45 protein-coding genes (1 of these 45 running past the window's edge) are annotated in these 57,671 nt (G+C 72.6%); 24 read left to right on the top strand and 21 right to left on the bottom strand.

The window, feature by feature from the left end; translation table 11 throughout:
- Together ACFV2J_RS24595 and ACFV2J_RS24590 are read right to left on the bottom strand one after the other, a co-directional pair.
- Window positions 1–712 carry the 5' portion of an NAD(P)/FAD-dependent oxidoreductase gene (locus tag ACFV2J_RS24595; RefSeq protein WP_385084361.1) on the bottom strand. Its footprint begins 548 nt before the window's first position, so only the first 712 of its 1,260 coding nucleotides appear in the window; the start codon lies at window positions 710–712; its stop codon lies beyond the left edge, outside the window.
- A complete protein-coding gene (locus tag ACFV2J_RS24590; protein ID WP_385084363.1) occupies window positions 709–1,029 on the bottom strand; it encodes a bifunctional 3-phenylpropionate/cinnamic acid dioxygenase ferredoxin subunit in 321 nt (106 codons plus the stop codon). Before ACFV2J_RS24590 ends, ACFV2J_RS24595 begins: the two co-directional genes overlap by 4 nt.
- Before the next feature lie 214 nt (window positions 1,030–1,243).
- Here ACFV2J_RS24590 and ACFV2J_RS24585 point away from each other — a divergent pair, with 214 nt between their 5' ends.
- The 8 genes from ACFV2J_RS24585 to ACFV2J_RS24550 all read left to right on the top strand — a co-directional run bounded on the left by ACFV2J_RS24585 (window position 1,244) and on the right by ACFV2J_RS24550 (window position 13,265).
- Window positions 1,244–2,065 carry an IclR family transcriptional regulator gene (locus ACFV2J_RS24585; protein ID WP_385084365.1) on the top strand — a complete coding sequence of 274 codons (822 nt, stop codon included), beginning with the start codon at window positions 1,244–1,246 and terminating at the stop codon, window positions 2,063–2,065.
- Window positions 2,066–2,401: 336 nt separating this feature from the next.
- Window positions 2,402–3,487 carry an S-(hydroxymethyl)mycothiol dehydrogenase gene (locus ACFV2J_RS24580; protein ID WP_385084367.1) on the top strand — a complete coding sequence of 362 codons (1,086 nt, stop codon included), beginning with the start codon at window positions 2,402–2,404 and terminating at the stop codon, window positions 3,485–3,487.
- 173 nt (window positions 3,488–3,660) lie between these two features.
- Window positions 3,661–6,114, top strand: a complete 2,454-nt coding sequence (locus ACFV2J_RS24575; protein WP_385084369.1) for an FAD-dependent oxidoreductase — start codon at window positions 3,661–3,663, stop codon at window positions 6,112–6,114.
- Between the two features lie 38 nt (window positions 6,115–6,152).
- Complete coding sequence (gene solA, locus ACFV2J_RS24570; RefSeq protein WP_385084371.1) at window positions 6,153–7,307, top strand: N-methyl-L-tryptophan oxidase; 1,155 nt, start codon at window positions 6,153–6,155, stop codon at window positions 7,305–7,307.
- Between the two features lie 11 nt (window positions 7,308–7,318).
- Window positions 7,319–8,464 (top strand): aromatic ring-hydroxylating dioxygenase subunit alpha, encoded by a 1,146-nt coding sequence (locus tag ACFV2J_RS24565; RefSeq protein WP_385084373.1) that lies wholly within the window; start codon window positions 7,319–7,321, stop codon window positions 8,462–8,464.
- On the top strand, window positions 8,457–9,917 hold the full coding sequence (locus ACFV2J_RS24560; protein WP_385440574.1) for an aldehyde dehydrogenase family protein: 1,461 nt from the start codon (window positions 8,457–8,459) through the stop codon (window positions 9,915–9,917). Before ACFV2J_RS24565 ends, ACFV2J_RS24560 begins: the two co-directional genes overlap by 8 nt.
- A gap of 185 nt (window positions 9,918–10,102) precedes the next feature.
- Window positions 10,103–11,665: an APC family permease gene (locus tag ACFV2J_RS24555; protein WP_385084377.1), complete on the top strand. Its 1,563-nt coding sequence runs from the start codon at window positions 10,103–10,105 to the stop codon at window positions 11,663–11,665.
- A gap of 49 nt (window positions 11,666–11,714) precedes the next feature.
- A complete protein-coding gene (locus tag ACFV2J_RS24550) occupies window positions 11,715–13,265 on the top strand; it encodes a GMC family oxidoreductase (protein WP_385084378.1) in 1,551 nt (516 codons plus the stop codon).
- Between the two features lie 34 nt (window positions 13,266–13,299).
- Here the strand turns inward: ACFV2J_RS24550 and ACFV2J_RS24545 are convergent, their stop codons facing one another.
- From ACFV2J_RS24545 to ACFV2J_RS24530, 4 genes are all read right to left on the bottom strand, one after another.
- Window positions 13,300–18,045: a hypothetical protein gene (locus ACFV2J_RS24545; protein WP_385440569.1), complete on the bottom strand. Its 4,746-nt coding sequence runs from the start codon at window positions 18,043–18,045 to the stop codon at window positions 13,300–13,302.
- 61 nt (window positions 18,046–18,106) lie between these two features.
- On the bottom strand, window positions 18,107–18,988 hold the full coding sequence (locus tag ACFV2J_RS24540; RefSeq protein WP_385440567.1) for a hypothetical protein: 882 nt from the start codon (window positions 18,986–18,988) through the stop codon (window positions 18,107–18,109).
- A 133-nt stretch (window positions 18,989–19,121) separates the two neighbouring features.
- Window positions 19,122–20,639 carry a hypothetical protein gene (locus tag ACFV2J_RS24535; RefSeq protein WP_385440565.1) on the bottom strand — a complete coding sequence of 506 codons (1,518 nt, stop codon included), beginning with the start codon at window positions 20,637–20,639 and terminating at the stop codon, window positions 19,122–19,124.
- Between the two features lie 115 nt (window positions 20,640–20,754).
- Window positions 20,755–21,459: a GntR family transcriptional regulator gene (locus tag ACFV2J_RS24530; RefSeq protein ID WP_385082165.1), complete on the bottom strand. Its 705-nt coding sequence runs from the start codon at window positions 21,457–21,459 to the stop codon at window positions 20,755–20,757.
- Window positions 21,460–21,648: 189 nt separating this feature from the next.
- On the opposite strand from ACFV2J_RS24530, the gene ACFV2J_RS24525 reads away from it, so the two are divergent.
- From ACFV2J_RS24525 to ACFV2J_RS24505, 5 genes are all read left to right on the top strand, one after another.
- Window positions 21,649–22,968 carry an MFS transporter gene (locus ACFV2J_RS24525; RefSeq protein WP_385082166.1) on the top strand — a complete coding sequence of 440 codons (1,320 nt, stop codon included), beginning with the start codon at window positions 21,649–21,651 and terminating at the stop codon, window positions 22,966–22,968.
- Window positions 22,969–23,156: 188 nt separating this feature from the next.
- Window positions 23,157–23,954, top strand: a complete 798-nt coding sequence (locus ACFV2J_RS24520) for a putative hydro-lyase (protein WP_385082197.1) — start codon at window positions 23,157–23,159, stop codon at window positions 23,952–23,954.
- A gap of 29 nt (window positions 23,955–23,983) precedes the next feature.
- The gene (locus ACFV2J_RS24515) at window positions 23,984–24,742 is read left to right on the top strand and encodes a LamB/YcsF family protein (RefSeq protein ID WP_385082167.1); all 759 of its coding nucleotides are present in this window, start codon (window positions 23,984–23,986) and stop codon (window positions 24,740–24,742) included.
- Window positions 24,739–25,353 (top strand): allophanate hydrolase subunit 1, encoded by a 615-nt coding sequence (locus ACFV2J_RS24510; RefSeq protein ID WP_385082168.1) that lies wholly within the window; start codon window positions 24,739–24,741, stop codon window positions 25,351–25,353. The genes ACFV2J_RS24515 and ACFV2J_RS24510 overlap by 4 nt, the downstream gene beginning before the upstream one ends.
- On the top strand, window positions 25,353–26,222 hold the full coding sequence (locus ACFV2J_RS24505; RefSeq protein WP_385440560.1) for a biotin-dependent carboxyltransferase family protein: 870 nt from the start codon (window positions 25,353–25,355) through the stop codon (window positions 26,220–26,222). The genes ACFV2J_RS24510 and ACFV2J_RS24505 overlap by 1 nt, the downstream gene beginning before the upstream one ends.
- A 25-nt stretch (window positions 26,223–26,247) precedes the next feature.
- Here ACFV2J_RS24505 and ACFV2J_RS24500 read toward each other — a convergent pair whose 3' ends face one another.
- From ACFV2J_RS24500 to ACFV2J_RS24480, 5 genes are all read right to left on the bottom strand, one after another.
- Window positions 26,248–27,294, bottom strand: coding sequence for an SGNH/GDSL hydrolase family protein (locus tag ACFV2J_RS24500; RefSeq protein ID WP_385082169.1), 1,047 nt, complete (start codon window positions 27,292–27,294; stop codon window positions 26,248–26,250).
- The gene (locus tag ACFV2J_RS24495; RefSeq protein WP_385082170.1) at window positions 27,291–28,445 is read right to left on the bottom strand and encodes a glycosyltransferase; all 1,155 of its coding nucleotides are present in this window, start codon (window positions 28,443–28,445) and stop codon (window positions 27,291–27,293) included. Before ACFV2J_RS24495 ends, ACFV2J_RS24500 begins: the two co-directional genes overlap by 4 nt.
- Window positions 28,442–29,605: a glycosyltransferase family 4 protein gene (locus ACFV2J_RS24490; RefSeq protein ID WP_385082172.1), complete on the bottom strand. Its 1,164-nt coding sequence runs from the start codon at window positions 29,603–29,605 to the stop codon at window positions 28,442–28,444. Before ACFV2J_RS24490 ends, ACFV2J_RS24495 begins: the two co-directional genes overlap by 4 nt.
- A gap of 139 nt (window positions 29,606–29,744) precedes the next feature.
- On the bottom strand, window positions 29,745–31,163 hold the full coding sequence (locus ACFV2J_RS24485) for a HEAT repeat domain-containing protein (RefSeq protein WP_385082173.1): 1,419 nt from the start codon (window positions 31,161–31,163) through the stop codon (window positions 29,745–29,747).
- Window positions 31,164–31,463: 300 nt separating this feature from the next.
- Entirely contained in the window at window positions 31,464–31,856 is a 393-nt protein-coding gene (locus ACFV2J_RS24480) for an ankyrin repeat domain-containing protein (RefSeq protein WP_385082174.1), read from the bottom strand.
- 432 nt (window positions 31,857–32,288) lie between these two features.
- On the opposite strand from ACFV2J_RS24480, the gene ACFV2J_RS24475 reads away from it, so the two are divergent.
- Window positions 32,289–32,483, top strand: a complete 195-nt coding sequence (locus tag ACFV2J_RS24475; protein ID WP_148007883.1) for a hypothetical protein — start codon at window positions 32,289–32,291, stop codon at window positions 32,481–32,483.
- Window positions 32,484–32,520: 37 nt separating this feature from the next.
- Entirely contained in the window at window positions 32,521–34,086 is a 1,566-nt protein-coding gene (locus ACFV2J_RS24470; protein WP_385440554.1) for a hypothetical protein, read from the top strand.
- 208 nt (window positions 34,087–34,294) lie between these two features.
- On the opposite strand, the gene ACFV2J_RS24465 is transcribed toward ACFV2J_RS24470, so the two are convergent.
- Entirely contained in the window at window positions 34,295–35,794 is a 1,500-nt protein-coding gene (locus ACFV2J_RS24465; protein WP_385093860.1) for a PLP-dependent aminotransferase family protein, read from the bottom strand.
- Window positions 35,795–35,920: 126 nt separating this feature from the next.
- On the opposite strand from ACFV2J_RS24465, the gene ACFV2J_RS24460 reads away from it, so the two are divergent.
- From ACFV2J_RS24460 to ACFV2J_RS24445, 4 genes are all read left to right on the top strand, one after another.
- Window positions 35,921–36,721 carry a YitT family protein gene (locus tag ACFV2J_RS24460; protein ID WP_385093857.1) on the top strand — a complete coding sequence of 267 codons (801 nt, stop codon included), beginning with the start codon at window positions 35,921–35,923 and terminating at the stop codon, window positions 36,719–36,721.
- Window positions 36,718–37,485, top strand: coding sequence for a glycerophosphodiester phosphodiesterase (locus ACFV2J_RS24455; RefSeq protein WP_385093854.1), 768 nt, complete (start codon window positions 36,718–36,720; stop codon window positions 37,483–37,485). Before ACFV2J_RS24460 ends, ACFV2J_RS24455 begins: the two co-directional genes overlap by 4 nt.
- 53 nt (window positions 37,486–37,538) lie before the next feature.
- On the top strand, window positions 37,539–38,888 hold the full coding sequence (locus ACFV2J_RS24450) for an MFS transporter (RefSeq protein ID WP_385093851.1): 1,350 nt from the start codon (window positions 37,539–37,541) through the stop codon (window positions 38,886–38,888).
- Between the two features lie 255 nt (window positions 38,889–39,143).
- Window positions 39,144–39,518 carry an RNA polymerase-binding protein RbpA gene (locus tag ACFV2J_RS24445; RefSeq protein WP_003977404.1) on the top strand — a complete coding sequence of 125 codons (375 nt, stop codon included), beginning with the start codon at window positions 39,144–39,146 and terminating at the stop codon, window positions 39,516–39,518.
- An 893-nt stretch (window positions 39,519–40,411) separates the two neighbouring features.
- Here ACFV2J_RS24445 and fxsA read toward each other — a convergent pair.
- From fxsA to ACFV2J_RS24425, 4 genes are all read right to left on the bottom strand, one after another.
- Complete coding sequence (gene fxsA, locus ACFV2J_RS24440; protein ID WP_385087441.1) at window positions 40,412–41,005, bottom strand: FxsA family membrane protein; 594 nt, start codon at window positions 41,003–41,005, stop codon at window positions 40,412–40,414.
- 108 nt (window positions 41,006–41,113) lie between these two features.
- Window positions 41,114–41,908, bottom strand: coding sequence for a polyprenol monophosphomannose synthase (locus ACFV2J_RS24435; protein ID WP_385087443.1), 795 nt, complete (start codon window positions 41,906–41,908; stop codon window positions 41,114–41,116).
- A 540-nt stretch (window positions 41,909–42,448) separates the two neighbouring features.
- A complete protein-coding gene (locus tag ACFV2J_RS24430; RefSeq protein ID WP_385087445.1) occupies window positions 42,449–44,071 on the bottom strand; it encodes an amidohydrolase in 1,623 nt (540 codons plus the stop codon).
- Between the two features lie 69 nt (window positions 44,072–44,140).
- On the bottom strand, window positions 44,141–44,581 hold the full coding sequence (locus ACFV2J_RS24425) for an Lrp/AsnC family transcriptional regulator (protein ID WP_168527124.1): 441 nt from the start codon (window positions 44,579–44,581) through the stop codon (window positions 44,141–44,143).
- A 266-nt stretch (window positions 44,582–44,847) separates the two neighbouring features.
- Between ACFV2J_RS24425 and ACFV2J_RS24420 the strand changes: the two genes are divergently transcribed.
- On the top strand, window positions 44,848–45,285 hold the full coding sequence (locus ACFV2J_RS24420) for a hypothetical protein (protein WP_385087447.1): 438 nt from the start codon (window positions 44,848–44,850) through the stop codon (window positions 45,283–45,285).
- Window positions 45,286–45,298: 13 nt separating this feature from the next.
- Here the strand turns inward: ACFV2J_RS24420 and ACFV2J_RS24415 are convergent, their stop codons facing one another.
- Both ACFV2J_RS24415 and ACFV2J_RS24410 read right to left on the bottom strand, forming a co-directional pair.
- Window positions 45,299–46,411, bottom strand: coding sequence for a phosphotransferase family protein (locus tag ACFV2J_RS24415; protein WP_385087449.1), 1,113 nt, complete (start codon window positions 46,409–46,411; stop codon window positions 45,299–45,301).
- A gap of 29 nt (window positions 46,412–46,440) precedes the next feature.
- Window positions 46,441–47,568 (bottom strand): hypothetical protein, encoded by a 1,128-nt coding sequence (locus ACFV2J_RS24410; RefSeq protein WP_385087451.1) that lies wholly within the window; start codon window positions 47,566–47,568, stop codon window positions 46,441–46,443.
- Between the two features lie 969 nt (window positions 47,569–48,537).
- On the opposite strand from ACFV2J_RS24410, the gene ACFV2J_RS24405 reads away from it, so the two are divergent.
- Window positions 48,538–49,851 carry a glycoside hydrolase family 18 protein gene (locus tag ACFV2J_RS24405; protein WP_385087453.1) on the top strand — a complete coding sequence of 438 codons (1,314 nt, stop codon included), beginning with the start codon at window positions 48,538–48,540 and terminating at the stop codon, window positions 49,849–49,851.
- 246 nt (window positions 49,852–50,097) lie between these two features.
- On the opposite strand, the gene ACFV2J_RS24400 is transcribed toward ACFV2J_RS24405, so the two are convergent.
- Entirely contained in the window at window positions 50,098–50,757 is a 660-nt protein-coding gene (locus ACFV2J_RS24400) for a TetR/AcrR family transcriptional regulator (RefSeq protein ID WP_385087455.1), read from the bottom strand.
- A gap of 122 nt (window positions 50,758–50,879) precedes the next feature.
- On the bottom strand, window positions 50,880–51,026 hold the full coding sequence (locus ACFV2J_RS24395) for an SCO1431 family membrane protein (protein ID WP_266697636.1): 147 nt from the start codon (window positions 51,024–51,026) through the stop codon (window positions 50,880–50,882).
- A gap of 224 nt (window positions 51,027–51,250) precedes the next feature.
- Here ACFV2J_RS24395 and ACFV2J_RS24390 point away from each other — a divergent pair, with 224 nt between their 5' ends.
- Window positions 51,251–52,747 carry a M1 family metallopeptidase gene (locus ACFV2J_RS24390; RefSeq protein WP_385087457.1) on the top strand — a complete coding sequence of 499 codons (1,497 nt, stop codon included), beginning with the start codon at window positions 51,251–51,253 and terminating at the stop codon, window positions 52,745–52,747.
- Window positions 52,748–52,784: 37 nt separating this feature from the next.
- On the opposite strand, the gene ACFV2J_RS24385 is transcribed toward ACFV2J_RS24390, so the two are convergent.
- Complete coding sequence (locus ACFV2J_RS24385; protein ID WP_385440543.1) at window positions 52,785–54,152, bottom strand: peptidase C39 family protein; 1,368 nt, start codon at window positions 54,150–54,152, stop codon at window positions 52,785–52,787.
- 405 nt (window positions 54,153–54,557) lie between these two features.
- On the opposite strand from ACFV2J_RS24385, the gene ACFV2J_RS24380 reads away from it, so the two are divergent.
- Complete coding sequence (locus tag ACFV2J_RS24380) at window positions 54,558–55,226, top strand: uridine kinase (RefSeq protein WP_385087461.1); 669 nt, start codon at window positions 54,558–54,560, stop codon at window positions 55,224–55,226.
- 436 nt (window positions 55,227–55,662) lie between these two features.
- Window positions 55,663–57,528, top strand: coding sequence for an AAA family ATPase (locus ACFV2J_RS24375; protein ID WP_385440540.1), 1,866 nt, complete (start codon window positions 55,663–55,665; stop codon window positions 57,526–57,528).
- Window positions 57,529–57,671 lie beyond the last annotated feature (143 nt).

Genomic DNA, 57,671 nt, shown 5'->3' with positions numbered 1-57,671 from the left:
CGGCGGGACCGGCCGGGCCGTCCTGGGCGCGCCCCGAACCGGTCGCGGCGCGGCCCCGGCTCGGGGTGGTCCCGCTCCCCCGCAGCGCGGCGACGCCGACACCGGTCACCAGCTCCACGCCGCCGCGCCGGTGCAACGCGGCGCACACGGCGGCCATTTCAGGACCGAGAGGGAGGACGAGAGGCAGCGGGGCGGCCTCGACGACGGTGACGTCGTGACCGAGCCCGGCACAGGAGGACGCGGTCTCGGCGCCGATGAAACCACCGCCGATGACGACGACGCGGCGCGCTCCGTGGACGAGTTCCTCGCGCAGGGCGCGGGCGTCGTCGAGGGTGCGCAGGGTGTGCACACCGGTGAGGCCGTCTCCTGGAAGACGGCGGGCCGAGGCGCCGGTGGCGATGACCACGCCGTCCGTGGGGACGGTACGGCCGTCGTTGAGGAGGACGGTGCGGCCGCGGGCGTCGAGAGCGCGGGCGCGTACGCCGAGCAGCCACTCGGCGTCGAGTCCGGCGGTCTCCTCGGCGTCGGTCAGGGCGAGTCGGGTCTCGTCGGCGCGGCCGGTGAGGAAGTCCTTGGACAGCGGCGGACGGTCGTACGGGGCGTGGGTCTCGTCGCCGACGATCACCAGGCGGCCGTCGAAGCCCTGGGCCCGGAGTTCCCGGGCGGCGTAGAGACCGGAGAGCGAGGCACCGACGACGGTCACGGTCCTCATGCGGCGGTGCCCTCCTCCGCGGCCAGGTGGACGTGGATGATTCCGTCGTCGACGGTGACGCGGTGGGTGCGGACGGGACGCCGTGCCGGAAGGCATGTCGGCTGCCCCGTACGGAGATCGAAGGAGGCGGCGTGCAGGGGGCACTCCACCAGGCAGCCTTCCAGCCAGCCCTCCGAGAGGGAGGCGTCCTGGTGGGTGCAGGTGTCGTCGACGGCGTAGAGCCGGCCGTCGGCGTTGAACACGGCGACGGGCGGCGTGATGTCGACACGGACGGACGCGCCCGCGGGGAGGTCGGCAAGGCGGCAGACGGGAATCATGGGCCCCCCTCTCGGTCCGGGACTCTCCGTCCGGGACCTCCTGGTCCAGGTGGTCCGGACACCTTTCCGGTTCCGGACGCTTCGGTAACATGATGTTTCGCATGGCGCACGAGGGAGCGCTATGCGCAACAGAATCCGCGCGGGGGTCCCGTCACGTCAAGGGCTTCCCGCAGATGCGGCCCAAACCGGGCTGCCAGGTGGTGAGAGTCGAGCTATGACCCGCACGCAGAAGCAGGCCGAGCACTCCGAGGGTCTTCCCGAGAAGCGGAACGGCAGGGGCGCGGGCAGCGCCGTCCAGTCGGTGGACCGCGCCGTGAGCGTGCTGGAGATCCTCGCCCGGCTCGGCGAGGCCGGTGTCACCGAGATCGCCGAGGAGCTGGACGTGCACAAGTCCACGGCCTTCCGCCTCCTCGGCGTCCTGGAGAACCGCGGCCTGGTGGCCCAGGCAAAGGACCGCGGGAAGTACTACCTGGGGGCCGCCGTACTGCGGCTGGCGGGAGCGGCGGCGGTGCGCCTGGACATCTCCCAGGAGGGCGTCCCGGTCTGCCGCGAACTCGCCGACGAGCTGGGCGAGACGGTCAACATCGCGGTCCTGGACGACGACGCGGCGGTCAACATCATGCAGGCCCGCGGCACCGCGTCGGTCACCGCGCAGAACTGGCTGGGCAGGCGCACCCCGTTGCACGCCACCTCCAGTGGGAAGGTGCTGCTCGCGCACATGCCGCCCACACTGCGCGAAGGCCTGCTCGCGAGGCCGCTGCCGCGCTTCACGGAGCGCACGATCACGGGTCCCTCCACCCTGCGCGCCGAGCTGGACGCCGTGATCGAACAGGGCTACGGCGTCACCGTCGAGGAGTTGGAGCTCGGCCTCACCGCCGTGGCCGCGCCGGTCCGCGCCCACGACGGCAAGGTGATCGCGGCGATCAGCGTGTCGGGGCCGGTCTACCGGCTGAACGTCGACCGGCTGCCGGAGCTGTCCAAGCGGACGGTGGCGGCGGGGGCCGAGTTGTCACGGCGCATGGGGTACGGCTTCTGAGAGCCGCCGGGGCGCCGGCGGGACCGCCGCGACGCCGGGGTCACCCGCGCCGGGGCGAGGGCCGAGCCCGGCGTTCACCCCTTGCGCGGCAGGGTCGCACGCGCATCCGACGAGGGTTCGCGCCGTGGCGGAATCGTGCGGATCCGTCGCCTCCGCACGACGCGGGGACCGGGATGATCCCGGGCCCCGCCGCCCTGTGTGTCCGTCAGGTTTCGGGCACCCCGTTCCTTTTGCCAAGGGTTAACTCCCACCTCTTGACGGCTCGCTGACGGCGTTCTCAAGATGTTCCTCATCGCGCAACCCATAGTGCAATGCGCAACAGCAGAGGAGCTTGTCGTGCCACACGAGGTCCGTGCCGTAGTCGCTGTCAAGAAGGGCGCACCGGTCGAGGTGCGGACCGTCGTCGTCCCCGACCCGGGCCCCGGTGAGGTGCTCGTCGACGTCCAGGCCTGCGGTGTCTGCCACACGGATCTGCACTACCGGGAGGGCGCGATCACCGACGACTTCCCCTTCCTGCTCGGCCATGAGGCGGCCGGCACGATCGAGGCGGTCGGAGAGGGCGTCACCGACCTCGTCCCCGGCGACTACGTCGTCCTCGCCTGGCGGGCACCCTGCGGAACCTGTCGCTCCTGTCGCCGTGGCCGCCCCTGGTACTGCTTCGACTCCCGCAACGCCGCCCAGCCCCTGACACTCCTCGACGGCACTCCGCTCAGCAACGCCCTCGGTATCGGTGCCTTCGCCGAGAAGACCCTGGTGGCGGCCGGGCAGGCGGTGAAGGTCGACCCGGCCGCCCGCCCGGAGGCGGCGGGCCTGATCGGCTGCGGCGTGATGGCCGGATACGGAGCCGCGGTCAACACCGGCAACGTGGGCCGCGGTGACACCGTCGCCGTCATCGGGTGCGGCGGTGTCGGCAACGCGGCGATCGCCGGCGCCTGTCTCAACGGCGCCATGAAGGTCATCGCGGTCGACATCGACGACAAGAAGCTCGACCAGGCGGAGAAGTTCGGCGCGACCCACACGGTGAACTCGCGCGGCACGGACCCGGTCGAGGCCGTGCGGGCCCTCACGGACGGTTTCGGAGTCGACATCGCCATCGACGCGGTGGGCCTCCCGGAGACGTACAGACAGGCGTTCTACATGCGCGACCACGCCGGTGTGCTCGTCCAGGTGGGCGTCCCCGACCCGGAGATGAGGATCGACCTTCCGCTGATCGACCTGTTCTCCCGCGGCGGCGCGCTCAAGTCGTCCTGGTACGGGGACTGTCTGCCGAGCCGGGACTTCCCGTACCTCATCGACCAGTACCTGTACGGCCTGCTGGACCTCAACGCGTTCGTCTCCGAGACCATCGCGCTCGACCAGGTGGAGGAGGCGTTCGCGAAGATGCGGCGCGGTGATGTGCTGCGCTCGGTGGTGGTCCTGTGAACGCCGGGACCACCGAGGTCCTCGCACCGGACGGCACGACCCGCCGCCTCTCCCGTGGCCGGCCCGCACCCGCCGCCTAGGCCACGCCCGCCCCTGGTCCACGCGCCCGCTCCATCAGGGCGCCCCGGCCCGCACCCCCAGCGCGTTCGTTCCCCACCCCGGCAAGGAGGGGCATGTCCAGCACACCCACCACCCGTCCCCGTGTCGTCGTCATCGGCGCCGGCATCGTCGGCTGCTCCCTCGCCGACGAGCTGACCGCCCGCGGCTGGACCGACGTCACCGTTCTCGAACAGGGGCCGCTGTCCGCCCCGGGCGGCTCCACCTCGCACGCGCCGGGCCTGGTGTTCCAGACCAGCCCGTCCAGGACCCTCACCGCGTTCGCCCGCTACACCGTGGAGAAGTTCTCCTCCCTCGGCGTCGACGGCGTGCCGTGTTTCGACCAGGTCGGCGGCCTGGAGCTCGCGACCACACCCCAGCGCCTCGCCGACCTGCACCGCAGGGCCGGTTACGCCGCCGCCTGGGGTGTCCGCGGCGAGATCGTCAGTGCGGCGCGCTGCCGGGAACTGTGGCCGCTCATCGACCGGTCGGCGGTGCTCGGGGGCTTCCACACCCCCGACGACGGTCTGGCCCGCGCACTGCTCGCGGCCCGCGCCCAGACCGAGCGTGCCACCGCGCGAGGCGCGCGCTTCCTGGACCGGCACACGGTCGTCGGCATCGAGCGGGCGGAGGGCAGGGTCACCGCCGTCGTCACCGACCGCGGCATTTTCCCCGCCGACCACGTCGTCTCGGCGGCCGGATTCTGGGGACCGGTGATCGGACGGATGGCCGGGGTCGACGTACCCCTGCAGCCGCTCGCCCACCAGTACGCGAAGACCAGGCGGCTTCCCGAGCTGGCCGGCGCCACCGCCGAGGCGTCGAGGCCCATCCTCCGTTTCCAGGACCGCGACCTCTACTTCCGCGAGCACACCGACCGCCTCGGTATCGGCAGCTACGCCCACCGGCCGCTGCCGGTCGACCCGTTCGCCGTCCTCCGCTACGACGAGGCGCGCGCGCACGACATGCCGATGCCGTCCTCGTACCCGTTCACCGAGGAGGACTGGGCGCCGAGCTGGGAGGACTGCCGCCGGCTGCTGCCCGCCCTGCGCGACACGGAGATCGAGGAGGGCTTCAACGGCGTCTTCTCCTTCACCCCGGACGGCATGCCCGTGCTCGGCGAGTCGCGCGCGCTGCGCGGCTTCTGGCTGGCCGAGGCCGTCTGGGTCACCCACTCCGCGGGGGTGGCGAAGGCCGTCGCCGAGTGGATGGTCGACGGTCGCGCCTCCCTCGACCTGCACGAATGCGACCTCACACGCTTCGAGGACGCGCAGCGCTCACCGTCGTACGTCCGTGAGCGCGGTGCGCGGCAGTTCGTCGAGGTGTACGACGTCCTGCACCCGCTCCAGCCGATGGAGGAACCCCGTCCCCTGCGGGTCAGCCCGTTCCACGCGAGGCAACGGGAGCTCGGCGCGTACTTCCTCGAGGGCGGCGGCTGGGAGCGCCCGCACTGGTACGAGGCGAACGCCCCGCTGCTGGAGGGCCTGGAGCTCCCGGAGCGGGACGCCTGGTCGTCGCGTTTCTGGTCGCCGATCGCGGCGGCCGAGGCGAAGGCGACGCGCGAAGGGGTCGCGCTGTACGACATGACCCCGCTGCGCCGTCTCGAAGTCACCGGCGCCGGTGCCCTCGACTTCCTCCAGCGCATGACCAGCAACAACCTCCGCAAGAAGCCCGGCGCGATCACCTACACCCTGCTCCTCGACGGGACGGGCGGCATTCGCTCCGACCTCACCGTCGCGCGGCTCGCCCCCGCCCGCTTCCAGGTGGGCGCCAACTCCCCCGCCGACCTGGACTGGCTGGCCCGGCACGCCCCCGACGACGTGCACATCCGGGACATCACCTCCGGCACCTGCTGCGTCGGTGTCTGGGGCCCGCTCGCCAGGGACCTCGTCCAGCCGCTGACCCGCGACGACTTCTCGCACGAGGGCTTCGGCTACTTCCGCGCGAAGGAGACGTACCTGGGGCACGTCCCGGTGACCGCGATGCGCCTGTCGTACGTGGGTGAGCTGGGCTGGGAGCTGTACACCACCGCCGATCTGGGGCTCAGGCTCTGGGACACCCTGTGGGAGGCGGGCCGGCCGCTCGGCGTGGTCGCGGCCGGCCGGTCGGCCTTCAACAGTCTCCGGCTGGAGAAGGGTTACCGCGCCTGGGGCACCGACATGACCGACGAGCACAACCCGTTCGAGGCGGGCGTCGGCTTCGCGGTCCGTATGGACAAGGACGGTTTCGTCGGCCAGGAGGCGTTGCAGGGCCTCGCGGCGGCGGCGCCGGCCCGCAGGCTGACCCCCCTGCTCCTGGACGACCCGGCGTCCGTCGTGCTCGGCAAGGAGCCCGTCCACGTCGAGGGCGCCCCGGCGGGGTACGTGACCAGCGCCTCGTACGGCTACACGCTGGGCCGTTGTGTCGCCTACGCCTGGCTGCCGGTGCTCGCCGCCGGCACGGGCGTGCACATCGAGTACTTCGGCGAGAAGATCCCGGCCACCGTCGCCGACGAACCGCTCTTCGACCCGAAGATGACCCGCATCCGCCGCTGAGAAGCCCGCGCACGTCCCCACCCGCCCAGGAGGTCCCCGTGTCCCCCACCTACGACGTGATCGTGATCGGTCTCGGCGGCATGGGCAGCGCCGCCGCCCATCATCTGTCGGCACGCGGCGCCCGCGTGCTCGGCCTGGAGAAGTTCGGCCCGGTCCACAACCGCGGCTCCAGCCACGGCGGTTCGCGCATCACCCGGCAGTCCTACTTCGAGGACCCGGCGTACGTACCCCTGCTGCTGCGCTCGTACGAGCTGTACGAGGAGCTGGAGCGGGCGACGGGCCGGGAGATCGCCACCCTCTGCGGCGGTGTGATGATCGGCCGTCCCGACTCGCGGACGGTCGCGGGTTCGCTGCTCTCCGCCGAGCGGTGGGACCTGCCCCACGAGATGCTGGACGCCCCGGAGATCCGCCGTCGCTTCCCGACCCTGGACCCGGACGACGACGAGGTCGCGCTGTACGAGGCACGGGCCGGGCTGGTCCGCCCCGAGAACACCGTCGCGGCGCACCTCCAGCTCGCCACCCGGCAGGGGGCCGACCTGCACTTCGAGGAACCGATGACGCGCTGGGAGCCCTACCGGGACGGGGTGCGTGTCCACACCGCCGAGAACACCTACACCGCGGGCCGTCTGGTGATCTGCCCGGGCGCCTGGGCGCCGCGGCTGCTGACCGACCTCGGGGTGCCGTTCACCATCGAGCGGCAGGTCATGTACTGGTTCCAGCCCAGGGGCGGGGTCCGGCCGTTCCTGCCCGAAGAACATCCCGTCTACATCTGGGAGGACGCCGCCGGGGTCCAGGTGTACGGCTTCCCTTCCATCGACGGGCCGGAGCTCGGCGCCAAGGTCGCCTTCTTCCGCAAGGGCGTCGTGACCACCCCGGAGACCATCGACCGGACGGTCCACGAGGACGAGATCCGGGCCATGGCGGACCACATGTCCCGCTGCATCCCCGACCTGCCCGGCACCTTTCTCAAGGCCGCCACCTGCATGTACTCCAACACCCCCGACGAGCACTTCGTCATCGCCCCCCATCCGGCGCACCCGGAGACCGTGACCGTGGCCTGCGGGTTCTCCGGGCACGGCTTCAAGTTCGTGCCGGTCGTCGGTGAGATCCTCGCCGACCTCGCGCTGACCGGCACCACCGATCACCCGATCGGGTTGTTCGACCCCCACCGCCTCGCCGCCGCGCCCGCCTGAGGAGTACGCACGTGACGACGATCCCCGTCTCCCGCTCCCCGCTCTCGCCGAGCCTGATCGCCACCCTGCCCGGCCGCTACTACACCGACCCGGAGATCTTCCGGCAGGAACAGGAGTCCCTGTTCGAGTCGATGTGGTTCTGTGCCGTCCGCTCCGCGGATCTCGCGCGGCCCGGCGCCTTCCGTACCGTGCAGATCGGCCGGGAGAGCGTGCTGATCACCCGCTCACGCACGGGTGACCTGCGGGCCTTCCTGAACGTCTGCCGGCATCGCGGGGCCCGGCTGTGCACGCAGGAGTCGGGCGAGGTCCGCCGCAATCTCCAGTGCCCGTACCACGCCTGGACCTACGGCCTCGATGGGAGGCTGGTCGCCGCGCCGAACCTGGTGAAGATGCCGGACGTCGACCGCGTCGCGTACGGCCTGATCGGGGTGGCGCTGCGCGAGTGGCTCGGCTACGCCTGGGTGTGCCTGGCAGACGAGCCGCCCTCCTTCGAGGAGACGGTGCTGGGCGCGGCCGTGGAGCGGCTGGGCGACGCGGCGGCGATCGAGCACTACGGCACCGAGAAGCTGGCACTCGGCAGGCGCGTCAGGTACGACGTGAAGGCGAACTGGAAACTGATCGTCGAGAACTTCATGGAGTGCTACCACTGCGCCACGATCCACCCCGAGCTCACCGACGTGCTCCCGGAGTTCGCCGAGGGCTACGCCGCCCAGTACTACGTCGGGCACGGCGCCGAGTTCGGCGAGGACGTCCGGGGGTTCACGGTCGACGGCAGCGAGGGCTTCGGCCGGCTGCCGGACGTCGCGGACGACCAGGACCGCCGCTACTACGCGATCACGGTGAAACCGACGGTCTTCATCAATCTGGTCCCGGACCATGTCATCCTGCACCGCATGTTCCCGCTCGCCGAGGACCGCACGGTCGTCGAGTGCGACTGGCTCTACGCGCCGGAGGTCGTGGAGTCCGGCGCCGACGTGTCCCGGTCGGTCGAGCTCTTCCACCGGGTGAACGAACAGGATTTCGAGGCCTGCGAGCGTACGCAGCCGGCGATGACGTCGCGGGCGTACCGGAACGGTGGTGTCCTGGTGCCCACCGAGCATCACATCGGGATCTTCCACGAGTGGCTGATCCGGCGATTGGGAGGTCCCCGTGCCTGACCTGTTCATCGACGGTACGTGGCGGGGCGCTCTCGACGAGCGCACCCGCGAGATCCGCTGCCCCGCCGACGGCTCCCTGGTCGGGGTCGTCGACGAGGCGGGCGGCAAGGACACGGTCGAGGCGATCGCCGCCGCGCGCCGTGCCTTCGACGAGGGTCCGTGGCCCTCGACCCCGGCGGCGGACCGCGGCGACCTGCTGCTGCGCGTCGCCGACCTCCTCGTACGGGACAAGGACGCGCTCGCCCGCGCCGAGTCGCTCGACACCGGCAAACGGCTCGTCGAGAGCGAGTACGACATCGACGACATCGCGAACTGCTTCCGCTACTTCGGCCGGGCCGCCTCGGCCGAGACGGGCCGGGTCGTGGACACGGGCACGGCGAGCGTCGACAGCCGGGTCGTGTACGAGCCCGTCGGGGTCTGCGCGCTGATCACGCCCTGGAACTATCCGTTGCTGCAGACGGCCTGGAAGGTCGCGCCGGCGCTCGCAGCGGGCAACACCTTCGTGCTCAAGCCGAGCGAGCTCACCCCGCACACGGCGATCCATCTGATGCGGCTCCTCGAGGAGGCCGGGCTGCCGGCCGGAGCGGCCAACCTCGTGCTGGGCGCGGGACCCGAGGCCGGCGCGCCGCTCGCCGACCATCCGGACGTGGACCTCGTCTCCTTCACCGGTGGCCTGCACACGGGTCGGCGGCTGATGGCCGCGGCGGCCGGGACGGTGAAGAAGGTCGCCCTGGAACTCGGCGGCAAGAACCCCAACATCGTCTTCGCCGACGCCGACTTCGAGACCGCGGTCGACCTGGCGCTGACCGCGGTCTTCCTGCACTCCGGGCAGGTCTGCTCGGCCGGGGCCCGGCTGCTGGTCGAGGACCCGCTGCACGACCGGTTCGTCGACGAGCTCGTGCGGCGCGCCGAGCTGATCCGGCTCGGCGGACCGTTCGACGAGCAGGCGCAGACCGGGCCGCTGGTCTCGGCGGCGCACCGCGCCAAGGTCGAGGCGTACGTCGAGCGCGGTGTCGCGGAGGGCGCGGTGCTGCGCTGTGGCGGCAGGCGTCCCGAGGGGCTCGACGAGGGGTTCTACTATCTGCCGACCGTGCTGGACGAGTGCACGGGCGACATGTCCGTGGTCCAGGACGAGTCCTTCGGTCCGGTGCTGACGGTGGAACGCTTCCGCGACGAGGCGGACGCCGTACGGCTCGCCAACGACACCGTCTACGGCCTGGCGGGCGCCGTGTTCACCACCGACGAGGCCAAGGCGCGGCGGGTCGCGGCGCGGCTGCGGCTCGGGACGGTCTGGATCAACGACTACCACCCCTATGTGCCGCAGGCCGAATGGGGTGGCTTCAAGCAGTCCGGCTTCGGACGCGAACTCGGTCCGGCCGGCCTCGCCGAGTACCGCGAGGCGAAGCACATCTGGCGCAACACCGATCCGTCCCCGCAGGGCTGGTTCGCGTGATCCCCGGTGCTTTCCTGACGGCCTCCTGAGCCCCTCCCGACTCCCCCACCCAACCGCTGCCCTCCGATCCGCGATCCCCGCCCCCAATCCCCTGTTCCCTGTCCCCGATTTCCTGTCCGCCCGCTGCCACCCCCCGACTCCACCCGCACGAGCCGCGCCCCTCTCCCCGATCCAGGAGGCCGCTCATGACCACCCGTCCACCGACCACCGACCAGAACGACGACGCCGAACTCTCCGAGTTCGGCTACAAGCCGGAACTCAAGCGCACCCTCGGCAACTTCCACACCTTCGCCGCGGGCATCAGCTACATCTCCATCCTCACCGGCACCTTCCAGCTCTTCTACTTCGGCTACGGCAGTGGCGGTCCCGCCTACTGGTGGTCCTGGCCGATGGTGTTCATAGGCCAGTTCATGGTCGCGCTCTGCTTCGCCGAACTCGCCGCCCGGTATCCGGTGGCCGGGTCCGTCTACAACTGGTCGAAGAAGGTGGGCAATCCACACATAGGCTGGCTCGCGGGCTGGATGATGCTGCTCGCGTCCATCGTGTCGATCGCGGCCGTCGCGCTCGCCTATCAGCTGACGCTTCCGCAGATCTCCTCCACCTTCCAGTTCGTGGGCGACGGCACGGGCAAGTACGACGTCGCCACCAACGCGGTCCTGCTCGCCGCCGTACTGATCCTGTTCACCACCCTCGTCAACGCCTTCGGCGTGAAGCTGATGGCGACCATCAACACCGCGGGCGTCTTCATCGAGCTGATCGCCACCGTCGTGCTGATCATCCTGTTCGCGGTGCACATCACCCGCGGCCCCCAGGTGGTGATGGACACCCAGGGCACCGGGAACGGGCAGTCGTTCGGCTATCTCGGCGCGTTCCTGGTGGCCTCGCTGGCGTCCGCCTACGTGATGTACGGGTTCGACACGGCCTCGTCGCTCGGTGAGGAGTGTCTCGACCCGTCACGGAACGCGCCGCGCGCCATCATCCGGGCCATCGTCGCCTCCTTCGTCCTCGGCGGTCTCGTGCTGCTCCTCGCGCTGATGAGCGTGTCCAGCCTGAAGGGCGAGAAGCTCTCCACGGACGGGCTGCAGTTCATCGTCCTCGACGTGCTCGGCCCGACGGCCGGCAAGGCGATGCTGTGGTGCGTGCTGATCGCGGTCACGGTGTGCGCGCTGGCCGTGCACACGGCGGCGGTCCGGCTGGCCTTCGCGATGGCCCGCGACAACAACCTGCCCGCCTCCTCCAAGCTGGCCAAGGTCAACGCGCGGTTCCGGACACCGGTGCTGCCGACCGTGATCATCGGGCTCCTCGCGCTGGCGATCCTGGTGGTCAACATCCGTCAGCCGCAGATCTTCACCGTGGTCACCAGCATCGGCATCATCATGATCTACCTGGCGTACCTGATGGTCACCGCACCCATGCTGGTCGCCCGGCTGCGCGGCAGGTGGCGGCCGGCGGGCGACGGCAAGTTCTCGCTGGGGCGCTGGGGGCTGCTCGTCAACATCGTCGCCGTCATCTGGGGCGCGGCCATGACGGTCAACCTCATCTGGCCGCGTTCCGCGGTCTACAACGCGGCCGCCCCGTACCACTGGTACCTGCGCTGGGGCGCCGTCCTGTTCGTCGCCGTCGTCGCGGGCGGCGGCTTCGCCTACTACTGGTTCGTGCAACGGCACCGCACCGGGGTGCTGGCCGAGCACCAGCTCCGGTCCGACGCCTCCGCCGCCTCTCCCCTGATCGCCCCCGCCGCCGAGTGAGGACCGGCGGACAACCGGCCGGCAAGCAACCCGAGGAGGTCAACTCTCCATGACTGTCGATGAGTTCGACTATGTAGTGGTCGGCGGCGGTACGGCGGGCAACGTGGTGGCGGCCCGGCTCTCCGAGAACCCCGCCGTCACCGTGTGCGTGCTGGAGGCGGGGCCCAGCGACGTCGGCGACGACGACGTCCTGAAACTGGAACGCTGGATGGGACTGCTGGAGTCCGGCTACGACTGGGACTACCCGGTCGAACCGCAGGCCAGCGGCAACAGCTTCATGCGGCACGCGAGGGCCAAGGTGCTCGGAGGCTGCTCCTCGCACAACTCCTGCATCGCCTTCTGGGCCCCCGCCGAGGACCTGGACGACTGGGCCGCCGCGGGCTGTACGGGGTGGAGCGCCGCCGAACTCTTCCCCCTCTACCGGCGTTTGGAGTCCAACGACGCTCCCGGTGACCACCACGGACGCACCGGCCCGGTGAAACTGCGCACGCTGAAGGGCGAGGACCCCTGCGGCAGCGCGCTGCTGGAGGCGTGCGCGCAGGCGGGCATACCGGTCACGGCCTTCAACACCGGGACGACCGTGGTGCGCGGGGCCAACTGGTTCCAGATCAACTCCGACGAGAACAACGTCCGCCAGTCCTCGTCGGTCGCGTATCTGCACCCGGTCATGGGCAAGCGGCCGAACCTCTCGGTACGGACGGGGGTGCGCGCCAAGAAGCTCGTCCTGGAGGGGCGGCGGTGCGTGGGCGCCGAGTACCTGGACCCGGACCTGATCCACACGAGGACGGTGCGCGCCCGGCGCGAGGTGATCGTGTCCTGCGGGTCCATCGACTCGCCGAAGCTGCTGATGCTTTCGGGGATCGGGCCGGCGGCGCATCTGCGCGAGGTCGGTGTCGACGTCGTGGTGGACTCGGCGGGTGTCGGTGAGAACCTCCAGGACCATCCCGAGGGCGTCATCATGTGGGAGGCCCGGCAGCCGATGACCACCACGTCCAGCCAGTGGTGGGAGGCGGGCATCTTCTACGACACCGAACCGGGCCTGGACCGGCCGGACCTGATGTACCACTACGGCTCGGTGCCGTTCGACATGAACACCGCCCGGCACGGATTCCCCACGACCGAGAACGCCTTCTGCCTCACCCCGAACGTCACCCGCGCGAAGTCACGCGGCACGGTGCGGCTGCGCACCCGCGACTACCGGGACAAGCCGAGGGTCGATCCGCGCTACTTCACCCACGAGCACGACGTGCGCGTGATGACGTACGGGCTGAAGCTGGCCCGGCGGATCGCGTCGCAGCCCGCGCTGAGCGGCTGGGCGGGGGCCGAACTGGCCCCCGGCCCGGACATCCGGACGGACGACGAACTGCTCGACTACATCCACAAGACCCACAACACCGTCTACCACCCGTCCTGCACCGTGAAGATGGGCGCGGACGACGATCCCTCGGCCCCGCTCGACGCGCGGCTGCGGGTCAAGGGGGTCGAGGGTCTGCGGGTCGCGGACGGCTCGGTGATGCCGGATCTCATCTCCGTCAACCCCTGCGTCACGACGATGATGATCGGCGAGAAGTGCGCGGACCTGGTGAAGGAGGACGGGTAGCCGCGCGGGGTGCGGGGCGCCCGGCACCTCCGTCCTAAGGGGCGGCCGGCGCCGGGCGCTTGAACATCCGCGTCGCCGTGATCTCCGTGTGCACGGCCTCCCCGGCGGGGGCCTCACGCGGCAGTCCCGGCCGGAGGTGTTCCTCCACGCTGATGTACTTGAGCCCGGCGCGCAGGTCGGCGTCGTTGCGCAGCCGGATCACGAGGGGGAACTCGGCGAGCGCGGTCGTGTCGAACAGGCCCGTGGTGTAGAGGAGTTGGACACCGAGCGCGTCCGAGACGGCCCTCTGAAGCTCCAGCAGGTACGTCGCGTTGGCGCGCCCGATGGGGTTGTCGAGGAAGAGTGTGCCGGCGTGCCGGTGCTTGTCGCGGCCCCGGTCGTTGCTGCGCAGCGCGGCCATCGTGCAGTACAGCGCGATGGCGGCGGTCAGCAACTGCCCGCCGGAGAACACGTCACCCATCTGCCCGACGGGAACACGCTCGGCGCGCAGCACGGCGTCCGGCTTCAGGATCTCCACCGCGACGCCCTTGGGCCGGAGCGCCGCGCCGACACCCCTGAGCAGCAGCGACATGCCGTCGCGGCGCATGTCGGAGTTCTTCTTGACCGCCGCGCGGGTGGCCTCGTCGACGACCTCGCCGAGCCGTTCGGTCAGCGTGGCCTGGTCGGGCTCCTCGAAGCGGATCCGCAGGAACTCCTGTCCGGACCACTCGCCGAGCCCCTCGGGCAGCCGGGACAGCCGCTGGGCGGAGCGCAGTGTGGCGAGGGAGGACTCCACGAGCCCGCGCAGCCGGTCGACGATCGAGTCGCGGTTGCGCTCCAGCTGCTCCAACTCGTCGGTGAGGACCCGCAGTCGGGGTGCGAACGCGTCCGCCCACCGCTGGGCGTGCTCGGGCAGCGCGGAGGCCGGCAGCTCGCGGATCTGCTGCCTGGCCGGGGTGCGCACCTGCTCGTAGCGCGTGGAGTTGGCGTGCCGTACGAGGACGTCGCCGGCCTCGCGGACGGCGCCCTCGGCGGCGGAGAGGTCGGCGGCGCAGCCGCGCAGGGAACGGCGGGTCTCCGCGGCGGCGTGCCGGGCCTCTTCGAGAGTGCCGGGGTAGGGCTCCTGCTCCTCCTGCTCCTCGTCGGAGTGCTCGCGCAACAGGTCCCGCAGGAGGGCTGCCGTCTCGTCGAAGCCGCCGGCGGCGTCCTCCGCGGTGCGGTGGGCGTCGAGCAGTTCGGCGTGGGCCGCCCGGGCTTGGTTCAACGCCTCGGCGCGGGAGGCGAGTTCACCGGTGGCCGTGCGCAGCAGGGTCTGCGCGTGCTCGGCGTCGCGCGGGACCAGTTCCTCCGACAGCTCGGTGTGGGCCCCGCCGTCCTCCGGCGCGTGCCGCTCGGCCTCGCCGCGCAGCCGCCCGAGCTGCTCGCTCGCGGTCGACATCCGGGTCTCCAGCAGCTGTACGAGTTCCTCGGCCCGCGCGGCGGCGGCCTGCCGGGACGGCCCGTCGGACCCGTCCGGAGACTCCAGCAGCTGCGCGGCGCGGGTGCGCACCTTGTTGCTGAGCCGGTCCAGCTCGGCCAGCGCCGCGCCCTCGTCGCTCTCGGCCCGCGACTGCTCGGCCCGCAGGTCGGCGCCGACGCCGACCTTCTCGTACAGCTGCGACGCGGCCCGGTAGGCCTCGCGCAGGGCGGGCAGCGACGACTTCGGCGCGTCGGGCGCGTCCTGCGGTACGTCGTCGGGGGCGCCGGCGATCTCCGCGCGCTCGGCGCGCAGCGCGCGGGCCGTGCGGCGGGCGTCGTCGGCGGCGCGCTGGGTGGCGCGGCGGTCCTCGTCGGCGGCTCGGGCGCGCTCCAGGCAGGCCTGGGCCCGGGCCTCCGACTCCGTCGCCTCGTCGGCGAGTTCGCGCAGCTTCACCTGCCAGCCGGCGCGTTCGCGCAGCCGGAAGGCGAGGCCCGCGAGCGCGTCGGCGGCACGCCGGGCGCGCTGGGCGGTGTCCTGGCGTTCGTCACGTACGAGTGCGGCCTCGGCGGCGGTCTCGTCGGCCTCGGCCCGCACCGTACGCGCCTCGGCGAGTTCGGCCTCGGTCTCCTCGGCGAAGGCGCGGGTCTCCCGGGCGGCCGCGGCCAGCTCGACGAGGCGGCCGGCCGGGCATCCCGTGCGCCAGGACGCGAGCCGCGCCGCCAGTTCCCGGTCCTTGGCGAGCCGGCCGGCCAGGACGCGGATCTCCTCGTCCCGGCCGGTGGCGCGGGCACGCAGGGTCTGCCGTTCTTCGTCGGCGGCGTGCTCGTCGTGCATGGCCGGGTTCGGGGGGACGAGGAACACCCCGCCGTCTCCCGCGTCGGCGGCCGGGGTCGGGGCGAGCAGCGCGGCGGCGGTGCCGACGGCGACGGCGGAGCGGGGCAGCAGCGCCGCCTCGGTGAGCGCCTCGCGGGCCCGTGCGTGGGTGTCCGGGTCCGTGATGATCACGCCGTCGACGAGTTCCGGACGGGCGGCGAGCACCCGCGCGTGGTCGACCGGGTCGACGGCCTGGGCGAGATAGCGCCAGCCGGGCAGCGCCGGGATGCCGTGCTCGCCGAGGTACTCGACCGTGGCCAGCACGTCCGGGCCGGGCGGCAGCAGTCCGCCGTCGCCGAGGGCGCCGAGGATGCGCGCGTCGTCGGCCGCGGCGGTCCGCAGTTCGAAGAGCTGGCGTTCGGCGGCGGAGACACCGTCGTCGAGGAGCGCCCGCAGCTCGTCGGCGTAGTGGTCCAACTCCTCAGGGGTGAGGGCGCCTTCGGCGGCGGACCAGGGTTCGGTGGAGGTGTCGGCGCCGACTCCGCCGTGGTCGCCGGAGTGCCCGGTGCGCCCGGCCGTGTCGTCGCCCGCGCCCGCCGGCCGGCCCGGACGGCCGGTCATCGCGCCGGCGGAGTCCGCGCCGGTCCGGGGCAGCGGCACCCCGCCGCGTGCCCTGGCTCCGGCGCTCGGCAGGCTGAGCAGCTCGGCGAGCCGCTCCTCGCCCGCCAGTCCTTCCGCGGTTCGGCGCTCCCCGTCGTACGCGCGCTCGGCCGCCGTCGCCGCGTCCGCCGCGCGGGCGGCCGTCAGTTCGGCGCGGGACTCGGCGGACGCCGCCTCCTTGGCGTGTTCCGTGGCCCGTCGCGAGGCCTCGCGGGCGGTGTCCCAGGCCGCGACGGCGGTCTTCTCGGCGTCGCTGGCGGCGAGCGCGGCGCGGGCCGGGTCGGCGTCGGGGGCGGTGTCGTCGAGCCAGCCCGCGCGGACCGCCTCGGCGGTCTCCTGTTCGACCTCGCTGAGCCGCTGGCGGAGGTGTCCGATCTCGCTGCGGGCGCGCTGGGCGGCGGTGGCCGCGGCCGTCGAGTCGGCGTACGCGGTCTCGCCGAGCTCCTGCAGCCCGGCGGAGCGCTCCTCCTCCTCGTTGGCGAGCGCCTCGGCGCCCTCGGCGGCGCGCTGGAGGGCGCGGACGAGGTCGACGGCGGCCCGGGCACGGGCGGCGAGCGCGGGTGCCGCGTCCCGCTCGGCCTCGAGGATCGCGGCGGCCACGCGCGCGGAGCGGTCGGCGGCGGCCCGGTGGCGCAGGACGAGCTCGGCGGCCTGCCAGGAGGCGTGCAGCGTGCGCGCGTCGGCGAGCTCGCGCTTCTGCGCGGCCGCCGACTTCTCGGCTCCGGCGAGCGCCAACGAGGCGTGCCGGTAAGCGAGTTCCGCGGCGATCAGCGCGCTGCGCTCGCGGGCGCCCTCCGCGTGGGTGACGGCGTACGCGGCGGCGGTGACGCGCTGTGCGAGCTCTCCGGCGCGCACCCGCTCCCGCACACCCCGTGCGGACAGGCGCCGGGCGAGGGTGCGGGTGCGCCGCTCGGCGGCCGCGTGGATGTCACGTGCGCGGGAGCGGGCGTCGGCGGCCTCGACGATGCGTCCGAGCAGGTCCGCGGAGCCGGCCGTGAAATCCCGCTCGGCGATCAGCTCGGAGCGCCGCCCCAGCTTGTTGCCGAAGCCGCCGACGAGGTCGGCGAGGCCGTCCGTGTCACGGGTGTCGGTGACCGCGCGGAGCAGCAGGTCGGTGAAGTCGGAGTCCTTCTTGACGGCGAAGAGACCGGCGGCCTCGCCTTCGTCGGCGTTCATCTCCCGCTGGTAGCGGAAGAGTTCGGGGTCGAGGCCGAGGTCGCCGAGGTGCTCGTTCCAGCGGTCGTGGATCTCCTCCCAGTGCACCTCCAGGTGCGGGTAGGCCTTGCCCGCCTCGGTGATGGCGTCCCGGAAGCCCTTCATGGTGCGGCGCCGGCCCTGCGCGCCGGACGCTCCCTCGACGGACGGGCGGACGGTGGTCGCCTCGGCGACGGGCAGACTGTCCAGGCTCAGGCCCGGTCCGGGCCGGAAGGAGTACCAGGCCTCGGCGAACTTCCGCGGGTCGTTGGAGACCTGCCGCCCGCGCCACTCGCTGGCCTTGCCGACGACGACGCACTCGCCGGTCAGGGTGTGCTGCCACTCCAGCGCGACATGGCCGCAGTCGTCGGCGAGCAGGAACTTGCGCAGCACACCGGAGCTGGCACCGCCCAGGGTGTTGCGGTGCCCCGGCAGCATCACCGAGAAGATCAGCTTGAGCAGTACGGACTTGCCGCCGCCGTTCTCCAGGAAGAGCACGCCCGCGGGCGCGGGCCGACGCGGCGGTCCGACGGGCTCGTCCTCGAAGAACTCCGCCTGGATGGGCGCGGGGTCGGGCACGGGCTCGCCGACACCCCGCAGGTCCAGCACGGTGTCGGCGTAGCGCGCACCGGCCGGCCCGATGGAGTAGAGGCGGACCCGGGACAGCTCGTACATGGCGGCGGACTCTCGTCGTCGGACTTCGGATACGTAGGGAGGTTCTTCGGATACGCGGGGGTCAGGAGTGGAACGGCAGTCCGGCGCCGGCCACCGGCTCCAGGTCGTCACCGTCCTCGGCGGGCAGCAGGCTCGCGGTGCCGTCGGTCACCGGGACGACGCCCAGCTCCAGCAGCTCGGCCATCGCGGCACTGCCCGCCATGTCCCGGACCTGGAGCTGGTAGCGGGCGGTCGTGCGGTACGTGCCGCCCGCGTCGTCGCCGGTGCGCTGGAGGAAGCCGGAGTCGGTGAGGAACGCGACGGCCTTGCCGACGATGCCGGTGGTCGAGCCGGCCAGTCTTCGCGCGTCCTTGGTGGCGCCGGTGGCACTGCGCCGCGCCCAGATCCGCCAGGCCGCCTCGAGGCCCGGGGCCTCGGTCGCCGGATCGGTGTTCTCGCCGAGCTCCTCGGCACGCTCCTCCAGGCGGCGGCAGGCCTGCCGTACGAACGCGTCGACGCCGTTGACCGAGACGCGCCCGATGTATCCGTCGTCGGCCAGGTCCTCCGGGCGCGGGAAGGCCAGGGCGGCCACGGCGAGGTGGGCGAGGCCGTGCAGGAAGCGGTCCACCGAGTCGGCGGACGTACGGCGTGCGTAGTCGCCCATGCGGACGGCGAAGACGGAGTCCTCGGCGGCGGTGACCGCCATCCCCGCGCGTGCGGACACCTCCAGGACGACCAGGCCGAGCCCGGCGGCCACGGCGTCGGCGAGGCGCGCGAAGGGCGGGTCCTCGCGGTAGCGCCGCAGCAGCTCCGCGTACTCCTGGTCGCGCGCGGGCTGCAGCTTGGGCTGGAGCCCGAAGGCGACGAGCCGCGCGGCGTCGGCGGCGTCGGCGGGCGTGACGGGGGCGTTCGCCGGCGCGGCGACGACGTCCGGCTCGCTCCACTCGACGTGCTGCTCGGTCACGGCAGGGGCTCCTTGTTCAGAGGTACGGGGGTGGGGGCGCCCCGGTGCGGGACGCGGCGGGCCGTGCGGCCGGCCACGACCGGCCGGCGGGCCGTGCGCGGCCCGCCGCTCCCCGGCGCTTGCGGCGAGGCGTTCACTTCCGGTCCGCCGCCATCCCCGCCGCGTCCAGCAGGGCCATCCCGACGATGAGATCGGCACCGCCGAACTCCGGATCGTCCAGTTCGGTCCCGTCGTCCACGGCGAACAGGAGCTTCTCCTCGCCCTGCCGGTAGGCGGTACCGACCGGCGGACTGGCCGCGTGGACGGCCAACAGAGCGACCAGGTAGGGCAGTTCGGGATCGCGCCGGCGTGCCTCCGCCAGCAGCCCGGACAGCCGCCGCGGCGCGTCGGCGGGCAGGTCGAGCAGTTCCATGGCGCTCGCGAGCTGCTCCTCGCTGAAGCGGCTGTCGTCCGGCGTGGCGATCAGGTCCGGCTCGGGCATCTCGGCGCCGAGGTGCTCCCGCTCCACGGGCGGGGTCAGCAGGAGGTCGACGAGATCACCGACACGCACGGAGACAGGGGTGCGCAGACCCGTTCCGCGCGCGAAGAAGGCGTCGGTCACGCGCCGCGCCCGCTCGACGGGCAGCGGCAGCAGGGGGGCGACGAGATGGCCGTAGAGGTCGATGCCGGCGGTCGTCATGGGGGTCGCGAAGGCCTGTCGGTCCTGCTCGGCGCGGAACAGGGGGCCGGCCTCCAGGAGCCGGGACTGCAGCTGGGTGTGCCGGCGGATGCAGTCCTTGACGATGTCGACGAGCTCCGCGGCGCGGCGCTTCTGCTCGGGGTCCTCGGACTCGTCGCGGGCCTTGCGGATGTTGGTGAGGATCGCGTTCTCGTGGCGGTAGCGGTCCGCGACGTGGTCGAGGGCCTCGGCGATCATGTCGGGCACGGCCTGGAGCCAGTCGACGGCCCGCACGTTGCGCCGGGTGGCGTCGAGGGCCCTGCGGAGCGTCTCCGCGTACTGCACGGTCCGGTAGCGGGCCTGTTCGGCGGCGAGCTGGGCGTCGGCGAGCCGGCCGCGGCTGATCAGCACCTCCAGCTTGACCTCGGCGGCGATCTGCGCGCTGGTCACGTCGGTGTCGAGGGCGCCGACGAGGACGTTGACCGCCTCGTCCGTCGTCCGGAGGTAGACGGTGCCCCCGTAGCCGGGGACCTCCTCGATCAGCTTGAAGTCGTAGTCGCGGCGCACATAGGAGCCGTCGGGCGCGAACGTGCCGTACACGGCCCGGAAGCCGCGGTCGACGCTGCCGACGTTGATCAGGTTCTCCAGGACCCAGCGGGCCACCCGCTCGTGCTCGGCGACGGGGCGACGGGGTGCCTGCGCGGCGATGCGCGGCATGAGCCGGGCCACTATCTGATCGTGGTCGGCTCCGGTGTCGAAGTCCATGTTCAGGGTGACGAGGTCGATGGCGGCGAGCGCCACCTCGGCCATCCCGTAGAGCGTGTACTCACCCGCGAGATTCGCCTTGCGCACGTCCAGGTCGTGCAGCGGCGCGGTGCAGGCGAGCGCGCGCAGCCGCCGCGCCAGGCCCTCGTCGGCGGCCGGGCCCGGAGCGGGGCGCGGCGCCGCGCTGAGCTGGGGCGGAACGCGGTCCGTCGATGCAGGCGAAGTCACGGTGCACAGACTAGGTCCTCGGTCCGACAACGGTCGAAACGGCGCAGAAGCGACCGCCCGTCACCACGTGCGCGGCGCGACCGCCCCCGCCGTGCGCCGACGGGCCGCCCGCGCCTCAGTCGATGCCCTGCGCGCCGTCCGCCACCCGCCGCGCGTAGACCTCCACGACCCTTTCGAGCGAGTCGTCGAGATAGACCGCGAGCAGGCGTTCGGCCTCGTCGCGGTCGCCGGCCCGGAGCGTCCCGAGGATCTCACGGTTGCGGGCGAGGTACGGCTCGTGCAGCCGCCGCGGGTCGTCCACCACGTGGAAGGCGAGCCGCAGTTCGGCGAAGACGCTGCGCATCACCTCGTCGGTGCGGGAGCTCCCGGCGAGCGCGACCAGCTCCCGGTGGAAGTGGATGTTGGCCGTACCCACCGCTTTCCAGTCACCTTCGCGCGCGGCCCGCTGCCCCTCCTCGACGGCGCGGGCGAGGTCGTCGAGGGCGTACGGCGGCTCGCCCAGCCCCCGGACCACGGCGCACTCGACGAGGGTGCGGGTGCGGTAGATGTCCTCGACGTCCTCGACCGTCAGCACCCGCACGAAGACCCCGCGGTTGAGCTCGTGGACGAGCAGCCGTTCGTGCGTGAGCAGCCGGAACGCCTCGCGCAGTGTGTTGCGCGACACACCGAGCGCCCCGCCGATGCTGTCCTCGGACAGTCGCGTCCCGGGCAGGAAGTACCCCTCGGCGACCCGGCTCCTGAGGATGTCGGCCACCCGCTCGGCGGTGCTGGTGCGGCCCAGCAGGGCGCGGTCGTCGGCCAGTCCGGTCAGCTCTGCCATGCCCGGAATTCAATCGCAGATACAGGAACGAAACAACACGGGTATTGAAGGATCGTTCAACGATCCTCTACCTTGGCGGTCAGACGGCGCGGCACCGGACGCATCGCCCGAACCCGGCGCCCGTCCCCTTCCGCACGCACGGCACGGCTCAGTCCCCACGCACCCTCCGTCCCTCATTGCGAGGTGCCCATGAGCACGACCCCTCCCTCCCAGGCCCTGACCGCCGACACCCTTCCGGGCCCCGGTGAACCCGGCTCCCCGGAAGGCGCGTTCGCCTGGCTGCGCGCCCTCGGCCCGCGTGGCCGCCGGGCCTTCGCCGGCGCGTTCGGCGGCTACGCCCTCGACTCGTACGACTACTTCACCCTGCCGCTGAGCATGGTCGCGCTGGCGGCGTACTTCGGTCTGGACAGCGGCCAGACCGGCCTGTTCACCACCGTCACCCTGGTCGTCTCGGCGGTCGGCGGCGCGATCGCCGGTGTGGTCGCGGACCGGATCGGGCGCGTCAAGGCACTCATGATCACCGTGATCACGTACGCCGTGTTCACCGTGGCCTGCGGATTCGCGCCCAACTACGAGACGCTGCTGGTCTTCCGCGCCCTTCAGGGCCTCGGGTTCGGCGGGGAGTGGGCGGTCGGCGCGATCCTGGTCGCCGAGTACGCGAGCCCGAAACACCGGGGCCGTACCCTCGGCGCGATCCAGAGCTCCTGGGCCGTCGGCTGGGGGCTGGCGGTGCTCGTCTACACCCTCGTCTTCCAGTTCCTCGGCGACGACCTCGCCTGGCGCGTGATGTTCTGGACCGGCGCGCTGCCCGCGCTGCTGGTCGTCTGGGTGCGCCGCCGGGTACAGGACGCCCCCGGGGCCGCCGCCGAGCGCGAGAGGAGCGCGGACAAGGGCTCGTTCACGGCGATCTTCAAGCCGGCCACGGCCGACGCCCCCGGACTGCTGCGCACCACGTTCTTCGCGGTACTGCTCTCCACCGGAGTCCAGGGCGGCTACTACACGCTGGCCACCTGGGTACCCACGTACCTGAAGACGGAGCGGGGTCTGTCCGTGGTCGGCACCGGCAGTTACCTCACGTTCCTGATCTCCGGGGCCTTCATCGGCTACCTCACCGGCGGGTACCTCACCGACAGGCTGGGCCGCAAGCGGAACATCCTGCTCTTCGCGATCCTCTCCGCGGTCTGCGTCCTCGTCTACGCCAACCTCCCGAGCGGCGCCAACACGCTTCTCCTCGTGCTCGGTTTCCCGCTCGGCTTCTGCATGTCGGCGATCTTCAGCGGCTTCGGGTCGTTCCTCAGCGAGCTGTACCCGTCGGCGGTGCGCGGCACCGGGCAGGGCTTCACCTACAACACCGGGCGCGCCGTGGGTGCCGTCTTCCCCACCGTGGTCGGCTTCCTGGCCGACAGCTGGGGCGTCGGCGGCGCCCTGGTCTTCGGCGCGATCGGCTACGCGCTCGCCGCCCTGGCGCTGATCGGCCTCCCCGAGACCCGTGGAAAGGAACTCCTGTGACGTCCGCGGCCTCCCTGTCGTCGTCCCTGTCCTCCCCCGCCTCCCCGCCCTCCCTGTCGTCCCCCGCCTCCACGGCCTCCCGGCCGGCCCCGGCCCCTCCGTCCGCCCCGGTCTCCGCGGCTGCCGCGAACCCGGCAACCGCCGTACCTCCCCGGGCCTTCGCGCAACGCGAGTTCCAGGAGCGCCCGTTGCACCCGCTCGGCGAGCACGCCCGCACCTGGACCCCCAAAAGGGCCCGGGCCAGGTTCCGTTCGGGTGTGTCGGGTCCGACGGCCGGGATCGCCGCCGGACACACCCAGGCCAACCTGATCTCGGTGCCCGCCGACTGGGCCTACGACATGCTGCTGTTCTGCCAGCGCAACCCGGGGCCCTGCCCGGTCCTCGACGTCACCGACGCCGGGTCCTGGACCACCCCGCTCGCCGAGGGCGCGGATCTGCGCACCGATCTCCCGCGCTACCGGGTGTGGGAGCACGGCGAGTTGGTGGACGAGCCCACGGACGTCGTCGACCGCTGGCGCGGCGATCTGGTCTCGTTCCTGATCGGGTGCAGTTTCACCTTCGAGTGGGCGCTCACCGGGGCGGGCGTCCCGCTGCGCCACATCGAACAGGGCCGCAACGTCTCCATGTACGTGACCGCGCGCCCGTGCCGGCCGGCCGGGCGGCTGCACGGCCCCATGGTGGTGTCGATGCGTCCGGTCCCGCCCGAGCACCTGGCCGCGGCGATCCGGGAGAGCGCCCTCATGCCCGCGGTGCACGGCAGCCCCGTGCACTGCGGGGAACCCTCGGGGCTGGGCATCCGCAGCCTCGCGCACCCCGACTTCGGTGACGCGGTGGACGCCGAACCGGACGACATCCCGGTGTTCTGGGCCTGCGGAGTGACTCCGCAGGCGGTCGTGATGGCCTCCCGCCCACCGTTCGCGATCACCCACGCGCCCGGGCAGATGTTCCTCACCGACGCCCGTGACGAGCAGTACCGCGTGGCCTGAAGCGGCCCGGAAAGGAGAGACTGCGCCTCATGACCCCGATCGATCTCAACGCCGACCTCGGCGAGGGCTTCGGCCGCTGGCGGCTGACCGACGACGAGCAGCTGCTGTCCGTCGTCACCAGCGCCAACGTGGCCTGCGGATTCCACGCCGGGGACGCGGTCACCATGCGGCGGGTGTGCGACCTGGCCGCCGAACGGGGCGTACGGATCGGCGCCCAGGTCTCCTACCGCGACCTGGCGGGCTTCGGACGACGCGCGATGGACGTGCCGCCCGACGAGCTGACGGCCGAAGTGGCCTACCAGATCGGCGCCCTGGAGGTCTTCGCGCGGGCGGCGGGCGCGCGGGTGGCGTACGTGAAACCGCACGGGGCGCTCTACAACCGCGTCGTGCGCGACGAGGAGCAGGCGGCGGCGGTCGTCGACGGCGTCCTGCTGGCGGGCGCCGCACTGCCCGTCCTCGGTCTGCCGTCCTCCCGCTTCCTGAAGCTGGCGGAGCGGGCCGGACTGCCCACCGTCACCGAGGCGTTCGCGGACCGCGCCTACACCGCGGAGGGCACCCTCGTCCCGCGCACCCGCGAGGGCGCGGTGATCACGGACGCCGAGGAGGTCGTCGAACGCTCGCTGGGTCTGGCCCGCTCCGGCACGGTGACGTCCCACACCGGGGAGCGCGTCCCGGTCCGCGCCCGCTCGCTCTGCCTGCACGGGGACACCCCGGGCGCGGTGGAACTGGCGCGCCGGGTCCGCGCGCGTCTGGAGTCCTCGGGCGTCCGTGTGGAGGCCTTCGTATGAGGGCCCTGCCGGTCGGCGAACACGCCCTGCTCGTCGAGGTGGCCTCCGGCGAGGCGGCCCAGGCCCTGCACGCCGAGCTGCTGCGCCGCCGCGCGGACGGTTCCCTGTCCGTCCGGGAGATCGTCCCGGCGGCCCGTACGGTCCTGCTGGACGGTCTGGACGACCCGGTGCGCCTGGCGTCACGGCTGCCCGCGTGGGACATCCGGCCACTGCCCGCGCGTGCCGGGGACGCGATCGAGATCCCCGTACGCTACGACGGTCCCGATCTGGCCGACGTGGCGGCGCGGTGGGGGGTGCCGGAGCACGAGGTGCCGGAGATCCACGCGGCGGCCGAGTTCCGTGTCGCCTTCTGCGGGTTCGCACCCGGGTTCGGCTACCTGACCGGACTGCCCTCCCGGTACGACGTGCCGCGCCGTGCGACGCCGCGCACCTCGGTCCCGGCGGGTTCCGTGGCCCTCGCGGGCCCGTACACGGGCGTCTACCCACGCTCGTCGCCGGGCGGCTGGCAGCTCATCGGCACGACCGACGCCGTGCTGTGGGACCACGCGCGCGTGCCGGCCGCGCTGCTCGCCCCGGGCGCCCGGGTCCGCTTCGTAGCGGCGGGGTGCTGATGACCGACCGGGCCCTGTCCGTCGTGCGCGCCGGGGTCCTGACCACCGTCCAGGACCGGGGGCGCCCCGGCCACGCGCACCTCGGTGTCCCCCGCTCCGGGGCGCTCGACACACCCGCGGCGGCGCTGGCCAACCGTCTCGTCGGCAACCCCGTCGAGGCGGCCGTCCTGGAGACCACCCTCGACGGCTGCGCCCTGCGCCCGCGTTCGGCGGTCACCGTGGCGGTCGCGGGCGCGCCCGGCCCGGTGACGGTGGACGGACGCCCGGCGCCCTGGGGCGCGCCGGTGCACGTACCCGCCGGGGCCCTGCTGGACGTCGGTACCCCCGGCGCGGGACTGCGCGCCTATGTGGCCGTGTCCGGCGGAATCGCCGTGGACCCGGTCCTCGGCAGCCGCTCCACGGACCTGCTCTCGGGCCTGGGCCCGCCGCCCCTCACGAACGGTACGGTGCTGCCCCTGGGGCGCCCCGGCGACGTCCCCGCGCGCGTGGACGTGGTTCCCCACCCGGGTCCGCCCGCCGAGCTCGTCCTGCGGGTGACACCGGGGCCGCGCGACGACTGGTTCACCGCCTCCGCCCTGCGCACCCTGGAGACGGGCGCCTACCGGGTGTCCTCGGCGAGCAACCGCATCGGGCTGCGTACGGAAGGGCCCTCACTGGAGAGGGCCGTTTTCGGCGAACTCCTGAGTGAGGGCATGGTCCTGGGCGCCGTGCAGGTGCCCCCCGACGGCCGGCCGGTGGTGTTCCTCGCCGACCATCCGACCACCGGGGGGTACCCGGTGGTCGCGGTGGTCCGTACGGCCGACCTCGCCGCGGCCGCTCAGGCGGTCGCGGGCACGCCGGTCCGTTTCCAGGTGGTGCGCCGGCGCTGAGGAGCCGGTGGGCCGCCCCGCTCCCTCATGCGGCGTCCGGCTGTTCGCCCCCCGACAGGGCGGCCAGCGCGGACGCCACCGCGTGGGAGGCACCGAGGTCGAGCCGGGCGCTGGTGCCCCGTGCCCGGTGGCGGACCTCGGCGGCGGCCAGGGTGAGCAGTTGCGGCAACAGGTCGGTGCACCGCCGGGCCACCCATCCCGTCCCCGCGGTGGCCAGCCACCACAGGCTCGCCGAACGGGTGGGCGCGGGGAACTCGGGTTCGGCCGACGGGCCGGGCCCGCCGGCGAGGCCCCGGTGCGCGAGGGACGCGTGGAAGCGCACGGCGAGCTGCCGGTGCCCGCGCTCCCCCGGGTGCAGCCGGTCGGCGCTCCACAGCTCGCGGTCCGTCAGCCAGGCGCCCTCCGCCGCGTGCACGTGCACGGCCCCGTAGCGCTCGGACAGCGCGTGCACGACCGCGTTGACGGCCCGCTGGCGCCGGGCCAGCGGACGGGCGAGCGCCCCCGGCAGCCCGAGCATCGCCCCGGGATCGGGCAGACAGGCGGTCAGGAGCACGGCGCCCTGGTCCCGGAAGGCCGCGTACACCGCGTCGAGCCGGACGGCCACGGCGTGGATGTCGAAGGTGCACCGCAGGGTGTCGTTCACCCCGATGACGACGGACACCACGTCCGGCCGCAGGGCCAGTGCCTTCGGCGTCTGCCGTTCCAGGACGTCGCGCGTCTGGGCGCCGCTCACCGCGAGGTTGGTGAACTCTACGGACGCCCACGGGCCGTCCGACGGTCCGCCGGACGCCCCTCCCGAAGACCCGTCGGCGAACCCGTGGACGGGGGAGGGTTCACCGGCCGTCCCCTTGGCGAGCCCACGGGACACTCCCGCTCCGGCCCCGAGCCCGGCCGGTACCGCCCCGAGCCCGGCCGGCACCGCCTCGGGCACACCGCCCGGCACTTCCTCGGGCACCCCGCCGGTCAGCCCCTCGGCGAGCAGCGCTGCCCAGCCCCGCCAGGCCTCTCCCACGGGGTCGCCCACACCCTCGGTCAGCGAGTCCCCGAGGGCCACGAACCGAAGGGGTCTCATCCGACGCCCTCCTGAAGGCGGGGCCGCACCTCGACGGTCGCGTCGTGCGCCGCCAGGAAGGCCTTCACGGCGGTGTCCCAGCCGAAGCACTCGGCACGCGCGCGTGCCGCTTCCCGGCGCTCGGTCTCGGTACGTCCCAGGAGCAGCCGCACGGCGTCCGCGAAGGAGTCACCGCTGTCCGCGGCGGTGGCCCCGGCGGACCCGACGATCTCGGGCAGCGCGGACAGGGCGCTGGCCACCACGGGGGTGCCGCAGGCCATCGCCTCCAGGGCGGCGAGCCCGAACGTCTCGGCGGGCCCCGGCGCCAGACAGACGTCCGCCGAGGCCTGCAGCGCGCCGAGCAGCGCGCGGTCGGCGACATGCCCGAGGAAGGTGACGGGCAGCCGCCGTTCCGCGGCCCGCTGTTCGAGCCGGGCCCGCAGCGGTCCGTCTCCCGCGACGACGAGCACAGCCCGCTCGCCCCGCCGCAGCAGCGCCTCCAGCGCGTCGAGTGCCGTACCGGGCCGCTTCTCGACGGACAGCCGGGAGCACATCACCAGCAGGACCTGGTCCGCGCGCGCGTACCGGTCGCGCACCGCGGGGTCGCGCAGCGTGGGGTGCCGGCCGGCCAGATCGACGCCCAGCGGGGCCCGTACGACGTTGCGGGCGCCGATGCGGACGAACTCGCGCTCCGCGAACTCCGTCGTGCACACGACCCGCGCGTAGGAGTGCGCCGTACGGATGTTGAGGGCGTCGGCGGTCCTGCGGGCCATGGCCTCGGAGAGTCCCCAGGTCCGCAGGACGCCGTCGGCGGTCTCGTGGGAGACCATCACCGCGGGCACCCGGGCCCGCCGCGCCCACACCCCGGTCCAGCGCAGGGTGGTCCGGTCGGAGACCTCCAGGCGGTCGGGGGCGAGCGACTCCAGGAGGCGGGCGACGCGCCGCTTGTCCGTGAGGACGCGATAGCCGCCCGTTCCGGGCAGCAGCGGACCGGGCAGGGTGATCACCCGTCCCTGCTCGGTGTCGGTGTCGCTCACCCGCTCTCCGGGGATGACCAGGACCGGCTCGTGCCCGGCGGCCCGGTAGCCGGCGCCGAGCTCCCGCAGGGCGGTGCGCAGGCCCCCGGAGGAGGGGGCCACGAAGTTGGCCAGCCGTACGATGCGCAGACTCATGCCGCCACCACCGTCCGCGCCGAGAGCACGTCGGCGTAGTGGTCGATGAGCTGGTCACCGACGGCCGCCCAGGTGCGGCCCTCGACGGTGAGGCGCCCGGCGGCGCCGTACTCGGCCCGGCGGGCCGGGTCGGCGGCCAGGGCCGCCACGGCGTCGCGTACGGCGGTCGCGTCGCGGGGCGGCACCAGCAGCCCCGTACGGCCGTGCGCCACCAGGTCCAGCGGTCCGCCCGCGGCGGGCGCGACGACGGGGACACCGCTGGCCATGGCCTCCTGCACGGTCTGGCAGAAGGTCTCGAAGGGCCCGGTGTGCGCGAAGACGTCCAGCGAGGCGAAGATCCGGGCGAGTTCGTCGCCGGTGCGCCGCCCGAGGAAGACGGCGCCGGGCAGCGCCTCGCGCAGTGAGGTCTCGCTGGGCCCGTCGCCCACGACCACGACGCGTACGCCGTCCAGGCCGCAGACCCCGGCGAGCAGTTCGACCTGCTTCTCGGGAGCGAGCCGGCCGACGTAGCCGACGATCAGCTCGCCGTTCGGCGCCAGCTCACGCCGGAGCGCCTCGTCCCGGAGGTCGGGACGGAAGCGGACGGTGTCCACACCGCGCGGCCACAGCCGTACCCGGGGCACACCGTGTGCCTCCAGGTCGTGCAGGGCCGCGCTGGAGGGCGCGAGCGTCCGGTCGGCAGCGGTGTGGACGGAGCGGATGCGCCGCCAGGCGGTGGCTTCGCCGGCACCCATGTACGTACGGGCGTATCCGGCCAGGTCGGTCTGGTAGACGGCCACAGCGGGGATGCCGAGCTTGGCGGCGGCCGCCATGCCGCGCACGCCGAGGATGAAGGGGCTGGCCAGGTGGACGACGTCCGCGCGGTGTTCGGCGAGGGCGGCGGCGACGCGTCGGCTGGGGAGGGCGACGCGGACCTGGGGGTAGCCCGGGAGCGGAATGGAGGGGACACGGACGACGGGGCACGGCGAGAGGGCGTCGGGCCCGCCCCCGACGGGGGCACCACCCTCTTCGAACGAAGCCGCGAACTTGGGGGAGGTGGCCGGAGCGACGACAAGGGGAGCGTGACCGCGATCGACGAGGTGCCGGGCGGTCTGGAGCGCGCAGTGGGCCACGCCGTTCACATCGGGGGGAAAGGATTCGGTCACGATGACGACTCGCATACCGGTGTTCTCGCCGTGCTGGACGTGGTCGCGTCAACGTGGATCTTTCCTGCCGGGGAACGGCCCGTGAGCGTTGTCTCGCACACCTGTCCAGGTCAGCCCGCGGCCATGCCCTCACGCCCCCCGAGTCACCTCTCGTTCATACGGCGGGTGCGTCGGGCCCGATGCGGCTGCGTACGGCCGTCTGGACCTCCGCCTCCTCGGCCGGATCCGACGCGAGCCGGCGCAGTTGATCCACGACGCGGGCGTCACCCGTCTCGGCGTGTCGCGCGGCCACCTCCCGGGTCGACTCCTCGCAGTCCCACAGGCACTCGACGGCGAAGCCGGCGGGGAAGGAGGGGTCGGTGGCGGCGAGCGCCCGGGCGGCTCGCCCGCGCAGATGGGACGAGGCGGTCTCGCGGTAGATGTGCCGCAGTACGGGGGCGGCGCAGATGATGCCGAGCCGCCCGGCGCCGTCCACCAGGGTCCACAGCGTCGGCGCGTCGGGGCCCTCGCCGCGTACGGCCTCCCGCAGCGCGCCCAGGACCAGTTCGCTGTCCTTGGTGCCGCCGCGGCAGGCGAGCATCCGGCCGGCGGCGGCGCCCAGGGCGTCGGGCCGGTGCGCCCAGCCGCGCGCCCGGTCGACGGCGGCGACACTGCGCATACGTTCGAACGCGTCGACGGCGGCCTCCGCGACCGCCACCGTGCCGTCGCCCACGGCGGCCTCGATCAGCGCCAGGGCGTCCGGATCGTTGCTGTCGGCGAGATAGCGCAGGGCGGTACACCGGGCTCCGTCACCGCCGACCCGGGCGGCCTCGACGATCTCGGGCCGGTCCTCGGGGGCCGCGACGGCCGTCAGGCAGCGCGCGGCCGGCACATGGAGTGCCGCTCCGCGGTCCAGGCCCTGCTGCGCCCACTCGAACACGGCTCGTACGCTCCACCCCGGGCGGGGGCCGGCCGGCCGCATCTGCCGCTGCCAGCGGTCGAAGGAGCCCTGCTCCTGGGCCGCGCGCACGCGTGCGGAGATCGCCGCGCGGGGATCGTCGGCCCACAGCCGCCAGGGCCGGGGTTCGAAGGCGTCGCGCACCTGGGCGGAGAGCGCGGCCTCGCCCTCCGGGTCGGCCGGGAAGCGGGCGAGCACGGGCTCGGCGAGGGCCCGCAGGCCCGCGTCGTCGTCGCGCAGGGCCAGCTCGTCCAGGGCCCAGGCCCAGTTGGTGCCCGAGGCGGCGTACGCGCGCAGCAGCAGGAGGGCGTCCCGCCTGCCGTACGAGGCGAGGTGCCCGAGGACCGCGAGGGCGAGCCCCGTGCGTGACTCGCAGTCGTCGAGGACGTCCTCGGCGTCGAAGAGGTGCCGCTCGATCTCGTCGAGCTCACCGCTCAGATCGAGGTAGAGACGGGCGTAGTACAGGGAGCGGTTCTCCACCTGCCAGTCGTGGCGGGGATCACTCAGCACACAGTGGTTCAGTGCCGCGAGCGCCTCGGCCCGCGGTGCGGTGAGCGCGTGCAGCGTGCCGTCGCCGCGGCCCCTCTGGAGCAGGCCGAGCAGCGTTCCGCTGGGCGCTATGACCGGATCGAACATGGGAAACAGCCTCACATCAAGCGTCGACGCAACCGGGAACCTGCATTACCTGGCCGCGTGACAACACGTCGGAGCGTCCGCCGTTTCTTGCTTGCTGTAGACCATCTTCCTCTGCCTCTCGTCGGTGGCCCATGCGGGCCGGATCACGGCCCGCGCGGTGCGGCAACACCTGCCCAGCCATCGCGTCCGTGAATCACGACGTCATGATGACTCGGCAGTTCTTCCTGCCGCGACCGTATTTCCGGCGGCCCCGTACCGCCTCCCCCGTTTTCCTTGTCGTGCCTGGTCAGCGCGGTCGGATCAGCGCGCTCCGAACAGTTCGAGCAGTTCCGTCCTGCCGAACATCCGGGCGGTGTCGACGGCCGAGGGGGTGCCCGCGGCCGGATCGGCGCCACTGTCGAGGAGTGCGCGGATGACCGCTTCCTCGCCCTTGAAGACGGCCCCGGCGAGCGGCGTCTGCCCCCGGTCGTTGATCCGGTCGGCCTCGGCGCCGCGCTCCAGGAGGGCGCGCACCGCCCCGGCGTGACCGTGGTACGCGGCGAGCATCACCAGGGAGTCGCCACGGTCATTGGTGAGGTTGGCCGGAACGCCGGCGTCGACGTACGCCACGAGCGCCTCGGTCTCGCCCCGGCGTGCCAGATCGAAGATCTTGGTCGCCAACTCGACGACCTCGGGGTCGGGGACTTCACTCATCGGCCGGACCACCTCTCACAACGGCGACAACGACAGGAACGGCGACAACGACAACAGCAGCGACGACAGCAACAACGGCAACGACGACGACAACCACGACCGAGCACGGACTGCCGGAGCCTACGACAACGCGCGGAGTGTCATGCGCAGGTTCGTACGACAGCGGGATGTGCGGCCGTACGGGTGAATCGTCAGGGTACTGGCTCCGGCGGCACATGACCGGCCGCCGCCGAGGCAAGGATCACCACGGTTCCACCGGGAGAAACCGGGCGACAACGGGATCCGTAGGACCCACCCCTTCCTACCGGAACAGCTCAGCCGATCGAGTGAAATCACAAGAAATCGACCCATTTGCACCTTTTATCGTATGGATACATCCTGTGATCCTGGAACAACTCATGGTGACTGTCCCCACGAACCAGGAGAGCACAAATGATTCTGTCCATGTCAGGCGTCGTCCTGCTCGGCATCATCGTCTTCCTCTTTTTCCGCAAGGACGGGCTCAAGGCGTCGCACGCCATTGTGGCCGCGCTCTTCGGCTTCTACCTCGCCAGCACGGCCATCGCGCCGAGCATCAAGGCCGGGGGCGAGAGCCTGGCGAGCCTCCTGGGCGGGATCAAGTTCTGACGCCCCCGCCCATCGCACGCACTTTCAGGAGACAGCAGTGGCCCGGCGCCCCCTCCCCCGCATCCTCAGCAACGGCAGCGCACAGATCGCCCGAAGCCGGGAGCTGGCCCGGACGGCAGCCGACAGCGCCACCGACGTCCTCCAGCCGCTGATCACCATCGCCCGTGGACTGCGCCGCCTGGCAGCCGCCGGACAGCGCAAGTGGGCCGAGACCCCCAAGGACGGGCGCGGGCCGCTGCTCTTCCTGGCGGCCTCGGTGATCCTGGTCGTGGCACTGGTGCCGTACGGACCGCTGCTCGCCGCCATCACCCTGATGGCGGCGGCAGCCTGGTACGGCCGCGACCGCACCCCGGCGGCGCCCACGGGCCCCGACGAGGCGCAGGTCCGGCGCCTCCAGTCGCTCTACGAGGCCCTCGTCCCCTACTTCTCCGTGGCCGAGGACCCCGCTCCCCTCTACGCCCACGGCGGCGACTGGGAGAAGGTCTTCCCCACCCACGAGTTCGACGACGACGGACGCGTCTGCCGCCTCCTCGTCCGCTATCCGGCGTACTTCATGGACGGGGAGGCGGTCTCCCGGGCCCGGATCGAGCAGCTGCTGCAGGCCAAGTCGGGCCGTGGCCGTGAGTACCACTTCGCGTGGGAGCAGGAGGGCAACGAACTCACCGTCACCGTGCTGCCCCCGCTGCCCACCGACATCGCCGCCCAGCGCTTCGTCACCGCGCCCGGTGAGACGGTCCTCGGTTTCACCGACCCGGCCGACGTCCAGCGCACGCTCCCCCTCGGCTTCGGCGAGGCCCAGCGGGACGTGCCGCCGGTCGTCTGGCGCACCGGCGCCCGCTCGACGGAACCGCACCTGCTGGCCGCCGGCGAGCCGGGCAGCGGTCTGTCCACACTGATGCGCTCCATCGCCCTCCAGGCCCTTCAGTACGGCGATGTGGTCATCGTCGACGGTGGCGGCACCGGCGAGTACGCGTGCCTGACCGGCCGGGACGGTGTGCTCGCCGTCGAGTCCGGCCTCGCCGGAGCGCTCGCCAGTCTGGAATGGGCGGCGCACGAGACGGAGCGGCGGCTGATCTCCGCGAACCACGCGCGGCAGGCCGGTCATCCCGCCCCGGACGACACCAAGAACCCGCTCTGGATCCTGCTGGACAGACCGGGCACGCTGGGGCACCTCGCCGCCGCCGACGGCCACCGTGACCCCCAGGACCTTCTGGAAGTGCCGCTGCGTCACGGGCGCGCGGCGGGCGTCACGGTCGTCGTGGCCGAGCAGTTCGACTCCCTCGACTCCCTCGGTGAGGCCGTCCGCCAGCACACCCGCGCGCGCGTGGTGCTCGGTACCGCGACGGCCCCGCAGTTGGAAGCGGTGCTCGGCGCACCGCCGCACACCACCCCGCCCCAGATCGTGCCGCCCGGCCGCGGGTACGCCCGGCTGGGCACCGGCCCCGTCCTGCGCCTCCAGGTCCCGGCCACCCCGGACCCCTATGACGACGCGACGAACGAGACGCAGCGCCGCGCGGTCCTGGACCTCCTCCCGGACCGGACGGCGCCGGCCGGCCCCGAGCCGGTCCCGGCCGCGGCGGAGCCGGCGGGGGCGGAAGGCTGAGCCCTTCCCGGACAACGGGTGGCCCACGACGGGCGGGCCGGCCACGCCGACCCGCCCGCCTTCTGGTGCCGGTGGCCCGATCCCACGGGCCAAAGGGCGTCCAGAAGGCGTCCGAAAGGCATTCCCGAGGACTCCGGACCGCGGAGTCCAGCGTCGGGTCGGTGCGGAGCCTCGGTGCGGGGACGGGCGGGAACGGCCTGGGCCGGGTCTAGGCCACGAACGTGCGCGGACCCTCGCTCCCCGCGTTCGCCCCCGTCTCCACCAGCCTCGCTGCCGCGGCCAGCCGTACCGCCGCCTCCTGCGCGACCGCACCCCCGACCGTGAACGGCAGCCGCACATACCCCTCGAACGCCCCGTCGACCCCGAAGCGCGGCCCGGACGGCACCCGCACGCCCACCCGCTCGCCCACCTCGGCGAGCCGCGACCCCGACAGTCCCCCGGTGCGCACCCACAGCGTCAGGCCGCCCCGCGGAACGGAGAACTCCCAGTCGGGCAGTTCCCGGCGTACGGCGGTGACGAGCGCGTCCCGGTTCTCCCGGGCCTGCTCCCGCCGGATGGCCACCGCCTGTTCCCAACCTCCCGTGCTGAAGAGCCAGTTCACGGCGAGCTGCTCCAGCACGGGCGTGCCGAGGTCGGCGTACGCGCGCGCGGCGACGAGACTGCGGATCACGTCGGGGGCCGCTCGCACCCAGCCGATCCGCATCCCCGCCCAGAACGCCTTGCTGGCCGACCCGACCGTGATCACCGTGGACCCGGCCGGATCGAAGCCGCACACGGGGCGGGGCATGGAAAGGCCGTCCTCCAGGTACAGCTCGCTCATCGTCTCGTCGACCACCAGGACGGTCCCGGCGGAACGGGCCGCGTCCACCAGCCGGCGACGCTGGTCCTCGTCGGCCAGGGCCCCGGTCGGATTGTGGAAGTCGGCGACGACATAGGCGAGCCGGGGCGCCGCGTCGCGCAGGACCTGCCGCCAGCGGTCCATGTCCCACCCGGCGAGGCCCTCGGCCATGGCGACGGGCACGAGCCGTGCGCCGGCCTCCCGCATCAGCTGGAGGATGTTGGCGTACGAGGGCGACTCGACGGCGATGCGCTCGCCGCGCCCGGCGAACAGATGACAGATGGCGTCGATCGCGCCCATCGCACCGGTGGTCACCATGACCTGCTCGGGCATGGTCGGAATGCCCCGCCTCGTGTACCCCTCGGCGATCATCGCGCGCAGCGCGGGCAGCCCCGCCGGGTAGTCGCCGTGCGTGTGCGCGTACGGGGGCAGTTCCTCCAGCGCGCCCTGCACGGCACGGGTGAGCCAGGGCTCGGGCGCGGGCAGCGACGCACAGCCGAGGTCGATCATGGAGCCCAGTGCCTCGGGGGGCAGCGGCTCCAGACCACGCGCGGGCAGCGGGTTCCCGGCGGGCACGGCGGTCCAGCTGCCGGCTCCCCTGCGCGATTCCAGGAAACCTTCGCCGCGCAGGGCCTCGTAGGCCGCCGCGACCGTCGTACGGCTGACCGACAGGGCCAGCGCGAGTTCCCGCTCGGCGGGCAGCCGCGCGGCGACCGGCACCCGGCCCTCCAGCACGAGCAGCCGCACACCGTCGGCCAGCGCGCGGTAGGCGGGCGGACGCCGGGTGCCCGGCCCAGGGGGGCGTTCCTGCTGGGAGTTGAGCAGCCGGGCGAGCTGCGCGGCACCCATCGCCGATGTCCACTGAGCCATGATGTCCAGTCCACCTTCCCCGGATTGGCCTTGGATGGCGTCCTCCATCAAGCCACAGAATGGCATGTGCCAGGCCACTGGCACCACCGCACACGTCACGACAGGCACCACCCAGGGGGGAACGTCATGTCCACATCCGCCGACTCCGCGCCGGCCGGCCCCGCGGCCGGCTCCTCGGCCGCCGACCCCGCACCACCCGCGTCCCCGCCACTCGACTCGACGCCGGCCGGGTCCCCGGACACCGGGCCGGCGCACACCGAGCCCACCCGGCCCGGCGGGACCGGCCGGCGTCTCCCGCGGCGCCTCGTCCAGCTGTACGCGGGCCTCGCGCTGTACGGCGCGAGTTCGGCCCTGCTCGTGGAGGCGGGGCTCGGCCTGGAGCCCTGGAACGTGCTGCACCAGGGGCTCGCCGAGCTGACCGGTCTGACGATCGGCGTGGTGTCGATCTTCGTGGGCGCGGCGGTGCTGCTCCTGTGGATCCCGCTGCGTCAGCGGCCGGGCCTCGGCACGATCTCGAACGTGTTCGTGGTCGGCATCGCGATGGACGGCACGCTCGCCCTGGTACCGGACACGCACACACTGGCCGTGCGCGTCCCCCTGATGCTGGCGGGCATCGTGCTGAACGGACTCGCGACGGGCCTCTACATCTCCGCCCGTTTCGGTCCGGGTCCGCGCGACGGTCTGATGACGGGTCTGCACCGGCGTACGAACCGTTCGATCCGGCTGGTGCGCACGGTCCTCGAAGTCGCCGTCGTCGCGACCGGTTTCGCGCTCGGCGGCACGGTCGGCATCGGCACGGTGCTGTACGCCGTCGCGATCGGCCCCCTCGCCCAGCTCTTCCTGCGGGTGTTCGCCGTCCGCCGGGCACCGACCGGCAGCACGGTCGTTGCCGCCGGTCAACCGGAGGGCGCGATACTTCCAGGGTGAGCACGCGCATACGCCATCCGTACCTGGACCACCCCGGCCCGATCGCCTTCGCCCATCGCGGCGGGGCGGCGGACGGCCTGGAGAACACCGTCGCCCAGTTCCGGCGGGCGGTCGCGACGGGCTACCGCTACATCGAGACGGATGTGCACGCGACGGCGGACGGCAGGCTCGTCGCCTTCCACGACGCGACCCTCGACCGGGTGACGGACGGCGCGGGCCGCATCGCGGAGCTCCCGTGGGAGGACGTGAGCCACGCGCGCGTGGGGGGCCAGGAGCCCGTTCCCCTCTTCGAGGAACTCCTCGAGACCTTTCCCGAGGTGCGCTGGAACGTGGACGTCAAGGCGGAGCCCGCGCTCCATCCCCTGCTCAACCTCATCGGCCGCACCGACGCCTGGGACCGCGTCTGCGTCGGCTCCTTCTCCGAGGCGCGCGTCTTCCGCGCCCAGCGCCTGGCCGGTCCCCGGCTGGCCACCTCGTACGGCACCAAGGGCGTGCTGGGGCTGCGGCTGCGGTCGTACGGCATACCGGCCGCGCTGCGCGACTCGGCGATCGCCGCCCAGGTGCCCGAGTCCCAGTCGGGCGTGCCGGTGGTCGACCGGCGCTTCGTGCGCGCCGCCCACGCGCGCGGCCTGCAGGTCCACGTGTGGACGGTGAACGATCCCGATCGCATGCACCGGCTCCTGGACCTGGGAGTCGATGGCATCATGACCGATCACATCGACACGCTGCGCAGGGTCCTGGAGGACCGGGGCACCTGGGTCTGAGCCCTCTCGCGCGGTCCGTCCAGCGTTGGTCCAGCGGGAAGCGAGGGGCACGGGTGCGCACCGACACCGTGCGGGCACGGGCGACCGACGAGGTCGCCGGACGACGCCGTGAGCAGCACGGCTGGTACTTCTACGACTGGGCCTGCTCCGTCTACTCGACGAGCGTGCTCACCGTGTTCCTGGGTCCCTATCTGACGGCCGTCGCCAAGCACGCGGCGGACGCGGACGGATTCGTACACCCTCTCGGGGTTCCGATCCGGGCCGGGTCCTTCTTCGCGTACTCGGTCTCCGCCTCCGTGATCCTGTCGATCTTCGTGATGCCGATGGCCGGCGCGGCGGCCGACCGTACGGGCCGCAAGAAGCCGCTCCTCGCCGCCTCCGCCTACCTCGGCGCCGCGGCCACGACGGGCATGTTCTTCCTGGACGGGGACCGCTATCTGCTCGGCGGTCTGCTGCTGGTCGTCGCCAATGCCTCGGTGGCGGTGTCGATGGTCCTCTACAACTCCTACCTGCCGCAGATCGCGCCGCCCGAGGAGCGCGACGCGGTCTCGTCCCGCGGCTGGGCCTTCGGCTACGCGGCGGGCTCGCTGGTCCTGATCGCCGACCTCGTGCTGTTCACGGCCCACGACTCCTTCGGCGTCTCCGAGTCGACGGCCGTCCGCATCTGCCTGGCCTCGGCCGGCATCTGGTGGGGCGCCTTCACGCTCGTACCGCTCAGGCGGCTGCGCGACCGCCGTACGGCACCCGGCGGACGGGCGCCGGCCCACGGATGGCGGCAACTGGCGGCCACCGTGCGCGACATGCGCGGCAAACCGCTCACCCTCTCCTTCCTGTTCGCCTACCTGGTCTACAACGACGGCATCCAGACGGTGATCTCGCAGGCGTCGGTGTACGGGTCCGAGGAGCTGGGCCTGAGTCAGTCGACGCTGATCGTCGCCGTGCTGCTGGTCCAGGTGCTCGCGGTCGGAGGCGCGCTCGGCATGGGCCGGCTGGCACGCACGTACGGGGCCAAACGGACCATTCTCGGTTCACTCGTCGCCTGGACGGTGACACTCGCCGCCGGGTACTTCCTGCCCGCCGGCGCGCCGGTGTGGTTCTTCGTCCTCGCCGCCGGCATCGGCCTCGTCCTGGGCGGCAGCCAGGCCCTCTCGCGCTCCCTGTTCTCGCACCTCGTACCGGGCGGCAAGGAGGCCGAGTACTTCTCGGCGTACGAGATGAGCGACCGGGGGATGAGCTGGCTGGGGCCGCTTCTGTTCGGTTTGACGTACCAGCTGACGGGAAGCTATCGGGACGCGATCATCTCGCTCGTGGCCTTCTTCGTCATCGGATTCGTGCTGCTCGCGAGGGTTCCGGTGGGGCAGGCGATCCGCGACGCGGGGAATCCCGTACCGGACAGGATTTAGCACCGGAGGCCAAAGGACGGTAGTGTACGCGTTTGGCCTGCCAGGCGTACCGTTACTGCGCGTCAAAGATACTGAAGCGTTGGGTGACATCTGCTGCCAGATGTGACAAACCGGGTGCCGGTGGGTACAACAAGGGGCGGCTACGACGGCGACGCATGACCCGGAACGGGAATCTTTACCGCCGACCGGACGTTGACCGGATGACGACGACAGCGACACCTGTCCTGTGGGCGACAAGCCCGGGAGGCACGATTCATGAGTGAGCGAGCTCTTCGCGGCACGCGCCTCGTGGTGACCAGCTACGAGACGGACCGCGGCATCGACCTGGCCCCGCGCCAGGCCGTGGAGTACGCATGCGAGAAGGGGCACCGGTTTGAGATGCCCTTCTCGGTCGAGGCGGAGATTCCGCCGGAGTGGGAGTGCAAGGTCTGCGGGGCCCAGGCACTCCTGGTGGACGGCGACGGCCCTGAGGAAAAGAAGGCCAAGCCCGCGCGTACGCATTGGGACATGCTGATGGAGCGGCGCACCCGAGAGGAACTCGAAGAGGTCCTCGAGGAGCGCCTGGCCGTTCTGCGCTCCGGCGCGATGAACATCGCGGTGCATCCGCGGGACAGCCGCAAGTCCGCGTAGCCCCTCCGGGGGCTGGGTGGCATACACCGCACGCCGAGACCGCGAGCGCCGTACGCACTTCGTACGGGGCCCGCGGTCTCGTGCGTTTCGCGCCGCGGGTGACGGGGGTGGGCGATGGTCCCGGGCGGCGCGCCCGGGGGCCCGGCGGGACGGATCGCCTCCGGCGGGGAGCCTGACCCGTTGACCCCGGGCGTCGCGCGGAGCGGATGGCCTCCGGCGGGAGCCCGGCACGATCATCCGGGGGCCCGGCGGCACGGGTGGTCTCCGAGGTAAGCCTGCCTGCCCGCTGTCGCGCCGGGCCCGGACGAACGGAGCGGCCGCCCCTGGCGAGAACCCGGCCCCACACCGGCCGAGCCCCGACGAGCGGCGACGCGGACCGTCCCCTGGCGGGAAGCCGGCCGGAGCAGCGGCACGCCGCCCCTCACGGAGGAGCGGCCCGAGACACCCGCCACGCGCCGACGAGCGGCACGGACCGTTCCGGCAGGAACCAACCGCAGCAGGGCGGGCCGTTCTTCGCGAGAAACCGGCCCCACACCCCACCACACCCCGCCCCGCCCCGCCCCGACAAGCGGCACGGACCGTCCCCGACGGGAAGCCAGGCGGAGCTGAGGCGCACGCCGTCCCTCGCGCGAAGCCGGCCCCACAACCGACCCGCGCCCGGGCGAGCGGCGCGGGCCGTCCCGGCGGGGAGCCAACCCCGGCAGGGCGGGCCGTTCTTCGTGGGAGGCCGGGCCGGGATACCTCGCCGCGCCGCGACAAGCAAAGTCACTCGGACGGGTTCAGTCTCAAGCGCTGGGCGGATGGGCCGGGGTGCCTCGGTCGGCGTCTCGGGAACCTGCCGACCGACGCACCCGGCCCAGCCGGTCCCGGTCAGCCGTCAGCCGACGACCCCGTCAGCCCGTCAGCGGAGGACGCGGGCCCGGGTGGGAGGCCGGGCCCGGTCCCCGAGGGGTGTCGTCCCTGATGACCTCGCCCTGGACCACCTTGCCGTCCGGGCGATGGATGCGCGCCTGCTGGAAGGCGTCACCGACGCTGCCGGGGGTCGCCGCGCGGATCCGGCGTTCGATGGCCCGCTCGGCGTACCGGCTCAGGGCCTTCTGGACGGGCGGGATGAGCAGGAGCAGCCCCACGGCGTCCGAGACGAGGCCTGGCAGCATCAGGAGCAGGCCGCCGAGCATCATCAGCCCGTTGCCGTTGCCGCCCCCGCCCGTGGGGGCCGTGGGGGCCGCACCGCTCTGCTGCTGTTGCAGCGTCTCGCTGAGGTTGCGGAAGGCCCGGCGGCCGGCCCGCTTGACGATCACGGAACCGAGCACGAAACCGGCGACCAGCAGCAGGAGGACCGCGAAGCCGCTCGCCGCACCCGCGACCACGGTCAGCAGCCAGATCTCCAGCACCAGCCAGACGGCGATGCCGAGCGGCAGGAACGTACGCAGCCGGGATCGCCGCGGCCGGGCGGGGTGCGTGGGAGTCGGAACGCCAGTCGTCATGCACCCAGTGTGCCTGGGCACGGCTCAGTACGGGATAAGCGGATGATCAGCCCCGACCGCGGGACGTGACACGGGTCCGCGGGAAGGCCGGGGAGCGTCCGGAAAGCCCTATACGGACGGCTTGCGTCCGGTGATCCGGCCGACCCGCTCCCCCACACCCCACGTGGTGACCCGCCACAGGGCCTCCACCAGGATGTCGCGGCTCATCTTGGAGTCTCCGAGTTCACGCTCGACGAAGGTGATGGGCACCTCGACGACGTGGTAGCCGGCCTTGACGGCGCGCCGGGCCAGGTCCACCTGGAAGCAGTACCCCTGGGACGCGACCTCGGCGAGTCCGAGGCCCTCCAGGGTCTCCCGCCGGAAGGCCCGGAAGCCGCCGGTGACGTCCCGGATGGGGACGTCGAGCATGAGCCGGGAGTACATGCTGCCGCCGCGCGAGATGAACTCGCGGGACTTGGGCCAGTTCACGACTCGCCCGCCCGGCACCCAGCGCGAGCCGAGCACCAGGTCGGCGCCCTTCAGCGCGGTGAGCAGCCTGGGCAACTCCTCCGGCTGGTGCGAACCGTCCGCGTCCATCTCGATCAGAACGCCGTAGCCGTTCTCCAGGCCCCACCGGAACCCGGCGAGATACGCGGCGCCCAGGCCTTCCTTGCCCTTGCGGTGCAGGACCTGGACGTGGTCGTCCTCGGCGGCCAGCTCGTCGGCGAACTTGCCCGTGCCGTCGGGGCTGTTGTCGTCCGCCACCAGGACGTACGCATCGGGCACCGAGGCGCGCACCCGGCCGACGATCTTCTTGATGTTCTCCGCCTCGTTGTAGGTCGGAATGATCACCAAGGCCGTGCCGAGCGGGCCGAACCGCCTCGCCTGGGCTCCTGCCGCGAGGGTCCCGTCGCCGTCGTTCACTACTGCCCCTTCAAGTCCGTACGCAGGGGTCCACCATAGTGGCCGCAGCCTGCACTGACGCGTCGGTGCGTCACTACAGGGGTGTCGATTCGACAAGAGCCGGGTAAGAGCGCCCTTCCCGCGCCGGAGCACCGCGCCTGCGGATGGGGGCCCGGCGCCCTTCGGGCCGACCAGGGACCCGCTGGCTGCGGGTCGACCGAAAGCCGTTGTCTACTGGACGTCCGGGCCCCACCCGGGTCACACCCTGCCGACAGGCGTGAACGTTCCCTCGCCGTGGCGCCGCCGCTGAGCCTGGCTCCCAGTGGTGGTGCGCCGGTGCGGCACACCGCCCCTGACCCAGCGGCGCTCCGGCGACTGGCTGGAAGTTCTCCGGTCGGACGTCCGGTGGTGGACCCGGCCGAACCTACCGGCCCGTTGCGGCTGGCTGTCAACACTCGTCTGAACTGCGGGCTTTCCCTCTCCGGCCAGGTCGGCGAGGAGGATGCCCAGGTCGCGCGACGGGACGGCGGGGGCCGGTCACCACCCCACCGCCCCAGGAGATCACTCGCCCGGCCGTACGAAGACCGTCCGCCCGCCCACGACGGTGCGCAGACAGACGGGCAGGTCACCGCCGGGGCTCAGGTCCGGCAGTCCGGGGGTGCCCGAGCGGGGGTCCGTTGACCAGCGGGCCACCCGGTCGTCCGGGGCCTGGACCACCAGCTCCTCGGTGCGCCACACGGCGTAGTCCGCGGGTGCGCCCGGTACCAGGACACCCGCGTCGTCGCGTCCGATCGCGCGCCATCCGCCCCGCGTGTGCGCCGTGAAGGCGGCGCGCACCGACACCCGGTGCTCCGGGGTGCGGTGGAAGGCCGCCGCGCGGACGGTGCCCCACGGGTCGAGGGGGGTGACCGGGCTGTCGGAGCCGAAGGCGAGCGGGACGCCGGTGCGCAGCAGGGCCGCCAGCGGGTTGAGGGTCCGGGCCCGCTCCGCCCCGAGGCGCTGGGCGTACATGCCGTCCTCGCCGCCCCACAGCGCGTCGAAGGCGGGCTGCACCGACGCGGTGAGGCCGAACTCGGCGAAGGAGGCGATCGTCTCCGGCGTCAGCATCTCGGCGTGCTCGACACGGTGCCGGGCGGCCCGGACGCGCGCCAGGCCGACCTTCTCGGCGGCCGCGCGCACGCCCTCGACCACCGAGGTCACGGCGGCGTCCCCGATGGCGTGGAAGCCCGCCTGGAGGCCCGCCTCGGTGCAGGCGACCACGTGGGCGGCGACGGCGGCGGCGTCGAGGTACGCGGTGCCGGTGTGCCCGGCGTCGGCGTAGGGCTGGTGCAGACAGGCCGTGTACGAGCCGAGGGAGCCGTCGACGAAGAGGTCGCCGGCGGCGCCGGCCGCGCCCAGTTCGCGGGCCTTCGCCACACCCTCCTCGCCCTGCTCTGCCCAGTAGCCGACCACCCGGGGGCCGCGCTCCTCGGCGGCGAGCCGCAGCAGACCGGTGAGGTCGTCCTCGGAGGAGATGTCCGGGCCCGCGCACTCGTGCAGGGAGCCGATGCCGAGGGAGGCGGCGTGCGCGAGGGCGGCGCGCTGGGCCTCGGTGCGCTGTCGTGCGGTCACGGCGCCGAGGGCGGCGGCGCGGACGGCGTGGTGGGCGTCCCGGGTCAGGGGGCCGTCCTGGTATCCGGAGCGTCCGGTGACGCCGGGGACCAGGTCCAGGAGCGCGGTGCTGGCCACCGCGGAGTGCACGTCGATGCGGGAGAGATAGAGCGGGCGGCCGCCGGTGGCCTCGTCGAGTTCGGCGCGGGTCGGGGGGCGGCCGCCGGGCCAGCGGGCCGCGTCCCAGCCGTGGCCCAGCAGGACCCGGTCGGCGGGGCGGGCGGCGGCGAAGTCGCGTACGAGGGCGAGGGCCGCGTCCAGGGAGGGCGCGTCGCTGAGGTCGAGGCCGGTGAGCGCGAGCCCGGTGGCGGTGGTGTGCACATGGGCGTCGGTGAAGGCCGGGGTGACCAGCGCGCCTTCCAGGTCCACGACCTCGGCGACCCCCTCGGCGAAGGCGTCGGCGGCGCCCTCCGAGCCGACCCAGGCGATCTGACCGCGTTCGACGACCATCGCGGTGGCGAAGGGATCGGCGGGGCTGTGGACTTCTCCACCGCGCAGCAGCACGGTGTCGGACGGGGCGGTGCTCTCACTCATGGGGAACAGTCTCGCGCCTGCCGGGTACCGGCCGTCGCCCGGGTGGGTACCGGCCGGTACCCGGGCGGGTCAGATTCGGGGCGGCCGTGCCTCGTACGGGGTCGACAGGACCACCGTCGTCCGGGTCGAGACGCCCGCGAGGGTACGCAGCCGGGCGAGCAGCTCCTCCAGTTCGTGCGGGGTCGAGACCCGCACCTTGAGGATGTAGTTCTCGTCGCCCGCGACGCTGTGGCAGGCCTCCAGCTCCGGCACGTCCGCGAGCCGTTCCGCGATGTCGTCCGGGGCGCTCGGGTCGAACGGTTTCACCGAGATGAAGGCGGTCAGGGGCAGCCCGACGGCTTCCGGGTCCACGACCGCCGCGTAGCCGCGGATCACGCCGCGCTGTTCGAGGCGGCGCACCCGCTGGTGCACGGCGGATGTGGAAAGGCCCGTGGCCTTGCCCAGGTCGGTGTAACTCATCCGCCCGTCCGCGACGAGCAACTGCACGATCTGTCGGTCCAGCTCCTCCATGGCGCAAGAACCTACAGTGCGCCGTAACCCGCCGGACACCTGAGCAGTGCAGGTCATACCCGGTTCGTGATGTGCGGGGAGCGAGTCGAGCGTCGCCCGGGGGACAAATCCACCGTGGGGGGCATCTGCGGGCGGCATGTGACGAAGGACACAGTGCCGTGACCGGGTCCGTGATGTTCTCGTGATTACCGCGGAGACGGGACGGGAAATGCTTGCTGTGGTCGAGGCCGCAGCGCCTTGTCGGCCCACCCGAGGGGGAGAAATCCATGCAGAGTCTCAAGCGACCTGGTCGTACCGCGTTCAAGCGGCAGCAGTCCGCCGTCGAACCCGAGCCGGAGGGCGTCGACGCGGACGCCGTCGACGGCGAGGACTTCGACGCCTACGACACCTTCGAGATGGTCCGGGTGATCTGCCCGGACTGCGCGCAGCCCATCGCGCTCCTGGCCGACGAGGAGATCCTGCCGGAGCACGCGCTGTGCGCCTCGCCGTGGAACCCGTTCGGGCTCACGGTCTGCGCCGGCACGGGCCGTTCGGCGACCGACGCCCGGTCGGCCGACGAGTCGATGGAGCTTCAGGAGCAGGACACCGCACTCCTGTTGACGCTCCCTCAGGGCCTCGACTGGCGGACGCAGCCGTTCTCGCACGTCGGCGGCCCGGGGTCGCGCCCGATGCGGGTTCCCGAGATGCGGCGCCAGGCCGCCTGAGCCGCGCGAACGCTCAGCTTCCGGCCTCCGGGCCCTCCCAGTAGCTTCCCTGCACCATGGCCCGCAGGCTGTCGTGGTGCAGGATCAGGGTGTCCGGGTCCGGGGGGACGGCGATCTCGCCGAAGTGCACCTGGCGGTAGGCGATGCGCAGCATGACGACGGCGTGCCGCAGGGCCGCGTACAGCGTGTAGAAGTCCATGTCGCGCGGTGGGTGGCCGGTGAGTTCGGCGTAGCGTCGCTCCACCCGGTCGCGGCGCAGGAACCCGGGCAGTCCGCGCTGGCCGAAGCTCACGGTGAGGTCCTGGAAGAAGCGGTGCAGATAGACGGTCCAGCCGAGGTCGACCTCGCGCGGGGCGGGTGCCGCCATCTCCCAGTCGAGGACGGCCGCGGGTTCGAAGCCGTCGTAGACGACGTTCCCGATGCGCGCGTCGCCCCAGTTGAGCACCGCCTCGCCCTCGTCGCGCGGCCACACCTCGTCCAGTCGGTCGAAGGCGCTCTCGATGAGGGGCGAGCGCGCGCGTCCGCCGACGACCCAGGTGTAGTAGGCGCGTTGGGCCTCGACGTGCCGGCGCAGCGGGCTGCCGTCACCGGGAAGGGCCAGGAACTCCGCCGCCGCGAGGGGTACTTGGTCGTGGAGGCGGGCGAGCAGTCCGACCGAGGCCGCCTCCAGTCGTGCGCGCTCCCGGTCGCTCGCCGCGTGCAGCCAGTTCCCTTCGTACGTATAGGGCATGACGTCCGGCGGTACGCGTCCCTCGACCCGTTCCATGACGAAGAACGGCGCGCCGAGCGGTCCGGGGTCCTCCTCCAGCCACAGCACACGGGGGACGGGAAGGTCCGTGTGCTCGGCGACCAGCCGCATCGTGCGGTACTGCCGGGGCAGGTCGTACACGGGGAAGACGGTGTACGCAGCCGGGTCCGCCGCCAGTCTCAACGCGCACGCCACCAGCGGCGGTTCGGGGTGGTCGATGTCGAAGAGCAGGGTCTCGCTGGACATGCCGTTGGACGCGGGGGCGGTGACGCGCACCGCCTTGGCGCCGGGGAGGCGTGCGCCGAGCCAGGCGGTCAGTCGCCGGGCGAGTTCGTCCCGGTCGCGGGTGGTCGTGCGCGGGCGGGGTGCCGTGGCCATGTCCACTCCCTTCGGGGCGCGTCCGGGGGTCAGGGCGCGACCGAGTCGAATCCGGTGAAGCCGCTCGGGTCGTGCCGGCCGAACGAGCCGTGTTCGAAGATCCCGTGTCCGACCTGCCCGTCCAGCGTGCAGCGGGCGGCGTGGTCGACGACCCCGTACGCGGCGCGGGGGTGCGCGGCCGGGTCGGAGAGGTCGTAGGTACGGCGGTCGGTCCAGCCGCGCCCGCGCCAGGTGCCGTGCTGCCAGTCGTCGGCCGGCGGATAGCCCGCCCCCACCGCCAGCGGCGAGGAGGTGAGCACCTCGACGTCCAGCCGCAGCGGTGCCCGGTCCCGCGGCCGGGTGAGGTGGACGACGGCGGAGGTGGGCCGGCGGGTGCCGGGCTGGTAGGTGATCTCGGCCTGGGGCCAGCCGAGTTGGAGGTCGCGTGCGCCGTGGCGTACGAGCGTCGCGTCGTTCAGGGACCGATGACCGTCGGCGTCCTCCTGCACGACGACCATCAGGAACCGGTCCTCGAACCTGACCGGGCACCACACCCAGTGGAAACCCTCCGCCGGATTCTCGTCCGCGAACCTGCCGCCCTCCTCCCCCGGGACCGGGCGCACGCCCCAGCTGCGGTCGCGGGTGCCGGTCCACCGGCCCGGAGCCAGGAGGATCTCCTCGCCGCCGAGGCGGATCCAGCCCTCGCAGTGGCCCGCCTGAACGAAGCGCCTGCCCTCCAGGGTGAGCCGGTCGCCGCGCCGCTGGAGGTGGTGCGGCTCCCAGAGCGCCGGGAAGTCCGCCGTCCAGGTGATCTCGTAGGACAGTCCGTCCGGGTCGTCGGGATCGGCCGCGCAGCTCAGTACGAACTCCTTCAGGGGACGCTCGACGCGTATCCGGAGCGGGCCGACGGCCAGTTCCGTCCGGTCGTCCCCGAGCGCGTCCGACGCCCGCACCGCGTGCAGGAGGTCGCCCCGCCGCAGGGTGGCGTACGCGTCGATCACCCCGAGGTTCGGATAGACACCGAGTCCCAGGATCAGCAACGCCCGTCCCTGGTGGTCGAAGACGTGGAAGATGCAGCGGTCGTAGGCGTTCCGGTCGCCGGTCGCGACGTGCTTCATGGACAGGGGCACCTGGTGCACGGGGTACTCGTCGAGGGCGACGGGGCGGTCGTCGGACATGTCAGGCCTCCCTGGGGGCACGGCAGTCGACCTCCGGGCGGAGGCTTTCGGCCTCCGACAGAGAAATTGACGGTACGTCAGATATGGTTCGGGGGCCAGAGACCGTACTCCGGCCCGAACGCCGCCCGCCGACGGACGACCGGCCGCGCACCGGCCGGCGCGACACCCCGTACGAACCGGCCTCGACACCCCGTACGAACCGGGCTCGACACCCCGTACATGCCGACCTGGACACCCTGTACGAGCCGGTCGCGTCACCCCGTACGAGCCGGTCGCGAACTCACGCCCGATTGAGCGGGCCGGTGACCTGTCCGGCCGCCCGCGCGTTGCCCCCTGCATGACCCTCACTTATGCGGTGACCGGGCGCGGGCGCCAGATCCCCACCCCCGCTTCGGCAGAATCGGTTCGGCAGGTCCCTCCGCCGCCACCGGCCCCGCCGGTCCCGGATCCCCCCATCTACCGCGCACTGATCCGCACCTGGGCCGACCGCGGCCGCACGTTGCCGGGGCTGCACGACCCGGAGTGGGTCCGACTGGCGACGCCTCCGGCCGGCCCGTACCCGTTCACCGCGGGCCGGGAGCCGCGAGGTGACGGGCGTTGAGCGTCCGCCGGAGCTGAGGAACGCCCCCCGACGACCCGCGACGACCCGCGACGACCCGCGACGGTTCGGCCTCGCACGGACGGCGTGCGACCGGGAAGTCCGCGGTGCGGCCGCATCCGTCGAGCGCACGGACGGCGTCCGCGGTGACCGCCGATCCGGGGTGGAGAACGGCCCGACCGGCGACCGGGCCGCGACGTGCGTTCCCGGCCGGGGGGCTTCGCAGCTCCCTCCGACGGCCGTGTCGCCTGAGCGGCGGGATATTGGTCCGAACCATTGACGCAGTGGTCTAGTCCTCCTACTGTTCCCCCACGCGTCAACGCGCGCATGCCAAAAAGCGCCCGTTCCCCTCTCCCCCACGAGGAGACTCGATGCTCACACCGCTCCGCTCCCGCTTCCGGGACCTCCCCCGCGCTCTCCACCCGGGCCGCACGGGGCGTGCCCCCGTCCGGTCGCTCCTGTCCGCCGTGTGCTGCGCCGTCCTCGGCGCGGGGCTGCTGGCCGGCGCCGGGACCGCGACGGCCACGGAGTCCCCCGCCGCACGCACCGCCACGGCGACCGGTACCGCCCAGGCGGCCGCGGCCGGCTCGAAGGTGGTCGGCTACTTCACCGAATGGGGCGTCTACGACCGGAATTACCACGTCAAGAACGTCCAGACGTCCGGTTCGGCCGCCAAGCTCACCCACATCAACTACGCCTTCGGCAACGTCACCGGTGGCAAGTGCGCCATGGGTGACGCCTACGCGGCGACCGACAAGGCCTACACCGCCGACCAGTCGGTGGACGGTGTGGCCGACACCTGGGACCAGCCGCTGCGGGGCAACTTCAACCAGCTGCGCAAGCTGAAGAAACTGCACCCGAACCTCAAGGTGCTCTGGTCGTTCGGCGGTTGGACCTGGTCCAGCGGCTTCGGCGAGGCGGCCAGGAACCCGGCGGCGTTCGCCCAGTCCTGCTACGACCTGGTCGAGAACTCCAAGTGGGCGGACGTCTTCGACGGCATCGACATCGACTGGGAGTACCCGAACGCCTGCGGCAACACCTGTGACACCAGCGGCAAGGCGGCGTACAGGAACCTGATGGCGGCGCTGCGCGCGAAGTTCGGCAGCGGCGCGCTGGTCACCTCCGCGATCTCCGCCGACGCCACCAGCGGCGGCAAGCTCGACGCGGCCGACTACGCGGGCGCGGCCCAGTACGTCGACTGGTACAACCCGATGACGTACGACTACTTCGGTGCCTGGGACGCGGCCGGGCCGACGGCCCCGCACTCGCCGCTGAACTCCTACACCGGCATCCCCAAGGCGGGGTTCTACACCTCCGCCACGATCGCGAAGCTCAAGGGGCTCGGCATCCCGGCCTCGAAGCTGCTGCTCGGTATCGGCTTCTACGGCCACGGCTGGACCGGCGTGACCCAGGCGGCCCCCGGCGGCACGGCCACCGGACCCGCGGCCGGAACCTACGAGCAGGGCACCGAGGACTACAAGGTGCTCAGGACGAAGTGCCCGGCGACCGGCACCGTAGGCGGCACGGCGTACGCCAAGTGCGGCAACAACTGGTGGAGTTACGACACCCCGTCGACCATCGCCGGGAAGATGACGTACAAGAACCAGCAGGGGCTGGGCGGCACGTTCTTCTGGGAGCTCAGCGGCGACACCTCGAACGGCGAGCTGATCAAGTCGATCAACTAGAGGCTGTCCGTGGTCCCCGGTGGATCAGCGCGCGGGGTCGGTTGCGGTGCAGCGCGACGCGGAGGGTCGTCCTGGTACCGGGCGTGCCAGGGCGATCCGACGACGCGGCGCGAGGGTCTCCCCCGCGCGAAGGGCTCGCTGGAGTGCCGTGGCTGTCGTCGTGCGCCCGCCGGGGATCACGGGACAGCGCTCAACTGCCGGAGCGTGAGCACTCGGGGCGGGGGTCGAGTGGCCCTCGCCCCTCACTCAGGAGTCCCGGCGGGCGGACTGCGGGGCCCGGTAGGAGGGGTCGATCTCCTCGACCGCGCGCATCGCGCCGCCCAGCGTCTTCACCAGCAGCTCGCGCATCGTGTCGCGGGGCAGGTTCGGGTGGCCGATCCAGTCGAGGGTCGCGCCCTCGACGCTGTAGAGCCAGGCGAGCAGCGCCATCCGGGGCAGCGGCGCGATCTTGCGTCTGCCGTAGGCCCCTTCGGCGATGGTCTCGACGATGACCTCGCGCACGCCCTCCCGGATCGCCTGCACCTCGGTGTCGAAGCCGACCCCGCCGGTGATGATCGTGCGGTAGGCCGCCTGGTTGTGCTCGGCGTAGCGGAGATAGCCGTCGATGGTGCGGTGCACCCGCTCGGCCGGGGGCAGTTCGAGGCCGCCCGCCGCCCGGGAGACCAGGTCCGCGACGGAGTCCTCGACGATCGCGAGGTAATAGCCGCGCTTGGACTTGAAGTAGTAGTAGATCAGCCCTTTGGCGACGTGCGCCTGCCGCGCGATGTCGTCCATCGACAGTGCGTCGTACGACGTGTCCGCGAACAACTTCCGCCCGATGGCGATCAGTTCGGTACGACGCGCCAGCGAACGATCGGTGCCGCGCGCCCGGGGGCGGTCGACAGCACGCTGTTGACTATGATTCAATTCCGGCCCTAGTCTCCGACTGCCAGCGGGACGTTGGCAGTATGACAGAACGACGCCACCTGCTCGTTCGACTCCGATCGACTGGCCGGACCCGCTTTCGGCGGGGCACCGGAACGATCAGCTCACAGCAGGCCGAGCTGGGTGACGAGCATCGCCAGGACCACGACAAAGGTCCAGCCCACGACGTGTTCGAGGATCTTGGGGCCGTCGTCCTTGGGGCCGCCGGTGCGGGCGCGGACACGGGGGGCGGTGGCGGAGGTCGCGGTCATGGCTTCTCGCAGACGTAGGGGTGCGGTCGGATCCCCGCCCCTCACCGGCTCCCCACCGACCCGACCACCTTGCCACCGGAACGGGTTTCAGCGGTAGAGACCTTGGTCACCCCTCACCACGCAAGACACTTCGACCACCGTCGAATCGGCCCGGTCTCCGCAACGGTGTGCCACAGGTGTGGGTCTCCTCACAGGACAGTGGTCAGCCAACCGAAAGGTCCTCGATGAGCACGTTACGGACGCCTCGCCGCAGAGCCCGCCTCGCTCTGGCGGCGGCGATCACGGTGGCAGCCGCCTTGACGGGCCCGGTCTCCCAGGCCGCGACCTCCTCCCCCGCCTCCTCCCCCTCCGCCGCGCCCTCCCCGGGCGCCGCGGGCCTCGGCGACCCGGTCTTCCCGCTCGACGGCAACGGCGGCTACCGGGTCGACCGCTATCTCCTCGACTTCGACTGGCGGGCACCGGGGACACCGTTCGGGGCCGCCACGACGGTCAGGGCGACGGCCACCCAGGCCCTGTCCCGCTTCGACCTGGACTTCGCGGGCAACACCCTGCACACGGTGACCGTGAACGGGACGACGGCCGCGGCCGTGCGCGACGGCGACGAGCTGGTGATCACCCCGGCCAGGCCGCTCGCACAGGGCAAGCCGTTCACGGTCAAGGTCACCTACACCGCCGATCCGACCCAGATGCGCCACCGCGACGACGCCATCGAGGACTACGGCTGGATCCCCACGCCCGACGGCACCGTGCTCTATCCGCAGCCCGACGGCGCCAAGATGATCTTCCCCTCGAACGATCACCCGAGTCAGCGCGCCCCGATCACCTTCCACATCACCACCCCGCCCGGACTCACCGCCGTGGCCAACGGCAGGCTCACCGGCCGCACCGAGCAGCCGGACGGCCGTGTGCGGTGGACGTACGACTCCGGGCAGCCCCTCGCGACCCAGCTCGCGCAGCTCGCGATCGGCAGGTTCACCTTCGTCGACAGCACCGGCCCGCACGGGCTGCCCCTGCGCGACGTGGTCCCGGACGGCCTGGTCGCGGCCACCGAGCAGTACCGCAAGCTCACCGCCGAGCACATCGCGTGGCTGGAGGAGCGGCTCGGCCCCTACCCCTTCGACCGGTACGGCCTGCTCGTCGGCGACACCGACCTGGGGGTGGCCCTGGAGACCCAGACGCTCTCCCTGATCCCGAAGGCCGACCTGCTCGGCGACCGGGTGAGCGCCGAACGCAACCTGGTGCACGAGCTGACCCACCAGTGGACCGGCGACAGCGTCGGCATCAGGACCTGGTCCGACCTGTGGCTGAGCGAGGGACACGCCCGCTTCTACGAACGTCTGTACTCGGAGGAGCACGGCGGCGACAGCTTCGAGGCCACGATGAGGACGGCGTACGCGGCCCACGACCAGTGGCGCCACGACTACGGCGCCCCGGCCGAACCGACCGAGCCGAACCTCTTCAAGCGGATGCGGTACGACGGCTCGACCCTCGTCCTGTACGCCCTGCGGGAGAAGGTCGGCCCGACGGTCTTCGGGAAGATCGAGCGGGCCTGGGCCACCCAGTACCGCGGAAGGACCGCCGGCACCCAGGACTACGTCGACCTGGCCTCGAAGGTCGCGGGCCAGGACCTGGACGGGTTCCTGCACCCCTGGCTGTACGGCGCGAAGACCCCGCCGATGCCGAACCACCCGGACTGGGTGGTCGACCCGGTACAGGGCTGAACCGAGGGGGCGGCCCACCGCCCGGGCCGCCCCCTCCTCACCGGACGCCGACCGCGGCGAGCGCCTGACGCTGCCGCTCCGTGGGCCGCGCGGGGAAGTACAGGTAGCAGACGCCACCGGTGCCGGAGACGACGTTCCCGGAGGCGTTGTACCGCTTGGTGCGCAGCCAGATCGTCTCCCACTCGGACCGCCGGTAGACGCGGCGCACCGCGGCGTCGTCGGGCGAGGCCGGGTCGTTGGCGATCACGTCGCCGTCCGCGGTGAAGCCGACGACGGTCATGAGATGGCCCGAGGTGCCGTAACCCGCCCCGGTCAGTTCCGACTTGAGGAAGGACTGGGACGTTATGGCCGGGATGCCGGCCGCGATCAGGGTCTCCAGGTCGGCGAGCGAGCCGAGGCGCGTCACCACGCCCTGCATGTCCTTGTACGTCGCCGCGTAGGCGGCGTTGAACGGCCAGTTGCCGCAGCCGTCGTACTGGTAGTCGTAGGTGTAGCGGGCCGCGTGGCACACCTGCGGGTCGGTCAGGCCCGGGGCGACCCAGGCCAGTTGCTCCGCCGTCGGCCGGCGCCCCCAGTACTCGATGATCATCTGCGAGGAGGTGGGGCTGCACCAGGCCTCCCCGCCGTTGTCGTACTCGGGGTACTGGCCGGCGTGGATCTCCTGCGAGTAGCGCGGCACGGTCAGTTCGCGGGCGAGCCCGTGAGCCGAGGCCGGGACGGTGAAGCGGTCGGGGATGTCGGAGCCCATCGCGCCGAGCCGCCACACGGTGGGCGTGGCCCCCGAACCCGGAGCGCGGTACAGCGTCAGGCGCAGCCGGTACGAGACCAGGCGCAGGCCCGAGGCCGCGTCGTCGATGGCGAAGGTGTCCGTCCAGACGCTGCTTCGGCCGTCCTTCTGGCCGTCGACGGAGGTCCGCCTGATGTCCTGGTCACCGGCCGCCCAGCGGCCCATCACGTACCAGGGCGTGGCGGTGCCGTCGGAGTAGGTGCCGGTGAGCTCGACCTGGAGCCAGGTGCCCGCGGGGGTGTGCGCGTTCCAGGAGGCGATGGCCTCCGTGGCGGGGACGGCGAGCCGGTGGACCGGGGAGGTCCAGGTCGCGTACTCCCAGGTGGCCTTCCTGCCGGTGTGCGGATCCTGGTACGCGGTGGTGCCGGCCGGAGAGGCGATCACGAGGCCCGGCCGGGTGCCCGACACGGCCCGCGTGCCCTTCGCGGTACCCGAGCGCCAGTCGGCGTACGAGGTCCAGGCGCGGTTGTCCACGGCGCGCGCGGGCGCGTGCCCCCGGCGTGCTTTGCGGGCGCGTGCTTCCGCCGCCCCGGCCGGAGTGGCGGCGGCACCGGTCGCCGCCGCGACCACCGCGGCGGCCAGAATGGTTCTGCGGGACGGCTCTGAAGCTCTGGTCATGGGTGGGTGACCTCCGTTCGTCCGGAAGCGGCAATTCCCAACTATGGACGGCGTGAGGGGACTTCTGCCAGCACTTCGACCCGTGCCGCGCCCACCAATATTGGTCGGGACCACTGGCGTGACCTGCGACGCCGACGGGCATCCGGACGTCGTCCCCGCCGAACGCCCGGGAATCGGCCCCGTCGGCGCGGATATCCGACCGTATTTCCCGGACATCCCCGAAGACCCTTCACGGGCATCTCCCGGGCATTTCCCGGGCCTCTCGTGACCCTTTCCCCGCACCTTCTTCCGACTTTTCCCCGCTTCCCCTCGGCCTCTCTCCAGAATTTCCCCTGAACTCCTCCCGCTCGGCTTCCCGACGCGTTCTCCCACCTGCCGATCCGGCGGAAATCGCCCCGGCCTAAAATGATCCCGGACATACCCGCACACACCTCACAGGACCCGGGACACCCCATTCGCGATCTCGCCTCCCACCTGAGCCGGCTGCCGCCCTCCACCGGCCCCGTCCGCCTGATCGGCGTCGACGGACACGCGGGCTCCGGGAAGAGCACGTTCACCGGACGGCTGGCCGCGGCGCTGGGCGGCGCGCCCGTACTGCACCTCGACGACATCGCGACACACGAAGAGCTCTTCGCGTGGACGCCCCGCCTGCTGGACCAGGTGATCGCGCCGCTGGGCCGGGGCGCGACGGCGCGCTTCGCCCCGTACGACTGGACGGCCAGGGCTTTCGGGCCGGTGCGCGAACTGCCGGCCGCGCCCGTGGTCCTGCTGGAGGGCGTCGGCGCCGGACGCCGGGCGCTGCGCCCACATCTCGCACGGCTGCTGTGGATGGAACTGCCTCGCGACGAGGCCTGGGCGCGTGGGCGCCGGCGGGACGGCGAGACGCAGAGCGCGTTCTGGGCCGAGTGGGTCTCCGCGGAACGCCGGCATTTCGCCGAGGACCCCTCAAGGCCCTTCGCGGATCTTCTGGTGCGGCAGTGCCCCGAGGGATACGAGGTGATTTCGGGGCCTGCCGGGACCCCTGGACCGGACCAGTTCCTCACGCACGGTGACGGACCATCCGCAATGTGCTGAACTCGTGAAGACCCTTGCGGGACAAGTTCCGCCAGTGCCTCAACTCGGCTTGACCGGGGGGCCGTACAGGACTTACGTTCTGAATGTGCGGCCCTCCGGGGTCGCCCCGCAGACGCGAAGCCCCCGGTTGTTCCCCCGTGATCGGGGGCTTCGTTCTGCCCACACCCTTACTTTTCGGGCGCCGCGTGACGCGATTCGCTCACCCTGGGTCACCGGATGAAGTGCGCCCCGTCTGCTCCCACCTCGTGCAACGGTGCTGTCGGCACCCTTCGGCAGGCCCATGCGGCGCAGGTACCATGCCTCTCGGTGCGACCTTCGGACGGCTTGCTCAGCGCACCGGTGCAACTCCCGTCCGCGGCACAGCGGTTCGACCAAGCTGCCGACGGGCACCGGCCCGCTCGGAGAACCATCGGGGGCACGGTTTGTGGGGGACGTGATGGACTTCGGCACGCAGGGCCCGGAGGCCCCGGCCGACCTCGCCTGGATGCGAGGTGTGGACGCCTACACGATGGGCGCCTATCCACAGGCGGAGGAGGAGTTCCGCACCGCGGTCCGGATGGACCCCGGCATGGCGGACGGCTGGCTCGGACTGCACGCGCTGCGCGTGGACACGACGACCGCGCTGCTGCGCATGTTCCGCCACCGGGACCGCTTCGGCGAACAGCGCTCCCGGCATCGACGCACCCTGAACTCCTGGTACTGGCTGGGCTGGTGGGTGCAGCCGGTGCTGGAGAGTCCGCGGGACCTGCTGCTCGCGCACGCCTCGCACTGGCTGGACGGGCGTCATGTCCCCGAACTGGACCGGGCGTTGGCCGGTTTACCGCCGGTGGACGCGGATCCCCAGGTGCGCTTCCTGCACGCCTGCCGGGCTTATCTCGTCAAGGACTGGGAGCAACTGGTCCGGCACACGGACCCGTTGATCGACGATCCGATGCTCGGCATAGAGGCCGGCCTCTTCGGCGGCATGGCCCGGGTCCGGCTGGAGATGTTCGGGCAGGCGGAGCCGCTGCTGTCCTCGGCGCTGATGCGCTGCCGCAGCGAGCAGCCGCAGCGCAAGGAGCTGCGGTACTGGCTGGCCCGGGCGCACGAGGGCACCGGCCGGTCGGCCGCCGCGCTGCCGCTGTACCGGGCCGTGCACCGCGTCGACCCCGCCTTCATGGACACCTCCGCGCGGCTCGCCGCGATCTCCGAGGGCGACGGGTACGACGACGCCGCCGCCGACCTGGCGGCGATCACCCTCACCGGGATCGGCCAGGACGTGATGGACGGTCCGGACGGCCTGGATCCGCTCTGGGGCGGGGAGGGCCGCGACCTGCGGCTCCCCGAGGCGGACCCGCTGCCGCCCGGCGCGGTGTCCCCGGAGACCGACGTGGTGCGGGAGAAGGCCGTGGTGCCGGTACGGCCGCTGCCCGCCGGACCGACCGACCCGGCCCTGCTCGAGGAGGCGCTCGCCGAGCTGGAGCGCATGGTGGGACTGGAGCCCGTGAAGCGCCAGGTGAAGGCGTTGTCGGCACAGTTGAACATGGCGCGGCTGCGGACCGGGCAGGGGCTGCCCGTCCAGCCTCCGAAGCGCCACTTCGTCTTCTCCGGCCCCTCGGGCACCGGCAAGACCACCGTGGCCCGCATCCTCGGCCGGGTCTTCTACGCGCTCGGTCTGCTCGGCGGCGACCACCTCGTGGAGGCGCAGCGGGCGGATCTGGTGGGCGAGTATCTGGGCCAGACCGCCGTCAAGGCCAATGAGCTGATCGACTCCGCGATCGGCGGGGTTCTCTTCGTGGACGAGGCGTACTCGCTGTCCAACTCGGGATACGGCAAGGGCGACGCGTACGGCGACGAGGCCCTCCAGGTGCTCCTGAAGCGGGCCGAGGACAACCGCGACCACCTGGTCGTCATCCTCGCCGGCTATCCGGAGGGCATGGACCGTCTGCTCGCCGCCAACCCGGGGCTGTCCTCGCGCTTCACCACCCGCGTCGACTTCCCGTCCTACCGCCCTCTCGAACTCACCTCCATCGGCGAGGTGCTCGCCGCGGAGAACGGTGACATCTGGGACGAGGAGGCGCTGGACGAGCTGCGCTCGATCGCCGGGCACGTCGTCGATCAGGGGTGGATCGACGAGCTCGGGAACGGGCGGTTCCTGCGGACGCTGTACGAGAAGAGCTGCGCGTACCGGGATCTTCGGCTGTCGGGGTATCCGAGCACGCCGTCGCGGGACGATCTGTCCACGCTTCGGTTGCCGGATCTGATGCAGGCGTACGGGGAGGTGTTGTCGGGGCGGGGGCCCCAGGACCCGTCGGCCCTGTGAACCCGGCTCTCGCCCCCGCCGCCCCTACCCGTCCCGTCCCCGGGGCTCCGCCCCGGACCCCGCCAAGGGGCTGCCGCCCCCTGGACCCCCGCTTCGCCCGAAGGGCTCGTCCTCAATCGCCGGACGGGCTGGGTATGTCAGCC

Source organism: Streptomyces sp. NPDC059668, from assembly GCF_042734135.1.
Lineage (GTDB): Bacteria > Actinomycetota > Actinomycetes > Streptomycetales > Streptomycetaceae > Streptomyces.
Note: the sequence above shows the minus strand (reverse complement) of the source record. Positions and strands in the feature narration are given on the sequence as shown.

Coding starts and splice junctions, on each gene's coding strand:
- ACFV2J_RS24590 (WP_385084363.1), bottom strand. CDS start 1,029: ATGATTCCCGTCTGCCGCCTTGCCGACCTCCCCGCGGGCGCGTCCGTC.
- ACFV2J_RS24585 (WP_385084365.1), top strand. CDS start 1,244: ATGACCCGCACGCAGAAGCAGGCCGAGCACTCCGAGGGTCTTCCCGAG.
- ACFV2J_RS24575 (WP_385084369.1), top strand. CDS start 3,661: ATGTCCAGCACACCCACCACCCGTCCCCGTGTCGTCGTCATCGGCGCC.
- ACFV2J_RS24555 (WP_385084377.1), top strand. CDS start 10,103: ATGACCACCCGTCCACCGACCACCGACCAGAACGACGACGCCGAACTC.
- ACFV2J_RS24550 (WP_385084378.1), top strand. CDS start 11,715: ATGACTGTCGATGAGTTCGACTATGTAGTGGTCGGCGGCGGTACGGCG.
- ACFV2J_RS24545 (WP_385440569.1), bottom strand. CDS start 18,045: ATGTACGAGCTGTCCCGGGTCCGCCTCTACTCCATCGGGCCGGCCGGT.
- ACFV2J_RS24530 (WP_385082165.1), bottom strand. CDS start 21,459: ATGGCAGAGCTGACCGGACTGGCCGACGACCGCGCCCTGCTGGGCCGC.
- ACFV2J_RS24525 (WP_385082166.1), top strand. CDS start 21,649: ATGAGCACGACCCCTCCCTCCCAGGCCCTGACCGCCGACACCCTTCCG.
- ACFV2J_RS24515 (WP_385082167.1), top strand. CDS start 23,984: ATGACCCCGATCGATCTCAACGCCGACCTCGGCGAGGGCTTCGGCCGC.
- ACFV2J_RS24510 (WP_385082168.1), top strand. CDS start 24,739: ATGAGGGCCCTGCCGGTCGGCGAACACGCCCTGCTCGTCGAGGTGGCC.
- ACFV2J_RS24505 (WP_385440560.1), top strand. CDS start 25,353: ATGACCGACCGGGCCCTGTCCGTCGTGCGCGCCGGGGTCCTGACCACC.
- ACFV2J_RS24500 (WP_385082169.1), bottom strand. CDS start 27,294: ATGAGACCCCTTCGGTTCGTGGCCCTCGGGGACTCGCTGACCGAGGGT.
- ACFV2J_RS24495 (WP_385082170.1), bottom strand. CDS start 28,445: ATGAGTCTGCGCATCGTACGGCTGGCCAACTTCGTGGCCCCCTCCTCC.
- ACFV2J_RS24490 (WP_385082172.1), bottom strand. CDS start 29,605: ATGCGAGTCGTCATCGTGACCGAATCCTTTCCCCCCGATGTGAACGGC.
- ACFV2J_RS24485 (WP_385082173.1), bottom strand. CDS start 31,163: ATGTTCGATCCGGTCATAGCGCCCAGCGGAACGCTGCTCGGCCTGCTC.
- ACFV2J_RS24480 (WP_385082174.1), bottom strand. CDS start 31,856: ATGAGTGAAGTCCCCGACCCCGAGGTCGTCGAGTTGGCGACCAAGATC.
- ACFV2J_RS24475 (WP_148007883.1), top strand. CDS start 32,289: ATGATTCTGTCCATGTCAGGCGTCGTCCTGCTCGGCATCATCGTCTTC.
- ACFV2J_RS24465 (WP_385093860.1), bottom strand. CDS start 35,794: ATGGCTCAGTGGACATCGGCGATGGGTGCCGCGCAGCTCGCCCGGCTG.
- ACFV2J_RS24460 (WP_385093857.1), top strand. CDS start 35,921: ATGTCCACATCCGCCGACTCCGCGCCGGCCGGCCCCGCGGCCGGCTCC.
- ACFV2J_RS24445 (WP_003977404.1), top strand. CDS start 39,144: ATGAGTGAGCGAGCTCTTCGCGGCACGCGCCTCGTGGTGACCAGCTAC.
- fxsA (WP_385087441.1), bottom strand. CDS start 41,005: ATGACGACTGGCGTTCCGACTCCCACGCACCCCGCCCGGCCGCGGCGA.
- ACFV2J_RS24430 (WP_385087445.1), bottom strand. CDS start 44,071: ATGAGTGAGAGCACCGCCCCGTCCGACACCGTGCTGCTGCGCGGTGGA.
- ACFV2J_RS24425 (WP_168527124.1), bottom strand. CDS start 44,581: ATGGAGGAGCTGGACCGACAGATCGTGCAGTTGCTCGTCGCGGACGGG.
- ACFV2J_RS24420 (WP_385087447.1), top strand. CDS start 44,848: ATGCAGAGTCTCAAGCGACCTGGTCGTACCGCGTTCAAGCGGCAGCAG.
- ACFV2J_RS24415 (WP_385087449.1), bottom strand. CDS start 46,411: ATGGCCACGGCACCCCGCCCGCGCACGACCACCCGCGACCGGGACGAA.
- ACFV2J_RS24410 (WP_385087451.1), bottom strand. CDS start 47,568: ATGTCCGACGACCGCCCCGTCGCCCTCGACGAGTACCCCGTGCACCAG.
- ACFV2J_RS24405 (WP_385087453.1), top strand. CDS start 48,538: ATGCTCACACCGCTCCGCTCCCGCTTCCGGGACCTCCCCCGCGCTCTC.
- ACFV2J_RS24395 (WP_266697636.1), bottom strand. CDS start 51,026: ATGACCGCGACCTCCGCCACCGCCCCCCGTGTCCGCGCCCGCACCGGC.
- ACFV2J_RS24390 (WP_385087457.1), top strand. CDS start 51,251: ATGAGCACGTTACGGACGCCTCGCCGCAGAGCCCGCCTCGCTCTGGCG.
- ACFV2J_RS24385 (WP_385440543.1), bottom strand. CDS start 54,152: ATGACCAGAGCTTCAGAGCCGTCCCGCAGAACCATTCTGGCCGCCGCG.
- ACFV2J_RS24380 (WP_385087461.1), top strand. CDS start 54,558: ATGATCCCGGACATACCCGCACACACCTCACAGGACCCGGGACACCCC.
- ACFV2J_RS24375 (WP_385440540.1), top strand. CDS start 55,663: ATGGACTTCGGCACGCAGGGCCCGGAGGCCCCGGCCGACCTCGCCTGG.